Annotated in this window: 54 protein-coding genes and 1 riboswitch; of the genes, 23 read left to right on the top strand and 31 right to left on the bottom strand. The window is 68.6% G+C overall.

Annotated features, from left to right (window positions below; genetic code table 11):
- The 3 genes from ON33_RS22375 to secA form a co-directional block, all read right to left on the bottom strand.
- A partial coding sequence (locus ON33_RS22375) for an AAA family ATPase (RefSeq protein WP_169336833.1) occupies nt 1-1,042 on the bottom strand: 1,042 nt, incomplete at its 3' end.
- Between the two features lie 404 nt (nt 1,043-1,446).
- Nucleotides 1,447-1,686 carry a hypothetical protein gene (locus tag ON33_RS22380; protein ID WP_040861017.1) on the bottom strand — a complete coding sequence of 80 codons (240 nt, stop codon included), beginning with the start codon at nt 1,684-1,686 and terminating at the stop codon, nt 1,447-1,449.
- Between the two features lie 183 nt (nt 1,687-1,869).
- Nucleotides 1,870-4,716, bottom strand: coding sequence for a preprotein translocase subunit SecA (gene secA, locus ON33_RS22385; RefSeq protein ID WP_040861018.1), 2,847 nt, complete (start codon nt 4,714-4,716; stop codon nt 1,870-1,872).
- Between the two features lie 472 nt (nt 4,717-5,188).
- On the opposite strand from secA, the gene ON33_RS22390 reads away from it, so the two are divergent.
- The 7 genes from ON33_RS22390 (at nt 5,189) to ON33_RS22420 (ending at nt 12,793) form a co-directional block, all read left to right on the top strand.
- Nucleotides 5,189-6,610 carry a WS/DGAT/MGAT family O-acyltransferase gene (locus ON33_RS22390; protein ID WP_040861019.1) on the top strand — a complete coding sequence of 474 codons (1,422 nt, stop codon included), beginning with the start codon at nt 5,189-5,191 and terminating at the stop codon, nt 6,608-6,610.
- A gap of 52 nt (nt 6,611-6,662) precedes the next feature.
- Nucleotides 6,663-7,181, top strand: coding sequence for a DUF6912 family protein (locus ON33_RS22395; protein ID WP_040861051.1), 519 nt, complete (start codon nt 6,663-6,665; stop codon nt 7,179-7,181).
- Nucleotides 7,182-7,317: 136 nt separating this feature from the next.
- Nucleotides 7,318-8,481: a ferredoxin reductase gene (locus ON33_RS22400; RefSeq protein WP_040861020.1), complete on the top strand. Its 1,164-nt coding sequence runs from the start codon at nt 7,318-7,320 to the stop codon at nt 8,479-8,481.
- Between the two features lie 131 nt (nt 8,482-8,612).
- A complete protein-coding gene (locus ON33_RS22405; protein WP_051152648.1) occupies nt 8,613-10,067 on the top strand; it encodes a fatty acid desaturase family protein in 1,455 nt (484 codons plus the stop codon).
- A 95-nt stretch (nt 10,068-10,162) separates the two neighbouring features.
- Entirely contained in the window at nt 10,163-11,413 is a 1,251-nt protein-coding gene (locus ON33_RS22410; protein ID WP_040861021.1) for a fatty acid desaturase family protein, read from the top strand.
- Between the two features lie 141 nt (nt 11,414-11,554).
- Nucleotides 11,555-12,187, top strand: coding sequence for a 5,6-dimethylbenzimidazole synthase (bluB, locus tag ON33_RS22415; RefSeq protein ID WP_040861053.1), 633 nt, complete (start codon nt 11,555-11,557; stop codon nt 12,185-12,187).
- Nucleotides 12,188-12,256: 69 nt separating this feature from the next.
- A complete protein-coding gene (locus ON33_RS22420; RefSeq protein WP_040861022.1) occupies nt 12,257-12,793 on the top strand; it encodes a YceI family protein in 537 nt (178 codons plus the stop codon).
- Between the two features lie 293 nt (nt 12,794-13,086).
- Here ON33_RS22420 and ON33_RS22425 read toward each other — a convergent pair whose 3' ends face one another.
- The 10 genes from ON33_RS22425 to ON33_RS22470 all read right to left on the bottom strand — a co-directional run bounded on the left by ON33_RS22425 (nt 13,087) and on the right by ON33_RS22470 (nt 22,921).
- Nucleotides 13,087-13,740: a hypothetical protein gene (locus ON33_RS22425; protein WP_040861023.1), complete on the bottom strand. Its 654-nt coding sequence runs from the start codon at nt 13,738-13,740 to the stop codon at nt 13,087-13,089.
- A gap of 22 nt (nt 13,741-13,762) precedes the next feature.
- On the bottom strand, nt 13,763-14,065 hold the full coding sequence (locus ON33_RS38425) for a hypothetical protein (protein ID WP_157184673.1): 303 nt from the start codon (nt 14,063-14,065) through the stop codon (nt 13,763-13,765).
- Nucleotides 14,066-14,137: 72 nt separating this feature from the next.
- The gene (locus ON33_RS22435; protein WP_157184674.1) at nt 14,138-14,581 is read right to left on the bottom strand and encodes a hypothetical protein; all 444 of its coding nucleotides are present in this window, start codon (nt 14,579-14,581) and stop codon (nt 14,138-14,140) included.
- A 196-nt stretch (nt 14,582-14,777) separates the two neighbouring features.
- Nucleotides 14,778-16,070, bottom strand: coding sequence for an acetyl-CoA C-acyltransferase (locus tag ON33_RS22440; protein WP_040861025.1), 1,293 nt, complete (start codon nt 16,068-16,070; stop codon nt 14,778-14,780).
- Between the two features lie 123 nt (nt 16,071-16,193).
- Nucleotides 16,194-16,865 carry a ribosome hibernation-promoting factor, HPF/YfiA family gene (gene hpf / locus ON33_RS22445; RefSeq protein ID WP_085996827.1) on the bottom strand — a complete coding sequence of 224 codons (672 nt, stop codon included), beginning with the start codon at nt 16,863-16,865 and terminating at the stop codon, nt 16,194-16,196.
- A 231-nt stretch (nt 16,866-17,096) separates the two neighbouring features.
- On the bottom strand, nt 17,097-17,741 hold the full coding sequence (locus ON33_RS22450) for a ComF family protein (protein WP_040861026.1): 645 nt from the start codon (nt 17,739-17,741) through the stop codon (nt 17,097-17,099).
- Between the two features lie 16 nt (nt 17,742-17,757).
- Entirely contained in the window at nt 17,758-19,557 is a 1,800-nt protein-coding gene (lpqB, locus tag ON33_RS22455; RefSeq protein ID WP_040861027.1) for an MtrAB system accessory lipoprotein LpqB, read from the bottom strand.
- Nucleotides 19,554-21,521, bottom strand: a complete 1,968-nt coding sequence (gene mtrB / locus ON33_RS22460) for an MtrAB system histidine kinase MtrB (protein ID WP_083869204.1) — start codon at nt 21,519-21,521, stop codon at nt 19,554-19,556. Before mtrB ends, lpqB begins: the two co-directional genes overlap by 4 nt.
- Nucleotides 21,518-22,195 carry an MtrAB system response regulator MtrA gene (gene mtrA, locus ON33_RS22465; RefSeq protein WP_033090495.1) on the bottom strand — a complete coding sequence of 226 codons (678 nt, stop codon included), beginning with the start codon at nt 22,193-22,195 and terminating at the stop codon, nt 21,518-21,520. The genes mtrB and mtrA overlap by 4 nt, the downstream gene beginning before the upstream one ends.
- Nucleotides 22,196-22,273: 78 nt before the next feature.
- Nucleotides 22,274-22,921, bottom strand: coding sequence for a dTMP kinase (locus ON33_RS22470; RefSeq protein WP_040861028.1), 648 nt, complete (start codon nt 22,919-22,921; stop codon nt 22,274-22,276).
- A 123-nt stretch (nt 22,922-23,044) separates the two neighbouring features.
- Between ON33_RS22470 and ON33_RS22475 the strand changes: the two genes are divergently transcribed.
- Nucleotides 23,045-24,112 carry a glycerophosphodiester phosphodiesterase gene (locus ON33_RS22475; protein ID WP_040861057.1) on the top strand — a complete coding sequence of 356 codons (1,068 nt, stop codon included), beginning with the start codon at nt 23,045-23,047 and terminating at the stop codon, nt 24,110-24,112.
- A 79-nt stretch (nt 24,113-24,191) separates the two neighbouring features.
- On the top strand, nt 24,192-24,497 hold the full coding sequence (locus ON33_RS22480; protein WP_157184675.1) for a hypothetical protein: 306 nt from the start codon (nt 24,192-24,194) through the stop codon (nt 24,495-24,497).
- Between the two features lie 142 nt (nt 24,498-24,639).
- Here ON33_RS22480 and ahcY read toward each other — a convergent pair whose 3' ends face one another.
- The 4 genes from ahcY to ON33_RS22500 all read right to left on the bottom strand — a co-directional run bounded on the left by ahcY (nt 24,640) and on the right by ON33_RS22500 (nt 29,765).
- Entirely contained in the window at nt 24,640-26,115 is a 1,476-nt protein-coding gene (gene ahcY / locus ON33_RS22485; protein ID WP_040861030.1) for an adenosylhomocysteinase, read from the bottom strand.
- Nucleotides 26,116-26,148: 33 nt separating this feature from the next.
- On the bottom strand, nt 26,149-27,306 hold the full coding sequence (locus tag ON33_RS22490; RefSeq protein ID WP_040861031.1) for an alkane 1-monooxygenase: 1,158 nt from the start codon (nt 27,304-27,306) through the stop codon (nt 26,149-26,151).
- 192 nt (nt 27,307-27,498) lie between these two features.
- Complete coding sequence (locus tag ON33_RS22495; RefSeq protein WP_040861032.1) at nt 27,499-28,212, bottom strand: response regulator; 714 nt, start codon at nt 28,210-28,212, stop codon at nt 27,499-27,501.
- Nucleotides 28,209-29,765 carry a sensor histidine kinase gene (locus tag ON33_RS22500; protein WP_040861033.1) on the bottom strand — a complete coding sequence of 519 codons (1,557 nt, stop codon included), beginning with the start codon at nt 29,763-29,765 and terminating at the stop codon, nt 28,209-28,211. Before ON33_RS22500 ends, ON33_RS22495 begins: the two co-directional genes overlap by 4 nt.
- Before the next feature lie 130 nt (nt 29,766-29,895).
- Here ON33_RS22500 and ON33_RS22505 point away from each other — a divergent pair, with 130 nt between their 5' ends.
- Nucleotides 29,896-31,260: a cation:dicarboxylate symporter family transporter gene (locus ON33_RS22505; protein WP_040861034.1), complete on the top strand. Its 1,365-nt coding sequence runs from the start codon at nt 29,896-29,898 to the stop codon at nt 31,258-31,260.
- A 129-nt stretch (nt 31,261-31,389) separates the two neighbouring features.
- Here ON33_RS22505 and ON33_RS22510 read toward each other — a convergent pair whose 3' ends face one another.
- The 4 genes from ON33_RS22510 to cofD form a co-directional block, all read right to left on the bottom strand.
- A complete protein-coding gene (locus tag ON33_RS22510; RefSeq protein WP_051152650.1) occupies nt 31,390-31,836 on the bottom strand; it encodes a 6,7-dimethyl-8-ribityllumazine synthase in 447 nt (148 codons plus the stop codon).
- Nucleotides 31,837-31,912: 76 nt separating this feature from the next.
- Nucleotides 31,913-32,083, bottom strand: a riboswitch (FMN riboswitch).
- A 52-nt stretch (nt 32,084-32,135) separates the two neighbouring features.
- On the bottom strand, nt 32,136-32,654 hold the full coding sequence (locus ON33_RS22515) for an NUDIX hydrolase (RefSeq protein ID WP_040861036.1): 519 nt from the start codon (nt 32,652-32,654) through the stop codon (nt 32,136-32,138).
- Nucleotides 32,651-34,015 (bottom strand): coenzyme F420-0:L-glutamate ligase, encoded by a 1,365-nt coding sequence (locus ON33_RS22520; protein WP_040861037.1) that lies wholly within the window; start codon nt 34,013-34,015, stop codon nt 32,651-32,653. The genes ON33_RS22515 and ON33_RS22520 overlap by 4 nt, the downstream gene beginning before the upstream one ends.
- Nucleotides 34,012-34,971, bottom strand: a complete 960-nt coding sequence (cofD, locus tag ON33_RS22525; protein WP_040861058.1) for a 2-phospho-L-lactate transferase — start codon at nt 34,969-34,971, stop codon at nt 34,012-34,014. The genes ON33_RS22520 and cofD overlap by 4 nt, the downstream gene beginning before the upstream one ends.
- A gap of 599 nt (nt 34,972-35,570) precedes the next feature.
- On the opposite strand from cofD, the gene ON33_RS38430 reads away from it, so the two are divergent.
- Nucleotides 35,571-35,831, top strand: a complete 261-nt coding sequence (locus tag ON33_RS38430; RefSeq protein ID WP_169336834.1) for a WhiB family transcriptional regulator — start codon at nt 35,571-35,573, stop codon at nt 35,829-35,831.
- A gap of 181 nt (nt 35,832-36,012) precedes the next feature.
- On the opposite strand, the gene ON33_RS22535 is transcribed toward ON33_RS38430, so the two are convergent.
- Nucleotides 36,013-36,492, bottom strand: a complete 480-nt coding sequence (locus tag ON33_RS22535; protein ID WP_218001493.1) for a metallopeptidase family protein — start codon at nt 36,490-36,492, stop codon at nt 36,013-36,015.
- A gap of 196 nt (nt 36,493-36,688) precedes the next feature.
- Between ON33_RS22535 and ON33_RS22540 the strand changes: the two genes are divergently transcribed.
- The 5 genes from ON33_RS22540 (at nt 36,689) to ON33_RS22560 (ending at nt 42,101) form a co-directional block, all read left to right on the top strand.
- The gene (locus tag ON33_RS22540) at nt 36,689-37,078 is read left to right on the top strand and encodes a DUF3499 domain-containing protein (protein ID WP_040861060.1); all 390 of its coding nucleotides are present in this window, start codon (nt 36,689-36,691) and stop codon (nt 37,076-37,078) included.
- Nucleotides 37,079-37,181: 103 nt separating this feature from the next.
- The gene (locus tag ON33_RS22545; protein WP_040861039.1) at nt 37,182-38,558 is read left to right on the top strand and encodes a phosphomannomutase/phosphoglucomutase; all 1,377 of its coding nucleotides are present in this window, start codon (nt 37,182-37,184) and stop codon (nt 38,556-38,558) included.
- A gap of 73 nt (nt 38,559-38,631) precedes the next feature.
- Nucleotides 38,632-39,819 carry an SIS domain-containing protein gene (locus ON33_RS22550; RefSeq protein ID WP_040861040.1) on the top strand — a complete coding sequence of 396 codons (1,188 nt, stop codon included), beginning with the start codon at nt 38,632-38,634 and terminating at the stop codon, nt 39,817-39,819.
- Complete coding sequence (gene manA / locus ON33_RS22555; RefSeq protein ID WP_051152652.1) at nt 39,819-41,081, top strand: mannose-6-phosphate isomerase, class I; 1,263 nt, start codon at nt 39,819-39,821, stop codon at nt 41,079-41,081. The genes ON33_RS22550 and manA overlap by 1 nt, the downstream gene beginning before the upstream one ends.
- Nucleotides 41,082-41,159: 78 nt before the next feature.
- A complete protein-coding gene (locus tag ON33_RS22560) occupies nt 41,160-42,101 on the top strand; it encodes a cation diffusion facilitator family transporter (protein ID WP_040861041.1) in 942 nt (313 codons plus the stop codon).
- A 111-nt stretch (nt 42,102-42,212) separates the two neighbouring features.
- Here ON33_RS22560 and ON33_RS22565 read toward each other — a convergent pair whose 3' ends face one another.
- From ON33_RS22565 to rfbD, 7 genes are all read right to left on the bottom strand, one after another.
- On the bottom strand, nt 42,213-42,614 hold the full coding sequence (locus tag ON33_RS22565; RefSeq protein WP_040861042.1) for a hypothetical protein: 402 nt from the start codon (nt 42,612-42,614) through the stop codon (nt 42,213-42,215).
- Between the two features lie 17 nt (nt 42,615-42,631).
- Nucleotides 42,632-44,113, bottom strand: coding sequence for a phytoene desaturase family protein (locus ON33_RS22570; protein WP_040861043.1), 1,482 nt, complete (start codon nt 44,111-44,113; stop codon nt 42,632-42,634).
- A 47-nt stretch (nt 44,114-44,160) separates the two neighbouring features.
- Entirely contained in the window at nt 44,161-44,739 is a 579-nt protein-coding gene (locus ON33_RS22575) for a TetR/AcrR family transcriptional regulator (RefSeq protein WP_040861044.1), read from the bottom strand.
- A gap of 56 nt (nt 44,740-44,795) precedes the next feature.
- Nucleotides 44,796-45,116, bottom strand: a complete 321-nt coding sequence (locus ON33_RS22580; protein ID WP_040861045.1) for a hypothetical protein — start codon at nt 45,114-45,116, stop codon at nt 44,796-44,798.
- Between the two features lie 316 nt (nt 45,117-45,432).
- Nucleotides 45,433-46,524 (bottom strand): mannose-1-phosphate guanylyltransferase, encoded by a 1,092-nt coding sequence (gene manB, locus ON33_RS22585; RefSeq protein ID WP_040861046.1) that lies wholly within the window; start codon nt 46,522-46,524, stop codon nt 45,433-45,435.
- Between the two features lie 44 nt (nt 46,525-46,568).
- Entirely contained in the window at nt 46,569-47,489 is a 921-nt protein-coding gene (locus tag ON33_RS22590; RefSeq protein ID WP_051152653.1) for a glycosyltransferase family 2 protein, read from the bottom strand.
- Nucleotides 47,486-48,394: a dTDP-4-dehydrorhamnose reductase gene (rfbD, locus tag ON33_RS22595; protein ID WP_245550665.1), complete on the bottom strand. Its 909-nt coding sequence runs from the start codon at nt 48,392-48,394 to the stop codon at nt 47,486-47,488. The genes ON33_RS22590 and rfbD overlap by 4 nt, the downstream gene beginning before the upstream one ends.
- A 243-nt stretch (nt 48,395-48,637) precedes the next feature.
- On the opposite strand from rfbD, the gene ON33_RS22600 reads away from it, so the two are divergent.
- The 3 genes from ON33_RS22600 (at nt 48,638) to ON33_RS22610 (ending at nt 52,202) form a co-directional block, all read left to right on the top strand.
- On the top strand, nt 48,638-50,062 hold the full coding sequence (locus tag ON33_RS22600; RefSeq protein WP_444543763.1) for an LCP family protein: 1,425 nt from the start codon (nt 48,638-48,640) through the stop codon (nt 50,060-50,062).
- Nucleotides 50,050-50,766, top strand: coding sequence for a TIGR03089 family protein (locus ON33_RS22605; protein WP_040861065.1), 717 nt, complete (start codon nt 50,050-50,052; stop codon nt 50,764-50,766). Before ON33_RS22600 ends, ON33_RS22605 begins: the two co-directional genes overlap by 13 nt.
- Before the next feature lie 122 nt (nt 50,767-50,888).
- Complete coding sequence (locus ON33_RS22610; protein WP_040861066.1) at nt 50,889-52,202, top strand: cytochrome P450; 1,314 nt, start codon at nt 50,889-50,891, stop codon at nt 52,200-52,202.
- On the opposite strand, the gene ON33_RS22615 is transcribed toward ON33_RS22610, so the two are convergent.
- Entirely contained in the window at nt 52,196-53,755 is a 1,560-nt protein-coding gene (locus tag ON33_RS22615; protein ID WP_051152654.1) for a carboxylesterase/lipase family protein, read from the bottom strand. The genes ON33_RS22610 and ON33_RS22615 overlap by 7 nt on opposite strands.
- Before the next feature lie 111 nt (nt 53,756-53,866).
- On the opposite strand from ON33_RS22615, the gene ON33_RS39865 reads away from it, so the two are divergent.
- The 3 genes from ON33_RS39865 to ON33_RS22620 all read left to right on the top strand — a co-directional run bounded on the left by ON33_RS39865 (nt 53,867) and on the right by ON33_RS22620 (nt 55,910).
- Entirely contained in the window at nt 53,867-54,088 is a 222-nt protein-coding gene (locus ON33_RS39865; protein ID WP_083869205.1) for an FmdB family zinc ribbon protein, read from the top strand.
- Between the two features lie 115 nt (nt 54,089-54,203).
- Nucleotides 54,204-54,584 carry a hypothetical protein gene (locus ON33_RS41505; RefSeq protein ID WP_157184676.1) on the top strand — a complete coding sequence of 127 codons (381 nt, stop codon included), beginning with the start codon at nt 54,204-54,206 and terminating at the stop codon, nt 54,582-54,584.
- Between the two features lie 30 nt (nt 54,585-54,614).
- Complete coding sequence (locus ON33_RS22620; protein ID WP_218001495.1) at nt 54,615-55,910, top strand: FAD-dependent monooxygenase; 1,296 nt, start codon at nt 54,615-54,617, stop codon at nt 55,908-55,910.
- Here the strand turns inward: ON33_RS22620 and ON33_RS22625 are convergent.
- Nucleotides 55,907-56,197 (bottom strand): Rdx family protein, encoded by a 291-nt coding sequence (locus tag ON33_RS22625; protein WP_040861048.1) that lies wholly within the window; start codon nt 56,195-56,197, stop codon nt 55,907-55,909. The genes ON33_RS22620 and ON33_RS22625 overlap by 4 nt on opposite strands.
- Before the next feature lie 191 nt (nt 56,198-56,388).
- Between ON33_RS22625 and ON33_RS22630 the strand changes: the two genes are divergently transcribed.
- Nucleotides 56,389-56,709 (top strand): SWIM zinc finger family protein (locus ON33_RS22630; protein ID WP_040861049.1); only part of this gene is annotated, 321 nt, incomplete at its 3' end.

Consider the following 56,709-nt stretch of genomic DNA (forward strand, 5'->3'; position numbering starts at 1 on the left):
GCAGGTCCGCCGCGCCCGGTTCGGTCATCGCGTCCGCGACGGCCAGCTGCGCGGCGCGGCGCGCGGCGGCGGTGGCGGCATCGTGGGCGGCGGCGCACAGCAGGGCGTGGGCGCGCTCCACCCGGCCGTCGCCGACCGCGAGCAGCCCTGCGGCCGTGGCGAATTCCCAGTCGGCGGCGTCGACGCCGAGGGCCGCCGCGGCGGCGGTCACGATGCCCAGCACGCCGCGGGTCTCGGTGGCGGCGACGGTCAGCAGCACCCGCACCCCGGCGGGCAGCGCGGCGACGCGATCACGGAAGGCCGCGCGCAGTCCGGGTCCCAGCGCGGTCGGTTCGGGCGCGGTGCCCGCGAGATCACCGACGACGTCCGGCAATTCGTGCAGGGCGAGCGGATTGCCACCGGCCACGGCGAGGATCCGGGCCAGCCGCAGCGCGCCCAGCGGACCGTGCCGCTCGGCGAGCAGGCGGCGCGCGTCGGCCTCGGGCAGGCCGGTGACCGGCAATGCGGGCAGGTCCCGCCATAGTGTGTCGGCCGGATCGTCGCGCAGTGCCACCAGCAGCGTGATTTGCACCGCGGTCAGGCGGCGGATCGCGAAGACGAGCGCGTGCGCCGATTCCGGATCCACCAGCCGGGCCTCGTCCACCACCAGTAGCAGCGGGCCCTCGTCGGCCAGCCCCGACAGCAGCCGCACCAGGGCGGCGCCGACCAGGAAGGTGTCGGCCGCACCGGAGTGCAGGCCGAGCACCACGCCCAGGGCCCGGGACTGGGCCGCCGGCAGCGTCGGCAGCCGGTCGGCCACGGGTAGCAGCAGTTCGTGCAGCGCCGCGAAGTTCAGCTCGGCTTCGGCGTGAATGCCCTGACAGCGCAGCACCCGGAAATCGGTGGCGCGTTCGACGGCGGCGCGCAGCAGCGCGGTCTTGCCGATGGCCGGATCACCGTACAGCACGAGCGCCGAACCCCGCCCCGAACGCGCCGCCGCCAGGGCGTGATCCACCTGGATCCGTTCGCGTTCCCGCCCGTAAAGCCTCAGGTCCTCCCACACATCGGGGAAATTTAGCTCAGCTAATAGCGTGCAACCAAGCGGCGATCCAGTAACTGGCACAAAATGTCCCGAATGACGCACATCACAAAATTGACAGGAGCAATTCTATTAACGCGCAGGCGTGTTCACGCGATAGCAATGCCCTCGATTGCGGTCCCCCGCGAAGTTAAAGGGCGCAAATGGGATTCGGCCCAGCGACTCCCCATACCTATTACCCGCCGGTATGCCGTCGAAACACTCGGGCGGCAGCAAATTTCAGCGAACCCGAACTCGGCCGCCTCTCGGACACCCAAATTGGACAGCCCTTCAGGAATCGGCCCCCGGTTCATTTGCCGAAAATGACAGTGCCCCCGGCGATTTCGCCGAGGGCACCGTTTCCGTGCGATCCGGGGACCGGCGCTCGATCAACGGAAGAGCGTCATGTACCAGAGGCCGTCGGCGCCCTGATCGCACCGCCACTGCCAGCCGTCCTCGCCCCGCAGCTGCACGCCGCCCGCCTGGAACGAGCCGCCGTTGCCGTCGGCGGCGCAGGCGTCGACGGTGGCGTAGTTGCCGTCGACAGTCAGCGTCTCCGCGTGCGCGGTCGCGACACCGAGCCCGGCGACACCGAGGGCCATGGCGGCGAGGGCAAAAGTCTTGCGCATGTTCGTGTTCCTTCCTTCGCGGCCACCCCTCGGCGACCGCAACGGAACCCATTTCAGCGGACCGATCATGACGGTTTCATGACCGGCGCGAAACCACAGGTCCGCACGGGAAAACACCGGCCCCGCAGGGAAAAACACAACGCCCCGGGTGTGAACACCCGGGGCGCAGCGTGTTTCGGCGGCCTAGTGGCGGCGCTTGGAGCGCGGGGCGCGGTCGCCCTTGCCCTGGGCGCGCGCCGCCTCGCGGCGCTCGCGGCGGGTGCCGCCCTGACCGTCGCCGTCTTCGAAGCCGTACTCGTCACGGTCGCTGCGGATGGCGGCGTGACCGCCCTCGTCCGGACCCGAGTAGGACAGGCCGCGCGGACCCGACTCGTCGATGCCCTTGGCGCGCAAGGCCGCCGGAACGCCATTGCCGTTGCCGGCCGCGGCCGCGTCCTCCTCGGTGGGGAGCGGACGGTGGCCGACCGGCGACTGCAGGCCGGCGGCCACGTTCACGCCCACCGGCTGCGGCTGCTGCACCTCGACCTGGAGGTTGAACAGGAAGCCGACCGACTCCTCCTTGAGGCCCTCGAGCATGGCCGCGAACATGTCGAAGCCCTCGCGCTGGTACTCGACCAGCGGGTCGCGCTGCGCCATGGCGCGCAGGCCGATGCCCTCCTTGAGGTAGTCCATCTCGTAGAGGTGCTCACGCCACTTGCGGTCCAGGACACTCAGCAGGATCTGGCGCTCCAGGTTCCGCATGCTGCCCTCGCCCGCGAGACCGTCGATCTCCGACTCGCGGTTGTCGTAGGCGGCGTGCGCGTCCTCGAGCACCGCGTCGAGCAGCTCCTCGCGGGTCAGCTCGCCCACCTCGCCGCCGTCGCTCTCACCGGTGAGGTCCTTGTAGTCGATGCCGATGGGGTACAGCGTCTTCAGCGCGCCCCACAGCTTCTCCAGATCCCAGTCCTCGACATAGCCCTCGGCGGTGGCGCCATTGACGTAGGCGGTGATCACGTCGGTGATCATCTCCTGCACCTGGCCCTCCATATCCTCACCGTTGAGGATGCGGGCGCGCTCGGCGTAGATCACCTTGCGCTGCTGGTTCATGACCTCGTCGTACTTGAGAACGTTCTTGCGGATCTCGAAGTTCTGCTGCTCGACCTGGGTCTGCGCCGACTTGATGGCACGCGAGACCATCTTGGCCTCGATCGGCACATCGTCGGGCAGGTTCAGCCGGGTCATGATCGACTCCAGCGCCGCGCCGTTGAAGCGCCGCATCAGCTCGTCGCCCAGCGACAGGTAGAAGCGGGACTCGCCCGGATCGCCCTGACGGCCGGAACGACCGCGCAGCTGGTTGTCGATGCGCCGCGACTCGTGGCGCTCGGTGCCCAGCACGTAGAGGCCACCCGCGTCGCGGACCGCCTCGGCGTCCTCGTCCACCTGCTCCTTGACCCGCTCCAGGGTCGGGTGCCACTGGGCCTCGTACTCGTCCGGGGTCTCCACCGGGTCCAGGCCCTGCCGGCGCAGCAGGATGTCGGCGATGATGTCCGGGTTGCCGCCCAGCACGATGTCGGTACCACGACCGGCCATGTTGGTGGCGACGGTGACCGCGCCCGGGCGGCCCGCCTCGGCGACGATCTGCGCTTCCTGCTCGTGGAACTTGGCGTTCAGCACGTTGTGCGGGATGCCGCGCTTGGTCAGCAGCTTGGACAGGTACTCCGAGCGCTCGACCGAGGTGGTGCCGACCAGGACCGGCTGGCCCTGCTCGTGCTTCTCCTGGATGTCGTCGGCGACCGCGGCGAACTTGGCCTCTTCGGTCTTGTAGATCAGGTCGGACTGATCCTGGCGGACCATCGGCTTGTTGGTCGGGATCGGCACCACACCCAGGCCGTAGGTCTGGTGCAGCTCGGCCGCCTCGGTCTCGGCGGTACCGGTCATGCCCGACAGCTTGTCGTACAGACGGAAGTAGTTCTGCAGCGTGATGGTGGCCAGCGTCTGGTTCTCCGGCTGGATCTCCACGCCTTCCTTGGCCTCGATGGCCTGGTGCATGCCCTCGTTGTAGCGGCGGCCCACCAGGATTCGGCCGGTGAACTCGTCGACGATGATGACCTCGCCGTTGCGGACGATGTAGTCCTTGTCCTTGGTGTAGAGCTCCTTGGCCTTGATGGCGTTGTTCAGGTAGCTCACCAGCGGCGAGTTGGCCGCCTCGTACAGGTTGTCGATGCCCAGCTGGTCCTCGACGAATTCGACGCCGGCCTCGTGCACACCGATGGTGCGCTTCTTGATGTCGACCTCGTAGTGCAGGTCCTTCTTCAGCAGCGGCGCGATGCGCGCGAACTCCGCGTACCACTTCGAGGAGGCGTCGGCCGGGCCCGAGATGATGAGCGGGGTGCGGGCCTCGTCGATGAGGATGGAGTCGACCTCGTCGACGATGGCGAAGTTGTGCCCGCGCTGGACCAGATCGTCCAGCGAGTGGGTCATGTTGTCGCGCAGGTAGTCGAAGCCGAACTCGTTGTTGGTGCCGTAGGTGATGTCGGCGGCGTACGCCTCGCGACGCTCGGCCGGGCTCATGCCACCCAGGATCACGCCGACCTCGAGGCCGAGGAAGCGGTGCACGCGGCCCATCCACTCGGCGTCGCGCTTGGCCAGATAGTCGTTGACGGTGACGACGTGCACGCCCTCGCCGGAGATGGCGTTGAGATAGGCGGGCAGCACACAGGTCAGGGTCTTGCCCTCACCGGTCTTCATCTCCGCCACATTGCCGATGTGCAGGGCGCCGCCACCCATGATCTGGACCTTGTAGTGCTTCTGGTTCAGCACTCGCCAGGACGCTTCCCGCGCGGTCGCGAACGCCTCCAGCAGCAGCTCGTCGAGGCTCTCGCCCTCGGCATACCGCTGCTGGAACTCCGCGGTCTTGGCCTGCAGCTCGGCGTCGGTGAGGGCCGTGTACTCCTCGTCGAGAGCGATGACCTCATCCGCCAGGCTTGCCAGCCGCTTGACCGTGCGACCTTCACCAATCCGTAGCAACCTTGAAAAACTCAGCGCAGGCACGGGTCTTGTAGTCCTCTGGTCGGTGTTGTCGGTAGCCCCCACCATGGCGGGAAGCCTGCGCGCGGGCGCGCAATCACTAGCCATGGTAATCCGGTGCCCATCGTAGGTGCTGAACTGCGCGGGCGATGGTGTGCGTGCTGAGGGAAAGCTGTGAAACGGCGCGGCCCGCGCCATTGCCCGGGCCCGATTCGGAGCCCCAGCGACCGCTCAGCGAATGGTCTTGCGTCCGAGGCTGTTTCATTACCCCTGACGTAGGATGTAGGGGGTCCGGCGTGCGGAGGCCTGCGCCCGCGCACCCGGAGCAGGGGACACCGCGGACGGTGTGCGATCTCGGGCAGTGCGGCCCATCCATTCCCCCAGGTGATCGGATTGCGATAGCTTGCCTCTCGGGACGGCTTCATGCCGTGGGCATGCCGACGCCTGGCAGGGGGACACTGCGGGCGCAGGCAGGGACTAGGGAGTAGCGGGCAGCGTGATCACCAGACTGACGCCCCAGGACGCGTCGTTCTATCGGCTGGAATCCAGCAGCAACCCCATGCACATCGGATCCCTGGCCATCCTGCGCAATCCCGCGCCGGCCGGAAACTCCGGGACCGGACCGCTGGATTACGACCGCCTGGTGGCCCTGGTCGAGTCGCGGCTGCCGCTGGTCCCGCTGTACCGCCGCAAGGTGCGGGAGATCCCGTTCACGCTGGGCCGTCCGATATGGGTGGACGACAGCCAGTTCGACATCACCTATCACGTCCGTCGCTCGGCGCTGCCCGAGCCGGGCACCGACGAACAGCTGCTGGACCTGGTGGCCCGGCTGGCCTCCCGCCCGCTCGACAACACCCGGCCGCTGTGGGAGATGTACCTGGTCGAGGGCCTGTCCGAGGGCCGCTGCGCGATCTTCACCAAAACCCACTCGGCCCTGGTCGACGGGGACGGCGCGCTCGAGATCGGGCATGTGATCCTGGACACCTCCACCGCGCCCCGCGAGGTCGCCGATCATGCCTGGATCGCTCATCGCGAACCCGCCGACCTCGAACTGCTGTTCGGCGCGATGCTGCACCTGGCCACCCAGCCGCGCGAGGGCCTGGAGGTGGCCCGCCACCACGTGGCCGAAGCGTTCGCCATGGTCGATGCCACCGGCAAGGCGGTGCAGAAACTGGTGTCCATGGTCCGGGCCGCGGCCATCGGCGCGCCCGACAGCCCCCTGAACACCCGCACCTCGCGCAATCGCCGATTCGAGGTGGTGCGCACCGACCTCGAGGACTACCGCAAGATCCGCAAGCGGTTCGACTGCTCCATCAACGATGTGATCCTCGCGGTGGTGACGGGCGCGCTGCGCAACTGGCTGCTCTCGCGCGGGCAGGTGCTGACCGAGGCCGACGCGCTGCGCGCGGTGGTGCCCATGTCGGTGTACGCCGACGGGCCCAACGGCGAGCTCAAACCGGCGGGCGAGGTCACCTCGCTGCTACTGGATCTGCCCGTGGGCGAACAGAATCCGGTGATCCGCATGGAGCACATCAAGCACGCCACCGAGGCGCACTCCCGGCATCAGCGCGGCGTACGCGCCCGGACGCTGGTGCACATGGCCGGATTCGCTCCGGCGAGCCTGCATGCCATGAGCGTGCGCTCGGCGAGTACTTTTGCAGAGCACACGTTCAATCTGGTGATCACCAACGCGCCGGGTCCGCAGCAGCCCATGTACATCGGCGGCGCGCGGATGCTGGAGATGTACCCGGTATCGCCGCTGCTGCGCTTTCAGGCTCTGAGCATCGGGCTCACGTCCTACGACGGACGGGTGTTCTACGGACTCACCGCCGATCGCGACGCCATGGCGGACATCGCGGTGCTGACCGCTTCGGTGCACGAGTCGATGGAGGAGATGCTCGGTGCCTGCGTCCAGTGAGTCGTCCCGGGTCTCGAAGAAGCTACGCGTCTATGTTCCGGCCACCGTGCCGATGCTGCGGGAACTGGTCGCCGACCGCGAGATTCGCGCGCTCAACGACACCGCCTTCGCGGTGACCCCGGCGCTGCGCGAGGCCTACGCCTCCGGCGACGACGAGGAGCTGGCCGAGGTCGCCATGGCCGAGGCCGCGCGCGCCTCGCTGCGCCTGCTCGCCGAGGAACAGGCCGCCGCCGATGTGCGCGGCGACCGCGCGGGCGACGACTCCGAGGCCGCCCCCGCCGGACCGGTCTTCCGCCGCGCGGTCATCGCCGCCGATGTGGACGGCGCCACCCTGCGCCCGGACCTGGACGACGCCGTGGTGCGGCTGTCCGGTCCCATCACCTACGACCGCATCGCCTCCATCCACGTGGATCTGGCCGAGGCCGAGTCCGAGGTATCCAAGGCCGTCGAGGTCATCGACGCCGCCGACATGGGCGACGCCGACGCCGAATTCGTGCTCGGCGACGCCGAGGACCACCAGCTCGCCTGGTACGCCGCCCAGGAACTCCCGTTCCTGCTCGACCTGCTCTGACGGAACTTCAACAGGTAGTTCCGGCTGCGTAACCTACGATGCCGTAACCTTGCTGTGACGGTCGCCCATCACAAGGGCGACAGCGTACGGACGACGCGCTGACCAGCGCGCACGACGACAGGAAGCGTTCCGGGATATGGCATCGAAGAGTGGCGGGTTCTCCGTGCGAGGACTGCGGGACTGGCTGGAAGCCCCCGTGGCCGAAGGCGGCACCGGCGGACGAACCCCCCTCGACGCGCTGCGCGGCGCGGCCGCGCGCATCACCACTCCCCTGCTGCCCGACGACTACCTGCACCTGGTGAACCCGCTGTGGTCGGCGCGCGAACTGCGCGGCCGCATCGTGGATGTGCGCAAGGAGACCGCGGATTCGGCGACCCTGGTGATCAAGCCGGGCTGGGGATTCGACTTCAAATTCGAGCCGGGCCAGTACATCGGCATCGGCGTGCTGGTGGACGGCCGCTGGCACTGGCGCTCGTATTCGCTGACCTGCCCGCCGGATTGGACCGGCGACAGCGCGCACAAGGGCCGACGCCTGATCTCCATCGCCGTCAAGGCGATGCCGGAGGGCTTCCTGTCCAGCCACATCGTCTCCGGCGTCCCGGCCGGGACCATCGTGCGCCTGGCCGCGCCGCGGGGCGGTTTCGTGCTGCCGGATCCGGCGCCGTCGAAGGTGCTGTTCCTGACCGCGGGCTCGGGCATCACCCCGGTGATGGCCATGCTGCGCACCATGGATCGCCGCAACGCCGTCCCGGACGTCATGCACGTCCACTCCGCCCGTACCCCCGACGATGTCATGTTCGGTGACGAGCTGCGCGCAATGCACGACCGGCACCCGGGTTTCACCGCGCACCTGCACCTGACCGGCGAGCAGGGCAAGTTCGCGCTCGCCGATCTGGACGAGGTGGTCCCGGACTGGCGCGAGCGCGAGGTCTGGGCCTGCGGCCCGCTGCCCATGCTGGACGAGATCGAGAAGTACTGGGCCGCCGCGGGTCTGGAGGCCAAGCTGCACGTGGAGCGCTTCGAGATCGAGCGCAACGCCACCGGCGAGGGCGGCACCGTCACCTTCGCCAAGGCCGGCCGCACCGCCGAGGTCGACGGCGCGACCACGCTGTTGCAGGCCGGTGAGGGCGCGGGCGTGCAGATGCCGTTCGGCTGCCGCATGGGCATCTGCCAGACCTGTGTGGTCACGGTGACCGAGGGTCATGTGCGGGATCTCCGCAACGGCAAGGAGCACCGGGCCGGGGACAAGATCCAGACCTGCATCTCGGCCGCGGCGGGCGACTGCACCCTCGAGGTATGACGCGCACACGGTGTGAGACGGCGCCGCCCGAGAACGGCTACCCTCGATAGCAGTCGAGCCTGAACACGGTCCCATCGGGACCGACCACCCGCGCAGCGGTGCGAGGCAGATCAACCACGGAAGGACTGCCGGTGGCCATCACCGACATAAAGGCATTCGCCCATCTCACGGCGGCCGATATCGAGACCCTGGGTCAGGAACTCGACACCGTCCGGCGCGATATCGAGCACTCGCTCGGTGAACGCGATGCCCGCTACATCCGGCGCACCATTGCGGCGCAACGGATTCTGGAGGCCGCTGGCCGCGCCACACTCTTCGCGTCGAAGAAGCGCTGGGCGTGGCTGACCGGCACCGCGCTGCTGTCGGTCGCCAAGATCATCGAGAACATGGAGCTCGGGCACAACATCAGCCACGGGCAATGGGATTGGATGAACGACCCGGAGATCCACTCCACCACGTGGGAGTGGGATATGACGGGCACCTCGGCGCAGTGGAAGGCCGCGCACAACTATTCGCATCACATGTACACCAACATCCTCGACATGGATGACGATCTGGGCTTCGGCATCCTGCGCATGACGCGCGACGAGGAATGGAAGCCGATCAATCTGGCGCAGCCGGTCGCGAACCTGTTTCTGGCCGCGCTGTTCGAGTGGGGCATCGCGTTGCACGATCTGGCGGCCACCAAGGAGCAGATGGGTGTGCCCCAGAGCCGGCTCTTCCCCCCGCGCGACATCATCAACGAACCCAACAAGGCTTTCTGGCAGAAGGCCGGTAAACAGGTCGCCAAGGATTTCGTGATCTATCCGGCGCTCACCGGTCGCGCCTGGAAGTCGACCCTGAAGGCGAACGCCACCGCGAACCTGATCCGCAATCTGTGGGCGTACGCGGTGATCTTCTGCGGCCATTTCCCGGACGGCGCGGAGAAGTTCACCGAGGAGCAGTTCGAGAACGAGACGCAGGCCGAGTGGTACCTGCGGCAGATGCTGGGCAGCGCCAATTTCGACGCGGGCCCGGTGATGGCGTTCATGAGCGGCAATCTCAGCTACCAGATCGAGCACCACCTGTTCCCGGACATTCCGAGCAATCGGTATCCCGAGGTGTCGGTGAAGGTGCAGGAGCTGTGCGACAAGTACGACCTGCCGTACACCACCGGCTCGCTGGGCAAGCAATACCTGTTGGCGTTCCGCACGATTCACAAGCTGGCGCTGCCGGATCAGTGGCTCAAGCGGACCTCCGACGATGCGCCGGAGACCTCCTCGGAGCGCAAGTTCGCGGGAATCTCCCTGCCCTCGATGCCGACCTGGAACGGCAGTGAATGGCTGGCCGGGCACAGTGCGAGCGAGTGGCTGGCCGAGCATCAGCCGAACTGGGGCCTGGACCCGGAGACCGGCGAGCGGCGCGGGCTGCGGTCGGCCATGCAGGAGGCCAAGGTGGCGCTCAAGCAGAAGGCCGCGCACGAGAAGCAGGTGTTGCGCGAGGCCAAGGCGGCATTGCAGGAAAAGGCCCGGGCCGAAAAGGCATTGCTGACCGACAAAGCACAGCGTGGAGGCTGGTTCTCGCGTAAACTCCGACGCACTCGCTAGCAGAGTCGAGTCGCGAATACAATGCGGTATTCGACACGTTAGAGATTCGATCTTCGCCAACCTACGGGACCGTAACCTACGGTAGTGTAACCACCATGGCGATCTCGGATGTCAAGGAATACGCGCACCTCACCCCGGAGGACGTCGAAGCGATCGGGGCGGAGCTGGACGCCATCCGCCGTGAGGTCGAATCGTCCCTGGGCGAGAAGGATGCCCGTTACATCCGCAATGTGATCCGTCTCCAGCGCGGCCTCGAAATCAGTGGCCGCGCAGTGCTTTTCGCGAGTCTCTTCCCGCCTGCGTGGCTGGCCGGCGTGGCCCTGCTGGGTACCGCCAAGATCATCGAGAACATGGAGATCGGCCACAATGTGATGCACGGGCAGTGGGACTGGATGAACGACCCGGAAATCCACTCCACCAAATGGGAATGGGACAACGCGGGTCCTTCCGAACACTGGAAGATCACCCACAACTTCCTGCACCACAAGTACACCAACGTGCTGGGCATGGATGACGACATCGGCTACGGCCTGCTGCGTGTCACCCGTGATCAGCGCTGGTCACCGTTCTATCTCGGTCAGCCGGTGTACAACCTGCTGCTGCAGATGTTCTTCGAATACGGTGTCGCCATTCAGCATTTGGAACTGGGCAAGGTCGCCAAGAAGAAGTGGGCCCCGGGTTCGCCCGAGCGCATTCAGTTCGAGCAGGACCGCAAGACGGTGCTCGCGAAGATCGGCAAGCAGGCCGCCAAGGACTATCTGATCTTCCCGCTGCTCACCGGCCCCGCCTTCCTGGGCACGCTGACCGCCAATCTGGCCGCGAACGTGGTCCGCAATGTGTGGACCAACGCGGTCATCTTCTGCGGCCACTTCCCCGACGGCGCCGAGAAGTTCACCAAGTTCGACTGCGACAACGAGACGCAGAGCGAGTGGTATCTGCGCCAGATGCTGGGGTCGGCCAATATCTCCGGCGGCCCGGTCATGCATTTCATGACCGGCAACCTCTCGCACCAGATCGAGCACCACCTGTTCCCGGACATCCCGTCCAACCACCTGCGCGACATCGCGGTGCGGGTGCGGGCGCTGTGCGAGAAGTACGACCTGCCCTACACCACCGGTTCGCTGCCGGTGCAGTACGCCAAGTCGTGGCGCACCATCATGAAGCTGTCGCTGCCCAACAAGTACCTGCGCCGCGGCACCGATGACGCTCCGGAAACCAAGTCGGAGAAGATGTTCGGCGGCGCGGCCACGGTCGACCCGATGACCGGACGCCGCCGCGGTCTGCGCACCGCGCTGCGGGACGGCCGCCGCAAGCTGTCCCGGCGCGAACCGGCCCTGGTCGGCTGAGTCGCCCGCGATCGACGAACGCCCCTGCCGAGTTTCCGGCGGGGGCGTTTTCGCGCGAATGGGCCGCCGACCCCGGCCGTCTCCCGGCCTGGTTCACTGGACGCCGTGTGTTCCGAAGGTCCAGTCAGCGCCACCGAATGTCTGAGCGTCTACGACGCCATCAAACTGCGTCGTGATGTCCGCGCCGAATTCACCGGCGAGGTGGTCGACGACAGTACGCTGCTCCGGATTCTCGAGGCGGCGCATCGGGCGCCCAGCGTCGGCAATTCGATGCCGTGGGATTTCGTGGTGCTGCGGGATCCGGCCACGCTGACCAAGTTCGCCGGCCATGTGGCCGAGAAGCGGCAGCAGTTCCACGATTCGCTGCCGTCGGATCGCGCGGAGACCTTCAATCCGATCAAGATCGAAGGCATCGTGGAGAGCGGTACCGGCATCGTGGTGACCCACAATCAGGCGCGTGGCGGCACCCATGTGCTGGGTCGCGCGACCGTGCCGGAGACCGGCATCTACTCCACCATCCTCGCCATCCAGAACCTGTGGCTGGCGGCCACCGCCGAGGGTGTCGGCGTGGGCTGGGTGAGCTTCTACGACGAGCCCTTCCTTACCGACCTGCTCGCGCTGCCGCCGGGTGTGAAGCCGGTCGCCTGGCTGTGCGTCGGCCCGGTTCACGAGTTCCAGCAGGTGCCCGACCTCGAGCGCTTCGGCTGGCGTAACCGCCGCCCGCTCGAATCCGCCGTCCACTGGGAACAATTCACGCCACGCACGGACGATTAGCCACGGACTGGCAGTCCCTGGAACAAGCCGGTCTGGTTGTGGTCCGGTAACCGGACCACAGTCGAGTTCATGACGACTTCGACCGGTATCGCCCTCACCCCTGGCCTTTGGACCCTGGACGCCGCGACCTCCACCGTCGGCTTCTCGCTGCGCAACTTCGGACTGCTGCGCGTGCGCGGTGAATTCCAGCGCTTCGACACCGAATTCGTGGTGGACCAGACCGGGGCGGCGGCCGTCGCGGCCACCGTCCACCTGGATTCCTTCCACACCGGCAATGCCAAGCGCGACGACCACGTACGCCACGCCGATTTCCTGGACGTGGAACGACGCCCGACCATGACCTTCCGGACGCCCCGGCCGATCCGGATCGGCGAATCCTTCGACGTGCCCGGCGAAGTCACCTTCGGCGACCTGACCCGGCCGCTGCCGCTGACCGTGTCGTGGAACGGACCGCGGCCGCACCCCGTGACCGGACGCCCGGCGATCGGCTTCAAGGCCACCGGCACCCTCGACCGCGGCGACTTCGGCGTCGGCCCCTCCTTCGGCGGCATGATCGGCCGCATCCTCACCGTCGATCTCGGTATCCAATTGCACGAACCGGCCTGATCGACCGGGCTGCCGGAGACGCGAAACCCCGATCCGCACAGGCGGATCGGGGTTTCGCGGTCGGAGGTCAGTGCTGGGAGCGGTTACGTAGCGATGCCCGCGCCGACGGCGACCGGAATGGCCGCACCGGCGGTGAAATCGAGCACACCGCCGAGCACGAGCTATTCGAGAAGACCGCGTGACCCCGGCAACCGAAACAGGCTTCGAAACAGCATTTATCCACGTCGTAGTGATGTGAATGTACGAAAATGCTCCGCCGGTCACAGGTGACCGGCACAGCACACCGGCTTCAGCTACCCCGTCGCGACCGCAGCGATCCGGCGTTCGCGCCGCAGATTCGACAACCCCAGCCCCGACCCGGTCAACAGTACGAGGGTGTCCAGCGGCAGGCGCAGCTCCCAGAACGTCTCCGCGAACCGCTCGGGGTCGGCGGTCGCCGCCAGGCGCAGTCCCGCGAACACGACCCAGGTGAGAGCCGAAGCGGCGAACCAGAATTGGCTACTCGCGACGGGACGCGCCAGCACCACCGTGAGCAGCATCGGGACGTTCACCGCGATCAGCAGCACCGATAACACGATCCCGTATACCGTTGCCGGACCGCTCAATTGGCCGGTGTATCCGCGCTGCGAACTCACCCGCTCGGCCAGCGCGTAGACGATGAGCAGCGCGAGACCGCCGGCGACCGCCACCACCAGCGACGCCCCTTGGAGCCAGTCGTTGTCCCACACCCGCGCGACATGGGCGCACAGCAGACAGACCGCCGCCAGCAGCACCACGTCCGAGACGACGCCGGTGCGCCACTGCGGTTCGACGCCGATCGCGCCGATCGCCAGCAGTGTCAGCACCACGGTGATCAGGCGGGTGCGGGGCGCGACGCACCAGAGGGTGAGCCGGGCCAGTGCCACACCGGCCGTGATCGCGATGGCGATCGCGAAGACGCTCTCCATCCACTCCTCCAGCGGCCGCGCGTCATTCCTCCGGACGTGTCAGTCGCCGGGTCACCTCCGCGGCCAGTTCCGCGCCGCCGGCCGACTGCAGCGCCTCCTGTACCGAGGCGCGTTGTACATCGGCGCGGGTGAGAAACCCGGCCGCGATCAAACCTTCGATCGGACTCACACCATAGGTGCGGCTGAAGGCGATGACCGTTTCCGCGACCGGCGAGTCGCTGCTCAAATGACGGGACACCCGCATCTGGTTGGTGCCCATGCGCGCGGCGATGGCCCGGTCGCTGTCGCCGTTCGACACCGCCTGCTTCCATTCCCGGAATCCCACCACCAAATTGTGGTCCGGACGGGTTTCGGGCGGCAATCCCTCCGTGACGCCCGGTGGGCCGCGCGCCGCAGGTCAGCGCAGCGCCTCGGCCGGGCGGTGCCCGATGACGGCGACGTCGTCGAGGACCACAACCGGATCCCCGGAGTCGTGCTTGCCGGTGATGGTGATGGTCCCGGTGAAGATGTCGCCCTGGGCGATGGTGCGGCCGGCCGGGCCGGCGAGCTCCACCCGGGCGCCGTCGATGGTGTAGTAGTCGGTGGGCCCGCCGCTCACGAAGGCCAGGGTCCACACGGCCGCATCCGAATACACCAGCCCGTACACGGGATGCTGTTCCCCGGCATGCTGTTCGGCGTTGCGCAGCCGCATGTTCAGGTCGTTTTCCGCGACCGGCTGCTGGCCGCCGTCGGATCCGGTCGCCGGAAGTGGCAGCGCCGCAGCGCTTCCCGCACCTCCGATGCCACCTGTACCCGCCGCGACCACGATTGCCGCGGCACCGATCATCGTCCTCGCGACCATGATCTACCTCCGCTCAGCTTTGTTCCTCAGCAATACCCATTCGACACCACATCACCACCAACGTTTTTCGCCGCGACGGCCGGAAACCCCGGTCCGCCGCGGCAAAGCGGGGCCCTACCTGGGCGAAGACACATTCGCGCCGATTCGCGCCGGACGTCGCAGTCGCGAAACCTGTGCTGATACCGCAGTGCGCCGGCTAGACCCGTTCCAGCACCGCCGAGGCGCCGATGCCGCCCGCGGCGCAGATGCCGAGCAGGGCGGTGGATTTGCCGGTGAGGGCGAGTTCGTTGGCCATGGTGGTGACCATGCGGGCACCGGTCGCGCCGAAGGGGTGACCGAGGGAGACCGAGCCGCCGTGCACATTGAGCTTGGCCGGGTCGATCTCGCCGATGGCGGCGTCGCGGTCGAGGCGGGTCTTGGCCCACTCGTGGCTGGCCAGCGCCGAGACCACGGACAGCGTCTGGGCGGCGAAGGCCTCGTGAATGTCCACGAAGTCGATGTCGGCGAGCGACATTCCGGCCTTGTCGAGCGCCCGCGGCATGGAGATGGCCGGACCGATGAGCACCTGGTCGCGCGGATCGACGCTGACGAAGCTCCAGGAGCGGAAGGCGGCCAGCGGCTGGTAGCCGAGGGCGCGGGCCTTCTCCTCGCTCATCAGCAGCACCGCCGACGCGCCGTCGGTGAGCGGGCTGGCATTGCCGGCGGTGACGGTGCCGTTCTCGGCGAAAACCGGTGCCAGCTTGGACAGTTTGGCCAGGCTGGTCTCCGGGCGCACCAACCCGTCCCGCGACACCGCGGTCCCATCGGGCGTGCGGACCGAGAGCACCTCGCGGTCGAAGCGCCCGGAGGCGATGGCGGCGGCGGCCCGGTGATGCGAGGTGGCGGCGAAGTGGTCCTGTGCCCCACGCGAAATGCCGTGGATGCGCGCCATCTTCTCGGCCGACTCGCCCATCACCTCACCGGTGGTGCGCTCGGCGATCTGGGGCCGGCGCGGCATCAGGTCGAAGAACGGCGCCAATTGGGTTGCGGCGGTGAGATAGTCCTTGGGCTTGGGCTTCCCCAGCGCCAGCGGTGCGGCGGCGTGCACCAGCTTCTGCGGCAGCTTGATCTCGGCGTTGCTGGTGGAGTCGCTGCCGCCGGCGACCATGATGTCGTACTCGCCGCGCTCGATGGCGGCCGCCGCCGACACCACCGCCTGCAGCCCGGACGCGCAGGCACGGGTCACGGTGTAGCCCTCGCAGCCCGGGTCCATTTCCAGGTCGAGCGCGATCTCGCGCGCGATGTTCGGCGCTCCGCTGGGCAGAATCACCCCGCCCCACACGATTGCCTGGACGTCCTGCTTGGGCAGCCCGGTCCGTTCCAGCAGCCCGCGCACCGCGGTGTCGGCGAGGTCGATGGAGTCCATCCGAGTGAATTCGGTGAATGCCCGCACGAACGGGGTCCGAGCCCCGGCGACGATGACAGCACGACGAGCGCCCTTGGTAGCCATGGCACAGTTTTAACTGATACATGCCGTAACAGCAAGAGTCCTTCGGCCACACCGCCAGGACAGCAGGCGACCGGGGTCCTTTTCATGACCCCGGTCGAAAGGTTGATGTTCCTCAGCCGCTGATCACGCGAGCCTGATGAGCCCGTAGTCGAAGGCGTGACGGCGGTAGACAACCGACGGTCGGTCGGTCTCCTTGTCCTGGAACAGGAAGAAATCGTGGCCGACCAGCTCCATCTGATAGAGGGCGTCGTCGACTGTCATGGGGATCGCAGGGTGCTGTTTGGTCCGCACCACATGGCCGGGACCGGCGGCTTCGCCGGCCAGCTCATCGGCACTGTGATCGTGTGCGATGGATCCGTTCGCGGAGAACAGGGATTCGTCGATGAGACCCGCCGTCGCCTCCGACACCGAGATCGGCGTTTTGTCACCGTGATGGACGCGACGGCGGTCCTTGAGACGGCGCAGTCTGCTCTCCAGCTTTTCCACCGCGAGCTCGAGGGCCGGATAGAAGCTGTCGGCGCAGGCTTCGGCCCGGACGACCGGCCCCTTGCCGCGGGCGGTGATCTCTATCCGCTGGCAGTTCTTGCGTTGACGACGGTTGCGTTCGTGGGTGAGCTCCACATCGAAGAGATAGATGGTGGGGTCGAAGCGCTCGAGACGAGAGAGCTTGTCCGCCACATGAATTCGGAAATGATCGGGCACTCCGCCCTCGCCCAGCGTCCTGCCCTTGACCACGACATCCGCGTTGGTGGCCCGAGTGGATGAATCGTCTGGACTGACCTTGTCATCGAGCAGCACCGTAGTGTCTGCGTTCTTCGCTGAGAGTCGTGAAGTAGTCGTCACGCGTACCTCCCGGATCTGGCCGCACAAGCCGCTCGTGCGGCGGGATTGAAACGTGTGCCGATCGATGAACTCGCTCGGCACATAAGTCCGAGGCGCCACCTCCAAACTTGCGGTTCGGGTGTCTGATCGCCAACCTAGTGCGCCAGCGACTTGTCCGCCAGTGTTCACGCAAATTTCGGAGAATCAAGCCGCGCAAGTAACCAGCACGGCACGAACAGTCACACTCGCATCAGCCAGCGCACGCACCGATTCCCGTACCGTGACGCCGGTGGTCAACACGTCATCGATCACCACTACCTCGGCATTTGCCGGAAACAGGGCGCCCGGTGGGCGGGTGGTGGCTACGATGATCCGCCCGTGCAGATTGTGCTGACGATCGCGGTGCCCGAGGCCCACCGAGTCGCGCACACCTGGCCGCATGCGCAACATACGTACCAGTCGGCAACCAGGTAGCCAACTCGCCGCGATGTGCGCGGCACGCACCACCGGATCGCCGCCGCGCCGCCGGGCGGCGGCCCCGCGACTGGGCGCCGGCACCAGCACCAGCGGCCGGGCGGTATCCCGCAAATGATCCAGCCCCCTGGCCAATCCGGCTCCGAGCGGCCGTGCCAGGTCCCGGCGGCACTGCTCCTTGGCCGCCAGCACGGCCCGCCGCGGCGCGCCCGCGTAGCCGGCCAGCGCCCAGCACGGCACCCCCGGATCAGCGCGGGGGCGGATCCGGATGGGCGGTCCAGACAGGGCGGCGGCGCAGTCCGCGCACCAGCCGGTCCCGGCCCGCCCGCATCCGCCGCACGCGCGCGGTAGGATCAGATCCAGCAGTTCCCCCATGCCCCTCAGTGTGCGCCTAGCCGGGCAGCACCGGAACCGCGTTGGCCCCCAGACCCGGAACTTCGCGCCAGTAGTCCTCGCGCCCTTCGGGATTGCGGGTCAGCTCCAGCACCGCGCGGGAGTCGGCCACGTACTCCTGATCCGGCGACGCGCTCAGCACGCGCACCGGCGGGGTGAGGTTCTGGGAGCTCTGAGCCCGGAACTCGGAGCCGTCCACCAGCACTCCGGCCACCGGGTCCACATTGCCGTCGCGACCCACCACGACCTTCTCGTCGGTGAGCCAGTCGATGGACACCGCGGGCGTGCTCAGCCCGATGGCCAGAGGCAGCGGCGAGGACAGCGAGAACTTCCCGTTCGGCTGCGGCACCACCACCGCCACATAGACCTTGCCGTTGGCGATGAGGGCCGCCCGCGCCCCGGACGGCGAGATGCGCAGCTCGGTGATGGGGGTGCGCGGCGAGCTCGAATTGGCCGCCGCCGCAGTCAGTTCCGAGATGTCGACGTCCTGCACCGAGACATTGCCGGTGGTGCGGTCGTGCACGGCCCGGATCACCCGGTCACCGTCCACCACCGACCAGGCCGAGCTGCTGTCGGCGGGCCAGGTGGGCCGGGTGAAGGTGCCGCCGGTGGCGACCGGGAAGCCCTGGCCGTCATAGGTGCCGATGATCAGGGTGCGCTCGGGCTCCGGGTCCGGGCGGCCGGACTTGGCGACGGCGGCCACCAGCTGCCCGTCCGGCGACAATCCCACCGTCTGCAGGGTGTGGGTGGCGCCGAAGAAGCCGGGGGCGGCGGTGATTCCGTTGTCGGTGACCGCCACCAGCGACCCGTCGCGCACGGCGTGCAGGCCGGCGTGGTTGCGGGCGATGGTGTCGGGGCTGCGGGCGTCCACGTCGGACCGCTGCCAGCCGTTGACGTACCTGTCCTCCAGCGGTCTGCCGTCGGCGTTGAGCAGGTAGGGGCCGAGCACGTCGGCGCCGGAGAGGGTCAGCACGATCTGGGCGGCCATCAGGTCGCGGGTGGGCGGGTCGAGGGCGGTGGCGCCGGAGAAGTCGACGCTCAGCCCGCCGCCGCCGACACCGGCATTGCCGGGATCGCCGTTCGCCTTGGTGATCGGCCCGCGCAGCGTCACCGGCGCGCCCATCGGGTTGCGCACGGCCGGCGCGAGCGCGGACTGGGGTCCCCCGGAGAGCATGCCGAGCAGCCGCTGCGCCAGCTGGTCCTTGGGGGCGGAGATCCAGCGCAGGTCGGGCACCATGGCCGCCCCGGCCTGGTTGGGGAAGAACAGCGAATACCGGTGGTAGGACTTGGCGAAGGCGGCCTGTTCGACGATCACGCCGGGCGGCAGCTCCTTGATCCGCCACTCGCCGTCGACCTTCTCCATGTCGACCCTGGTCTCCAGGGTGCCGTCACCGGCCCGGTAGGAGCCGTCCGCGGCCAGCTCACCGAGCTTGCGCGCCCGGATCACGTAGGTGGCGGAGTCGCCGCTGCGGGACTCCCGCAGCGTATTGGGCTGCGAGTCCACGATGCTGGTGGTCGCCCCGTCGTCCCACTGCGCATTGGCCGCGGGCGTGAGGAACTGCCGGGCCGCCTGGTGCCGGTTGGCCGGGTCGGCCGTGGCGGCCATGAAGTCCAGCAGCAGCTGCTCGGGTTCCCGCCCTGCGATCGGCGGCATCGGCGAGGCGCTGGTGGGCTGGTGGTCCAGGCTGCCCAGCGCCTGCGGAGCCGAGGAGTCCGGCAGGCTCGCGCACGCGCTGACGCTGAGCAGGCAGCCGAGCACCACCAGGGCCCGGCGCAGGCCCGCGGACGGCCTCCTCATGATTGGCCGTCCCCCGGGGTGGCCGATACCGAGCCGCCGGAAGTGTCACGGCCGGAAGCGGTTCCGCCGGAAGCGGCGGAATCGTCGTCGGCGGCATGGTCTTCCCCGACCTCCGCACCGGCGGTGCCGTCTCCGGAGGGGAATTCCGGGGCGATGGCCTCGAATCCCGGTTCGCCGTGCCCGTTTTCCGCGATCGGCTCCGCGGATCCGAGTTCGGCCGGGGTGCCCTCCGCGGCCGTGGGGCCCGGTTCCAGTGCGGGGGGCGCGGATTCGAGCACGGACGCGACGGAGGCGATGGCCGCCGGCGCGGCGTCCGAGCCGGCGATGTCGAGGGCCAGCTGTTCGGGCGAGACCGCGCCGCGAATCTTGGGCGGCTCCAACGACAGTGGGCTGGGTCCCAGTTTGCGGCCGCGGACCAGCGGCAGGGTGAGCCGGAAGCTGGCGCCCACGCCGATCTCGCCCCACGCCTCGAGCTTGCCCTCGTGCAGGTTGGCGTCCTCGACGCTGATGGACAGGCCGAGGCCGGTGCCGCCGGAGCGGCGCATGCGGGAGGGGTCCGAGCGCCAGAAGCGGTTGAACACCAGCTTCTCCTCGCCGGGCCGCAGGCCCACGCCTTGATCGCGCACCACGATGGCGACGGCGTTGGCGTCCACGTCGCCGCGCATGCGCATGAGGACCGGCTTACCCTCGCTGTGGTCGATGGCATTGGCGAGCAGATTGCGCAGCACGCGTTCGACGCGGCGCGGATCCACCTCGGCCACCAGGGGTTCCTCGGGCATGTCCACCACGAGTTCGACGCCGGATTCCTTGGCCAGGTGCCGCACCGTGGAGACCGCGGCCCGCGCGCACATGCGCACGTCGAGCGATTCCACCTGCAGCTCGGCCACACCCGCGTCGTGGCGGCTGATCTCGAGCAGGTCGTTGAGCAGTCCCTCGAAGCGGTCGAGTTCGTTGACGAGCAGTTCGGCCGAACGCGCCAGCGCCGGGTCCAGATCGTCGCTGGATCCGTGGATGAGGTCGGCCGCCATGCGCACCGTGGTCAACGGTGTGCGCAGTTCGTGGCTGACGTCGGAGGTGAAGCGGCGCTGCAGATTTCCGAACTCCTCGAGCTGAGTGATCTGGTTGGACAGACTCTCGGCCATCTCGTTGAACGACATGGCGAGCCTCGCCATGTCGTCCTCACCGCGCACCAGCATGCGCTCCTTGAGCCGTCCGTCGGCGAAACGACTCGCGATCCGCGCCGCGGATCTGATGGGCAGCACCACCTGTCGCGTCACCAGCGCCGTGATGGCGGCCAGCAGTACCAGCAGCACGATGCCGCCGATGTGCATGGTGCCGCGCATGAGCGAGAGACTGCGCTGCTCGTTGGTGAGCGGGAAGATCAGATAGATCTCCAGCGAGTCGATATCGGCCGAGGGGCTGCCGATGATCAGCGCCGAGCCCTTGTACCCATCCGGACTGGAAACCGTGGCGAACTGATAGGAGACCTGCCGCTGCTTGACGAATTGGCGTAGCTCGGCGGGGATCTCCTGGATGGCGCCCGAGGTGACCTCCTGGCCGCTGTCGCCCGTCATTGCGAGCGCGGCCTCGTAACTGCCTGCGGCGCCGCCGGTCTGGGTCCCGCCGGCGCTGCTGAACAGCGCGCGACGGGCGTCGTCCAGACGACTCTGCTGAGTCCCCGAATCGTGCACACCGGTCAGTTGATTCTGAACGGTGTTGCGGGCGCGACCCATTTCCTCCACGGCCGCGTTGATCTTCGCGTCCAGCAACCGGTCGGTAATCTGACTCGTGAGCACGACGCCCAGAATCGTGATGACGATCAGCGACAGGGTGAGTGTGGACACGACGACGCGCAACTGCAGCGAACGCCGCCATACGTGGCCCAGTTGCTCGCCCAGATTGCGGAACCAGGCCACCGCTACCGCCAGCCACCGCTGAACGCGGTTTCTGGAGCCAGCGATCACGGCGGTCCGGCCTTGTAGCCCACACCTCGGACGGTCAGCACGATCTCGGGGTTCTCCGGATCCTTCTCCACCTTGGCGCGCAACCGCTGGACGTGCACATTGACCAGGCGGGTGTCGGCGGCGTGCCGATAGCCCCAGACCTGTTCCAGCAGCACCTCACGGGTGAACACCTGGCGCGGCTTGCGGGCCAGCGCCACCAGCAGATCGAACTCCAGTGGAGTCAGCGAGATCTGCGCTCCGCCGCGAGTCACCTTGTGCGCGGGCACATCGATGACGATGTCGGCGATGGACAGCAGCTCCTGCGGCTCCTCCTCGGTGCGGCGCAGGCGGGCGCGCACCCGGGCCACGAGCTCTTTCGGCTTGAACGGCTTGACGATGTAGTCGTCCGCACCGCTTTCCAAACCCAGGACGACGTCGACCGTATCGGTCTTCGCCGTCAGCATCACGATGGGCACTCCCGAATCGGCTCGCAGCACCCGGCACACGTCGATGCCGTTCATGCCGGGCAGCATGAGATCCAGCAACACGAGATCCGGACGCAGCTCCCGGACCGCGGTCAGCGCCTGCGTGCCGTCTCCGACGACGTGGGGGTCGAAACCCTCACCCCGCAAGACGATCGTGAGCATCTCCGCGAGAGCCATATCGTCGTCGACGACCAGAATCTTCGGCTTCATAACCTCTAGTTTGTCACCTCTCCGGCTCTGATTCGGCCGCCACGCCAACACTCGTGACCTGTCGGCGCACATCCAACCCTATCCAGCAACAATTTCCGCGAGGCGCGCGGCCAGTGTTGCGGGATCGTCACCGGTCCGATGCACCCACCACGGTCCGTGCCAGTTCATTTCGGCCAGCTCACGGTAGACAGTACCGGTGCGACGCTGCAGACCCCCGTCTTTCTCGTAGGCGTCCAGAGCGCGTTCGGCATCGGCCTCGCCGCGCAGCCGGGCACGCTCCTCGGCGACGTCGACCGGAACGTCCAGGAGGATCTGGACGTCCGGGGCCGGCAGCCCGAAGCGCTCGAACTCCAATTCCTCGATCCAGGCCACGATTTCGCCGTGCGCGTCCTGGTCCATGCGGGCCGCGGAATAGGCGGCGTTGGAGGCGACATAGCGGTCCAGTAGCACGATGTCGTTGTCCGCCAGCAGTTTCGAGAGCTCGTCGCGCGCATCGGCGCGGTCGAGCGCGAACAGCAGCGCCATGGCGTTCACGGACCGAGCGGTATCTCCATGGCCGCCGCGCAGCGCCTCGGCGGCGAGGTCGGCGTGTACCGAGACGCCGTAGCGTGGGAAGGCGAGGGTGGCGACGCGCAGCCCGCGGGCGCGCAGGGCGGCGACGACGGCCTCGGTGAGCGTGCGTTTGCCCGCGCCGTCGAGTCCTTCCACCGGAACCAGTGCACCCATGCCGCGAGAGTACCGAATCGACCGCGGTCCGCCCCGGCGGGATCCCGTTTGCTCGAAAGGCCCAGATATTTGTAGCCATTCGATTGCTATAGTCCCGCCATGACTGCCGTACATGTGGGGTCAATGCAGTTCAAGAGAGCTTTTACGATCCTCGTGATTGCGGTTGCCGTCATCGCACCCACGGCCTGCGGCAGCACCTCCAGCGACCAGAATTCCCCGGTCTCCGTGGCCGATCCGCACCGCCCCTTCGATCTGCAGGCCCACCGCGGCGGCCGCGGTATGACCATCGAGGAGTCGCTGCCCGGTTTCGCCAAGGCCATCGAACTGGGCGTCACCACCCTGGAGCTCGATATCGTGCTCACCGCGGACAAGACGCCGGTGATCTGGCACGACCCGGTCGTCCAGGCCGAGAAGTGCACCGATACCGCACCGGCCTTCCCCGGCGATCCCCGGTTCCCCTATGTCGGCAAGCTGGTTCACGACCTGCGCTACGACCAGATCCGCACCCTCGACTGCGGCAAGAAGCTTGCGGGATTCCAGGCGGCGCAGGAACTTCCGGGCAACCGGATCGCCACCCTGCCGGAACTGTTCGACGTGGTGAAGAGCCATCCGGGCGCGTTCGACGCGGTGCGCTACAACATCGAGACGAAGATCGAGGCCGCGCACCCCGACCAGTCCGCCACCCCCAGGGAGTTCGTCGACGTCATCCTCGGCGCCGTCGAACGGGCCGGGGCTCTCGGCAAGATCGAGATCCAGAGCTTCGACTGGAGCAGCCTGCCACTGGTGCAGGCCCAGAACTCCGCCATCCCCACGGTCGCGCTCTACGACGAGACCACCTTCGCGCCGAACAGTCCGTGGCTGGGCCCGATTCGCTACGAGGAACATGCCGGGAACCCACTCGACGCGATCAAGGCGCTGGGCGCGAACATCGCCTCGCCCGCGTACGTGGATCCGTGGAACGCCGACGCGAAGGTCGGCGACAAGTACTTCAAGCTCACCACCACCGCCGAATACGTCCGGGCGGCGCACGGTATGGGCATCAAGGTGATCCCGTGGACCGTCAACGACAAGGCCACCATCGGCCTGGTGCTCGACCAGGGCGTGGACGGCATCATCACCGACTATCCGAACCGCGCCCGCGACGTCCTGCAGGAGCGGGGCTACCCGCTGCCGAGGTCCTTCCGCAAGTAACCTGCGCAAATCCGAAACACTCGCCATTCAATTCTTGTAGGGTCCCCGTCAACACTCCCCCTGCAAGGAGCGCAACCTGATGAAGTCCCGTCTCGCACACCACGGTCCGCGAGCCGCCATGGCCGCCGTCGCGATCACCGCCGCCGCTCTTTCCACGGCCGCCACCGCGGCCGCCGCCCCGGTGTCCCTCGATCCCGCACCCCCGGCGGTCACCGACCCCGCCACCTCGGTCGCCGACTCCGGCTCGGCCTCCTCGCTCTCGTCCAGCCCGGGCTCGAGCAATGTGGGCGGCACCGGCTCCAGCGCCAGCGAACTGTTCAACGCCGCCCTCTGCACCATCCAGGGCGGTCAGTGGCTCCCCCTGATCGACATCTGCCTCAAGTAGCAGGCGCACGCCCCCTGTGCCGCCGCCCCAATGGGTCGGCGGCACAGTCGTTTCCGGCCCCCGAACGCCGCCCGACAACGAGATTCGGCCGGTCACCCGAGGGTGACCGGCCGAATCTTCAGGCACTACAGGCGGTTTCCGCTCAGTAGCGGTAGTGCTCGGGCTTGTAGGGGCCCTCGACGTCCACGCCGATGTACTCGGCCTGGTCCTTGGTGAGCTTGGTGAGGGTGCCGCCCAGCGCCTCGACGTGGATGCGGGCGACCTTCTCGTCCAGGTGCTTGGGGAGGCGGTAGACCTCGTTGTCGTACTCGTCGGGCTTGGTCCACAGCTCGATCTGCGCGATCACCTGGTTGGAGAACGAGTTCGACATGACGAACGACGGGTGGCCGGTGGCATTGCCCAGGTTCAGCAGGCGGCCCTCGGACAGCACGATGATCGACTTGCCGGACTCCTTGAACGTCCACAGGTCGACCTGCGGCTTGATGTTCAGCCGGTCGGCGCCCGAACGCTCCAGGGCGGCCATGTCGATCTCGTTGTCGAAGTGGCCGATGTTGCCCAGGATGGCCTGGTCCTTCATCGCCTTCATGTGGTCGAGCAGGATGATGTCCTTGTTGCCCGTGGAGGTGACGACGATGTCGGCGTCGCCGATCGCCTGCTCCACGGTGACGACGTCGAAGCCGTCCATCAGCGCCTGCAGCGCGTTGATCGGGTCGATCTCGGTGACCTGGACGCGCGCGCCCTGGCCCTTCATCGACTCCGCGCAGCCCTTGCCGACATCGCCGTAACCGCAGATCAGCACCTTCTTGCCACCGATGAGTACGTCGGTGCCGCGGTTGATGCCGTCGATCAGGGAGTGGCGGGTGCCGTACTTGTTGTCGAACTTAGACTTGGTGACCGAGTCGTTGACGTTGATCGCCGGGAAGACGAGCTCACCCGCGGCGGCGAACTGGTACAGCCGCAGCACGCCGGTGGTGGTCTCCTCGGTGACGCCCTGCACGCTCTCGGCGATCTTGCTCCACTTGCCCTTGTCGGCTTCCAGGCTCGCGCGCAGCAGGTTCAGGAACACCGTGTACTCGGCGGAGTGGGTCTCGTCCTCGGGCGGGACCACGCCGGCCTTCTCGAACTGCGCGCCGCGCAGCACGAGCATGGTGGCGTCGCCGCCGTCGTCGAGGATCATGTTGGCCGGCTCGCCCGGCCAGGTCAGCATCTGATCCGCGGCCCACCAGTACTCCTCCAGCGTCTCGCCCTTCCAGGCGAAGACAGGGGTGCCCTTGGGCTCGTCGATGGTGCCGTGCGGGCCGACCACGACCGCGGCGGCCGCGTGGTCCTGGGTGGAGAAGATGTTGCAGGAGGCCCACCGGACCTCGGCGCCGAGCGCGACCAGGGTCTCGATCAGCACGGCGGTCTGCACCGTCATGTGCAGCGAGCCGGAGATGCGGGCGCCCTTGAGCGGCTGCACGTCGTGGTATTCCCGACGCAGCGCCATCAGGCCCGGCATCTCGTGCTCGGCCAGGCGGATCTCCTTGCGGCCGAAGTCGGCCAGTGACAGGTCCGCCACCTTGTAGTCGATCCCATTGCGGACGTCAGGCGTCATCTTGCTGGACACTGCGGTCGTCATCTGCCTCTCCTGGTCGGCTGCTTCACCCAAACCCTACGCGGCGGCCGGGTAGTCGTACTCGGCGAGGATGCGCTCGCGCTTGCGGGGTTGGATATTGGCCCGGCTCAGATCGCCCCCGTAGTGAGCGAGCAGGCGCGGATCCATCACGGCGCGCCACAGCGGCGGGAACAGGGCCAGCAGAATCATGGTGGCGTAGCCCGCGGGAAGCTGCGGAGCCTCCTCGGAGGTGCGCAGCGTCTGGTACCGGCGTCCCGGATTGGCGTGGTGGTCGCTGTGCCGCTGCAGGTGGAACAGGAAGATATTGGTGACCAGCCGGTCACTGTTCCAGCTGTCGCGCGGCGAGCAGCGGGCCCAGTTGCCGTTGGGCCGCTTGCGCCGCAGCAGGCCGTAATGCTCTACGTAGTTGACGGTTTCGAGCAGTGCCGCGCCGATCACGGCCTGCAGCAACAGGTACGGCAGGATGCGCCAGCCGTAGACGGCCATGAGCGCGCCGAACAGCACGACGGTCATAGCCCACGCCTGCAGGATGTGATTGCCGACACTGAACCAGCGGCGGCCTTTTCGCCGCAGGCGCTCGCCTTCCAGCTGGATTGCCGAGCGGAAACCGCCGATCACACTGCGCGGCAGGAACTCCCACAGCGTCTCGCCCATGCGCGCGCTGGCCGGATCATCCGGCGTCGCGACCCGCGCGTGGTGCCCCTTGTTGTGCTCGACGAAGAAGTGCCCGTAAGCCGACTGGGCCAGCGCCATTTTCGACAGCCAGCGTTCCAGGCGCTCGACCCGGTGGCCGAGTTCGTGGGCGGCGTTGATGCCGATGCCGCTGACGAAACCGAGGGTGGTGGCCAGCCCGAGTTTGTCGATCACCGACAGCGCGTCACCGGCCCACATGTAGGCGGCGATGATCAGACCGACCACCTGGATCGGCAGGAACATATAGGTGCACCACCGGTAGTACCGGTCGTTCGAGAGTAATTCGTAGTCCTCGTCGCGCGGATTGGTGCCGTCTTCCCCGACAACCCAGTCCAGCACCGGAATCACGATCAGAATGATGATCGGCCCGATCCACCAGAACACCTCGAGCTTGGTATGCAGCACCAGCTGTGAGGGCAATAACGCGCACCCCGGCGCGATCAAACCGAGCACCCACAGGTGCCGTTTCGGATCCGGCGAACCCAACCGTTTGCCGACCATTTGCACGTTTGCCCCGCTAATCCATACCTCGAAGAACTTCGCAGCTACATATCTTGGAACCTAGTCCCTGTTACAGCACCTGGTCGGACCGAAAGGTGGGCACCGTTACATCATGAGCAGTCGGTTCTACCGCAACCGACCGTGTGGTTCCCGTCACCGGCCCGCGCGCGCAAATCGGTGGCGACGCCGGGCTCAGCGCAACCACACGTATCGGACCTGCGGGCGCCCGGTCCGACCGTAGTCGGTGCGCCGCTCCACCACGCCGTCTTCGGCCATCCGCTCCAGGTACCGCCACGCCGTCACCCGCGACACCCCCACCGCACGGCCGGCCTCACCCGCGGACAGACCGTCCGGCGCGGCCCGCACCGCGCGCGACACCTCGTCCATCGTCTGCGGCGCAATGCCTTTCGGTGACGTGGGCCGCTGGTCCGGAGTACGCAGCACCCCGAAGGCGCGATCGATGTCCTGCTGCGAGACCGCCGACTCCCCGGCCGGCAGCGCCGCCCGGTACTCCAGGTAGCGGTCCAACTTCTCGCGGAAGGCCGCAAAGGTGAAGGGCTTCAACAGATACAGCACCACGCCGTGCGAGACGGCCGAGCGCACCATGGCCAGATCGCGCGCCGAGGTGACGGCGATGACGTCCGGCCGCGGCCGCAGCCCCGCCAGCGCCGCCGCGACGGCCAGCCCGCTCATATCCGGCAAGCCGATATCCATCAACACCAAATCGACGGGGACGCCGGCAGATTGTGACCTTTTCGCGATCGAGATGGCGTCGCGACCGGTGTGCGCCACCGCGATCACCGTGAAGCCGGGCACCCGTTCGACGTAAGAGCGGTGTGCCGCAGCGATTTTCGGCTCGTCCTCGACGATCAGCACGCGGATCGCCGATGGGGGGGTGGCGTTCATCGCGAAAACCTCACGATCACCGCTGATTCCGGTTCCCGCCGCGCCCGCAACTCGCCGGCATGCCTGGCGACCAACCGGCGTACCAGGGCCAGCCCCAGCCCGTGATGGTCGGTCTTGGTGGAATACCCGCGTTCGGTGGCGCGCGTGAACAGCTCCTCCGACATGCCGGGGCCGCTGTCGGCCACCCGGACGTACAGCTCCGGCCCATCGCGGCGCACTGTCACCTCCACCCACGCGTCCTCGTCGTGCCCGACCTCGTCGAGGGCGTTGTCTATGAGATTGCCCAGCAGCGTGACCATCTCGTGCGGGGTCAGCGGGTCGGTGGTGTCGAGCTGCGTGTCACCGGTGACGGTCAGCTCCACCCCGTTCTCCGCCGCCTGCTCCACCTTGCCCAGCAGCAGCGCCACCACCGCGGGTTCGGCCACCGCGCCGGCGAGCCGGTCGATGAGGGCCTGCGACAGTTCGAGTTCCGCGGTCGCGAAGTTCACCGCCTCGCGCGGGCGGCCCAGCTCCACCATGGTGACCACGGTGTGCAGCCGGTTGGCGGCCTCGTGCGCCTGAGCGCGCAGCGATTCGGCGAAGCCGCGCACCGAGTCCAATTCGCCCAGCACGTCCCGCAATTCGGTGTGGTCACGCAGCGTCATCACGGTGCCGATGCGGCGTCCGGCGTGCTCCACCACGTCCTGGTTGACCACCAGCACCCGATCGGCGGTCACGTGCATCTCGTCGCGCACCACGCCGGTCCCCGTGCGCTGCAACGACACCGGCAGTTCGGCGCGCGTGATCGGCCCGTCGGGCAGATCGAGCAGCAGCCGTGCCTGATCGTTGACCACCTCGGCGCGCTCGCCGGACCGGTCGAACACCAGCAGCCCCTCGTGGATCGAGTGCAGCACCGCGTCGTGATGCTCGTACAGGGCGCGCAGTTCGGCCGGGCCGAGCCCGTGCGTCTGCCGTAACAGCCTGCGCCGCAACAACAACGAACTCATCATGGCCAGCGCCAGACCGCCGGCCGCCGCGGCCACGATGAGCGGCAGCTGGGCGCGGACCTGCTCGCCGATATGGGTGCGGGTGACGCCCGCGGACACCAGCGCCACGATGCGGCCGTCGGTATCGCGCACCGGGGTGACCGCGCGGATCGACGGGCCCAGGGTGCCCGTGAAGGTCTCGGTGAAGGTCTCCCCCGCCAGCGCGCGATCGATGGTGCCGCTGAACGGCTTTCCGATCCGGTCGGTCTCGGTGTGGGTGTAGCGCGTCCGGTCGGGGGCCATCACCACGATGAAGTCCATGCCGGTCGCCTTGCGGATCGCCTCGGTCACCGGCTGCAGCGCGGCGGTCGGATCCGGGCTCCGCACCCCGGCCGACGTGGAGGGCGATTGCGCCACCGCGACCGCGGTATCGATGACCTCCGCCCGGGTGGCGTCGTCCTGCACCCGGCGGGTCTGCAGGAAGGCCAGCACCGACGCGGCGGCGATCACCACCGCGAGCACCAGCACCTGCACCACGAACACCTGCCCGGCCAGCGTACGGCGGGCCCGGGTTCTTCGACCTCTCACGATTCCTCCGGGTACTCCATGAACATAATTTACGAAACAGTGACCCGCGTCACTCTCCGGATCATGATTCTCTCCGACCCCCCGCGTGGAGCACACGTCATGCGGGACATGATCCGGAGGCACCAGCGAGATGAGTGACACGACAACACGACAGCGCCGTGACCGTACCCACTGGCTCTATCTGGCGGTCATCGTGGCCGTCGTCGCCGGCGTCCTGGTCGGCTGGCTGGCCCCGGGCGTCGGCAAGAGCGTCGGCGAACTCGGCACGCTCTTCGTGAACCTCATCAAGATGATGATCGCCCCGGTCATCTTCTGCACCATCGTGCTCGGCATCGGCTCGGTACGCGCGGCCGCCAAGGTCGGCAAGGTCGGCGGCCTGGCCATCGGCTACTTCCTGATCATGTCCACGGTGGCACTGGCCATCGGCCTGCTGGTCGGCAATCTGCTGCATCCGGGTTCGGGCCTGAACGTGGCCGCCCACGCGAAGGAGATCACCAAGTACGCCACCGACGCCAAGGCGGCCGGGGGCACCTGGCAGTTCCTCGAGGACATCGTGCCGACCACGCTGTTGTCCTCGCTCACCTCGGGCAAGGTGCTGCAGGCGCTGTTCGTGGCGCTGCTGGTCGGCTTCGGTCTCCAGGCCATGGGCTCGGCGGGCGAACCGATCCTGCGTGGCGTGGCCTCGGTGCAGAAGCTGGTGTTCCGGATTCTCACCATGATCCTGTGGCTGGCCCCGATCGGCGCGTTCGGCGCCATGGCGAATGTGGTGGCGCGGACCGGACTCGACGCGGTCAAGCAGCTGGCGCTGCTGATGGTGGCCTTCTATCTCACCTGCGTGGTGTTCATCTTCGGTGTGCTCGGCCTGCTGCTGCGGCTGGCCGCCGGGACTTCCATCTTCAAGCTGGTGCGCTACCTGGCCCGCGAGTACCTGCTGATCTTCGCCACCTCGTCCTCGGAATCGGCGCTGCCGCGGCTCATCGCCAAGATGGAGCACGTCGGCGTGGACCGCACCACCGTGGGTGTGGTTGTCCCGACCGGGTATTCGTTCAATCTCGACGGCACCGCCATCTACCTGACCATGGCCACGCTGTTCGTGGCCGACGCCATGGGCAAGCCGCTGGCCTGGCACGAGCAGATCGGGCTGCTGCTGTTCATGATCGTGGCCTCCAAGGGCGCGGCGGGTGTCACCGGCGCGGGCCTGGCCACGCTGGCCGGCGGCCTGCAGAGCCATCGCCCGGAACTGCTGGACGGCGTCGGCCTGATCGTCGGCATCGACCGGTTCATGTCGGAAGCCCGTGCGCTGACCAACTTCTCGGGCAATGCGGTCGCCACGTTGCTGATCGGCACCTGGACCCACACCATCGACCCGGACCGCGTGCGCGCGGTGCTGGATCGCGAGATCCCCTTCGACGAGCAGACCATGGTCGACGGCCACGCCGCACCCGTCGCCCCCGAGGACAAGGGCTCGCCGGAGAAAGACCTGGTTCCCGCCTGAACCCAACCCCCAGGCGGAACCCGGACCGTCGGCGCGTTCTCCCCCCGTACGCGCGGACGGAACCCGCACCCTGCCCGCACACCCGGCCCCGCCTCCGGGCCGTGCGGGCAGGGTCTCCCCTTTGTCTATCTAGGCGCTGACGGTGTCGAGGGCCAGGGTGGCGGCGATGGCGTTGGCCAACTCCGCGCCCTTGACCTCGAAATGCCGTGCGAAATAGGCCAGGTGCTCGCCGTGCTCATGGAAGTGGTGCGGGGTAAGCACGGCCGAGAACACCGGCACATCGGTGTCGAGCTGCACCCGCATGAGCGCCTCGACGACGGTCGAGGCCACGAAGTCGTGCCGGTAGATGCCGCCGTCCACCACGAGCGCGCAGCCCGCGACCGCGGCGTAGTCGCCACTGGCGGCCAAACGCTTGGCCTGCAGCGGGATTTCGAACGCGCCGGGCACCTCGATCACGTCGACCTCGGTGTAGCCGTGCTCGAGCAGCCCGGTCCGGCAGGATTCGACGGCCTTGTCGACGATGTCGCTGTGCCAGCGCGCGGCGACGAGGGCGATCCGAGAGGGAGTGGGTGACATGGGGATTCCTCCTGTTCGCGATGTCACCCAGGGCAAGACGCGAACAGGCCCGTCCAGCGGTGCGGACGTGCCGGTGCCGCGTTCTCTTTCATCCGGACTGTGACCGTCGGCTCCGGGGTCACACCGGAATCTGCTCGACCCACACTGCCGAAGAGAGACACTGTGGCGCTCGCGGGCTCGTGCGCTCCGGATCGGTCCGGATGCCATTACCGCCGGTGGGGAATTCCACCCCGCCCTGAGAACGTGTACGTAGCGGACAGTAACACGGGGATTCCGGCAGGCGGAACCCCCGTGACCGGTCAGCGCACCAGCACGTCGGAATCCGCGGGCAGCCCGTCCACGGGCCACCAGCGCAGGTCGGTCGACTCCGAACTGCGCACCGGCACAGCGCCTTCCGGCGCCTTGATCTTGAACAGCAGGTCCAGGTGCCGGGTGGGCGCGCCCAGCGAGCAGGTGATGGGATGCGCCTGCGCGCCGTAGAGGCCGGGCTCGAGCACCAGACCGTCGATGCCGGACTCCTCGGTCGCCTCGCGGAAGGCGGCCGCCGCGACCGAATCGTCGTATTCCTCGCAGTGCCCGCCCAACTGGATCCACCGGCCCACCCGCGGGTGCAGCGTCAGCAGCACCTCGCGCTCGTCGTGGGAGAACACGATGGCCGAGGCGGTGATGTGCCCGGCCGCGTGCTCGCGCAGGCAGCCGCGCGGCGCGGAACCCAGGAAGGCCAGCATGGCCTCCCGGATCGAGCATTCCGGACCGGTCGCCGGGGACCAGGTCTCCAGCAGTTCGGTCGCCGATTTGCGCAATGACTCCGCGCTCACAGTTCGACCAGTCCGAGGCCGGGTTCGCGGGCCTCGCGCGCGGCGAGCTCCTCGAGCGGATATCCGACGGCGATGGCGCCCAGTGGATTCCAGTCCGCCGCCAGGCCCAGCACGTCGCGGGTGATCTCGGGCGCGAAGATGGTCGACCCGATCCAGCAGCTGCCCACGCCGCGCACGGCCAGCGAGACCAGCAGGCCCTGCACGGCCGCGCCGGCCGCGACGGTGAACATGGTCTTCTCGGCCGCGCGACGCCGCTCGTCCGGATAGTCGTGCGCGCCGTCGGGCACGCAGAACGGGATGATCACCTCGGGGGCGTCGAAGAGGATCTGCCCGCGGGCGACCCGCTTCTCGACGCTCTCCGGCGTGCGGCCGTCACCGCTGAGGTCCTCGCGCCACTTGTCGGCCATTGCCTCGAGCAGCTGGTCCCGCAGCCCCCGCTTGCGCAGCCAGACGAACCGCACCGGCCGGGTGTGGTGCGGCGCGGGCGCGGTGAGCCCGGCGGCCACGGCCCGGCGAATGAGCTCCGGCGGCACCGGAGTCTCGGCGAACCGGCGTACCGAACGCCGCAGCGGCACCGCCTGTTTGCGGCCGAGCTCGACCGATTCCTCGGTGCCGAGCCAGAACAGGTCGTCCTCGCCGCGCCGGAGCAGATCGCCGGCGGTGGAGCCGTCGTCGGTGTAGTCGAGCCCGCGCACCACCGCGACCGGGACGCCGCCCAGCTTGCCCTTCACCAGGTCCGCGGCCGCGGCCAGCTCGTCGGCCACCGCGACCAGGGTGACGTGCAGTTCATTGCCCTGCCCGTCGACCGCGCCGTCGTAGTTGTGCAGCACCCGGATGCCGGCGGACCCGATGGCGGCGTCGGTCTGGCCGTTGCGCCAGGCCCGGCCCATGGTGTCGGTGATGACCACGGCCACCTGCACGCCGAGCCGCTCGGCCAGCGCGGTGCGCAGCGCCTTGGCGCTGGCGTCCGGATCGACCGGAAGCAGAACAAGTTCCCCCTGTTCCACATTCGAGCCGTCGACGCCGGAGGCTGCCTGCACGATGCCGAGCCGATTCTCGGTGATGAGGGTGCGGTTCTTGCGGGCGAGCACCCGCACCGACTCCTCGAGCACCAGGCGCCGGCGCGCGGCGTCGCGCTCCTCGGGGTCGGCGGGCACGCTCACGATGCGGCCCTCGGCCTTGGAGACGATCTTGCTGGTCACCACGAGCACGTCGCCGTCCTGAAGCCAGGGCGCCTGTGCCGCGATGGCTTCGGCGACATCGTCGCCCGGACGGAATTCCGGCAGGCCCGGAACGGGCAGGATGCGCAGTTCGCCGCCGGCGGCGTGGTCGCCGAGCACGTCGATGGAATCCGTTGTCACGGTTTGACTCCCGCGATGTCGAGGGCCTCACGAACCATGTCGGCGGTCGCGGACGGGTCGGTCATGAGCAGCGGCACGCTCCGGACTTCGACGCCCGGGATGTCGGCGGTGTCGCCGGTGTGGACGAGCCAGCCGTCGAGGATGCCGGTGCCCGAGCGCGCGCCGTAGTGATTGCCGACGGCTTCGGCGGTGGTCTCCACGCCGATCACCGACAGGCACTCATCGGCCATGCCGCGCAACGGCTTTCCGCCGATCACCGGAGACAGGCCGATCACCTTGGCGTTCGTGGTGCGCAGTGCGCCCCGGATGCCGGGCACCGAGAGAATGGCGCCGACGCTCACGACCGGGTTCGACGGAGCGAGCAGGATCACATCCGCTGAATCTATGATTTCTGTCACACCTGGAGCTGGTTTTGCAGTATCTGCCCCAATAGTCACGAATCCATGGGTCTCTACGTTCGCCTTGTATCGAACCCACCACTCTTGGAAATGGATCGCGCGACGTTCGCCAGGCTTCTCCGGGTCACCGATAACGACATGTGTTTCGCACCGGTCGTCGGTTGCCGGAAGCAGTTTCACACCCGGCTGCCACCGGTTGCAGAGCGCCTCGGTGACCGCCGAGAGCGGATATCCCTGACGCAGCATTTCGGTGCGGATGAGATGCGTGGCGATATCGCGATCCCCCAGCCCGAACCAATCGGGCTGTGCGTTGTATTTCGCCAGCTCCTCCTTGGCGTTCCAGGTCTCGTTCGCGTGCCCCCAGCCCCGTTCGGGGTCGATGCCGCCACCCAGGGTGTACATGCAGGTGTCCAGGTCAGGACAGATGCGCAGCCCGTGCATCCAGACGTCGTCGCCGACATTGACGATGGCCGTGGTGTCGGCTCCGGGCAGCAGTTCGCGCACCCCCATGAGGAACCGCGCGCCGCCGACTCCGCCGACCAGGACGGCGATCCGCAGGCCGGTGCCGGGCGCGGTGTCCGCTTGTTCTCGAGTCACATCCGCACAGCCTATGCGTTCGCGGCGGGAAGCCGCCCCGCAGCTCATTTGCTGCGAATTTGCTATTTGAACTGCGGGAACGCGTCTCAACGGGGTCGAAGATGGTAACGGAATCGCTTCGGCAGCTTGACCATCGCCGCTCCCGGCGTGTCTAATCACAGGCATGTCATTCCGGGTCCGCGTGAGAGTGCAAGGCGCGGACGGGTTTTCGAACAGGTGTTCGCACCGGAGTGGCGCCAAGCTCGGGGATGGCCGCGGGACTACGTCGCGGTGTTGGGCCGTCGGTGGGATCGGCTCCGACGGATTAATCATTCTGCGCTAACACACAGTGAGGAGGCGGAGCGATGGCCGATGAGCTGGCCCCGTCAGGCATTCCGGGCGGTGTATCGCAAACCGATTCCACGACTGGCGCAGCACCTGGTTTCTGCGCCGACGATCGGAACGGATACGAGGGGGGTGAACCGATGACGACTGCGCGGCCGGGGGGCGGACAGTGGGCGCGAGCCGCCTACCAGCCCGAACCACCGCGGCTGAGCCTGATCGTCACCGGTGCCGAAGAAATGTACGACACCTTCTCGCGCGGTGGTCGCATGATGACCGAGGCCGAACAGTGGCAGGAACGGGCCCTGTGCGCCCAGACCGACCCGGAGGCGTTCTTCCCGGAGAAGGGCGGCTCCACCCGCGAGGCCAAGCGCATCTGCATGGGCTGCGAGGTGCGCGACGAGTGCCTCGAATACGCCCTCGCCAACGACGAGCGCTTCGGCATCTGGGGCGGGCTCTCGGAGCGGGAGCGCCGCCGCCTCAAGCGCGGCATCATCTGACAGCGGCGTTCTCCGCCTCCCCGGGCCTCCAGTGGACGGCCCAGGAGCCGCTGGCCGCTGGCAACCCATGCCGGCGGTTCGGGTGCCCACACCGCTGTGGATGTACCCGACGAGTTTCCCCGAGCTCACGAAATCAGTTGTTACGAAACATAGTTCGGGGGGTAGGAAGGCAGGGCTCTGACTACTCGGGGTCGGGATCGATGATGTCGGGTTCCACGCCCAAGTAGGTGGCGATCTGTTGCACGAGCACCTCGCGCAGCAGGTCGACCAGATCGTCCGGGTCTCCCGCGCGTAGCTCCAAGGGCTTGCGGAACAGGACGACCCGGGCCCGGGTGGCCATCCCGTAGCGGTCCACGCCGGCCGGGATCAGGCGTGAGAGCGGCACCGGGCCGTCGGCCACCACCTCTTCCGGCCAGGTGACCGAATCCGGGTGCAGCGGACGGATTTTCGGCACGTCGTCGACCGCGATGTCGAGCTTGGTGAGCTGCTCGTGCCAGCGGCTCTCCAGCGGCGCGAAGGCCTCCAGCACCAGGCGGTCGAACTCCTGGCCGCGCGTGCGCCGGGCGGGCACCGTCGGCGGCAGCATCGGCCCGCGCACACCCCGCCCGCGGCGGATGACCGACCGCGCGGTGGGCGGCCGCCTCTTACGTGAACGGGTCATACCTTGAATCTAACCCTTGCCCCGGGCGGCCGTGCGCAGGCGGCTCGCCCGGCCGGAAGGCCGGTGCGGCGACGCGCCCGCGGCGCGAAAGCGCACTGCTACCCGAGGCCCTTGTGGCACGAGTGAGACGGGCTTCATTGAGCGTGTCTGTGTCCACGAGGGCGTGAGGGGGGTTACCCTGCTTGGCGTGATCCCCATGCGTCGTTGCTGCCGTCCAGGCTGCAAGAACCCGGCCGTCGCGACGCTGACCTATGTGTACTCCGACTCGATGGCAGTCGTGGGTCCGCTGGTCACGGTGGCGGAGCCACACTCCTGGGACCTGTGTGAAACACACGCTTCCCGAATCACCGCGCCGAAGGGATGGGAGTTGGTCCGGCACGAGGGCGGGTTTTCCTCCTCGACACCGGATGACGACGATCTCACCGCGCTCGCCGAGGCCGTCCGAGAGGCCGGATTGCGCCGCCGCACACCGGAACCCGATCCGCGCGGCTACGCCGACTACGCTCCCGCCCCGCAGCGCCCGACTCGTGCGGGTCGCACCGGCAGACGGGGCCATCTACGAGTCCTGCCGGATCCGCCGAACTGACAGCGCACCCTGGGAGCGCTCACCGGACATGGACGGCAGCACTGTCTACGACAACAGCAGCACTGAGTACGACAGCGGGCGGACAGCCATTAGGGTGGGGGCCATGACAGTCGCCCGGTCCGCCGAGTCAGTTCAAGCAGTCATCAAGGCATACGACGTTCGCGGAGTGGTCGGAGAGCAGATCGACGCGGACTTCGTCCGGGACGTCGCCGGTTCCTTCGCCCGGCTGATGCGCGGCGAGGGCGCCCAGCGCCTCGTCATCGGTCACGATATGCGCGACTCCTCACCGGAATTGGCCGCCGCCTTCGCCGACGGCGTGCTCGCCCAGGGTCTCGATGTGGTGCACATCGGCCTGGCCTCCACCGACCAGCTCTACTTCGCCTCCGGCCACCTGGACTGCCCCGGGGCCATGTTCACCGCCAGCCACAATCCCGCCAAGTACAACGGCATCAAGCTGTGCCGTGCCAAGGCGCTGCCGGTCGGTCAGGACACCGGCCTGGCCACCATCACCGATGAGGTCGTCGCCGGCGTTCCCGCCTTCGACGGGCCGCGCGGCACCGAGACCCGCGAGGACCTGCTCTCGGCCTACGCCGACTTCCTGCACAAGCTGGTGGATCTGAGCTCCTCGCGCCCGCTGCGCATCGCGGTGGACGCCGGCAACGGCATGGGCGGCTACACCGTGCCCGCCGTGCTGGGCACGCTGCCGCAGTACACCATCGAACCGCTGTTCTTCGAACTCGACGGCAGCTTCCCCAATCACGAGGCCAATCCGCTGGATCCGAAGAACCTGGTGGATCTGCAGGACCACGTCCGCAAGACCGGCGCCGACCTCGGCCTGGCCTTCGACGGCGACGCCGACCGCTGCTTCGTGGTGGACGAGAAGGGCGACCCGGTCTCCCCGTCGGCCATCACCGGCCTGGTGGCCGAGCGCGAGCTGACCAAGGAGCCGGGCGCGACCGTCATCCACAACCTGATCACCTCCCGCGCGGTGCCGGAGCTGGTGACCGAGCTGGGCGGCACCCCGGTGCGCACCCGGGTCGGTCACTCGTTCATCAAGCAGCAGATGGCGGCCACCGGCGCGATCTTCGGCGGCGAGCACTCGGCGCACTACTACTTCCGCGACTTCTGGGGCGCCGACTCCGGCATGCTCGCGGCCCTGCACGTGCTGGCCGCCCTCGGCGAGAAGGACCGGCCGATGTCGGAACTGGCCTCGGCGTACGCGACGTACGCGGCGTCCGGGGAGATCAACTCGACGGTCGCGGACGCGCAGGAGCGGACCACGGCCGTGCTCGAGGCCTACGGCAAGCGGGCGAAATCGGTCGATCGGCTGGACGGCGTGACCGTGCAGCTGGCCGACGGCGCGTGGTTCAACCTGCGCGCCTCCAACACCGAACCGCTGCTGCGGCTCAATGTCGAAGCGCGATCGCAGGATGAAGTAGACGCACTCGTAACCGAGATCCTGAGCATCGTCCGCGCCTGACTGGAATAGTGGAATCACAGAGCTTGGATTCACCAGCGTCTGGTGACCCGATGAGGGGAGGTGGCAACGCCCGATGATCGCTGGGACACCGGTACTCGACCTCGATGACGTCGCCTCGCTGGAGGCGGCGGACGCCGGAGGCGTCCTGCGCTCCGCCGCGTCGGGGGGAGCCCAGGTAAGGGCAACCGCCGCGGCGCTTTCCGAGGATGCACTGGCCCGACTGACCGATCTGCGGCCGCGCAGTCTGGTCCTGGTGTCGGGCAGCGGGCGCGCCGCACGCGCGGCGTCGCTCCTGATCGCGGCCCTGGGTGATCGCACGAGTATGCCGCTGGTACCGGCGACTTCGATCCCGCCGTGGGTCGGGCCGCTGGACGTGGTGCTGGTGGCGGGCGACGACGCGGGTGATCCGCAGCTTGCCGAATCGATGGACCGTGCACTTCGACGGGGTGCCGAGGTGGTCGTCGCCGCGCCGGACGAGGGACCCATCCGGGCGGCCGCCGCCGGGCGCGCCACCATTCTCGCGCCGCGGGTGCGGGTCCTCGACCAAAACCGTATGCTGCGCTATCTGGCCGCGGGCCTGGCCGTGCTGGCCACCATCGACCCGCACCGCACCACGCCGCTGGTGCCCGAATTGAACGCTCTCGCGGACCTGCTCGACGAAGAGGCGCTGCGCGACGGACCGCAACACGAGACCTTCCACAATCCCGCCAAGACCCTGGCCACCCGCATGCAGCAGCGCAAGCGCCTGGTGCTGGCCGGTGATTCCGGCGCCGCCACCGTGCTCGCCGAGCACGGCGCCGAGGTGCTGCTGGCCACGGCCGGGCACACCGCTACCGCGGTCACGCTCTCGGAAGCAGTTGCGGCGCACGGCCGGCTGGTCGCCGCCGCCGGGATGGCCGCCCCCGGATTCGATCCGCTGTTCCACGACGAGCAGCTGGACGGGCCGGCGCCGGTGGAGCAGGTGCGGGTGTTCGTGGTGAGCGCCGATCCGGACGAGGCGAAGGTGCGCCGGCGACTGGCCGTGTTCGGGTCCGACGCCGGGCTGGTCGACACCGACCTGATCACCGTGGACACCGAGGTGGCCACCGCAGCCACCGTTGCCGCCGAGGCGGAGGGGCGGACCGCGCCCGCTGCCCAGGGTGGTGAGCTGGAAAAGCTTGCGGTACTCGCACTTCGGCTGGAGATGGCGGCCGCCTATCTCCGACTACTCGGTTCCCGCCCGGCCAACGGACCGGGACGCTACGACGGGGGCAATTACTAGTGCACGAACTCGTTGGTGCGCTGCGTTCCTACGCATGGGGTTCGCGCACCGCGCTCGCTCAGCTGTGCGGACGACCCGTCCCCTCCGCGCATCCGGAGGCCGAACTCTGGTTCGGCGCCCACCCCGCCGATCCGGCACGCGTGCAGATCAACGGGCACAGCGAATCCCTGCTGGAGCTGGTCTGCTCCGACCCGCAGCGCGAACTCGGGCCGGTGGCGGGCGAATTCGGCGGACGGCTGCCGTTCCTGCTGAAGATCCTGGCCGCCGAGGAACCGCTCTCGCTGCAGGCGCACCCCAGCATCGAGCAGGCCCGGGCCGGGTTCGCGCGGGAGAACCACAGCGGGGTCGCCATCGACTCCCCCATGCGCAACTACCGCGACGAGAACCACAAGCCCGAACTCGTGGTGGCGCTGGACCGTTTCGAGGCGCTGGCCGGATTCCGCGATCCGCGCCGGACCGTGCGCCTGCTCAACGCCCTCGACGTGCCGGAGCTGAGCCAGTACGCCGAACTGCTTGCCGCCCAGCCCGACTCGGCGGGGCTGCGCACGCTGTTCACCACGTGGATCGCGCTGCCGCAGAGCAGTCTGAGCACGCTGCTGCCGAAGGTGCTCGACGGCTGCGTGCGGTATCTGTCGGAAGCCGGCAGCGGTGGCAAGGATTTCGTGGCCGAGGTGCGCACCGCGCTCGAACTCGCCGAGGCCTATCCCGGCGACGCCGGGGTGCTGGCGGCGCTGCTGCTCAACCGCATCACCCTCGAACCCGGTGAGGGCCTGTTCCTGGATGCCGGGAACCTGCACGCGTACCTGCGCGGGGTGGGCGTGGAGATCATGGCCAACTCCGACAATGTGCTGCGCGGCGGGCTCACGCCCAAGCACGTGGATGTGCCGGAGCTGCTGCGGGTGCTGGACTTCGAGCCGCTGGATCTGCCCGTCATCGAGGCGGAGCGGGTGTCGGACAGCGTATTCCGCTATCACACGCCGGCGCCCGAATTCGGGCTCAGCCGTTTCGAACTGGCCGCGGGCGCCGAGCCGGTGCCGGTGGTGCAGTCGGGGCCGGTGATCGCGCTGGTCACCCACGGGCGGGTGAAGTTGTCCCAGGGCAATCACGAGCTGATCGTGGAACGCGGGCACGCGGCGTGGATCTCGGCCGCGGACGGCGGGATTCGCGCGCAGGCGTTCCCCGCCGCTCCGGGTGACGGTGCCGGAGCCGACGCTGGGGACGGCTCGGCGCAGCTGTTCTGTGCCGCGGTCGGCGAGGAGTGACGTCCGGGCTCTAGTAGGCTCTCCCGGTCAAAGGCGTTTTAGGACAAAACGGACATAGATTCGGGAAGGGGCGGTTCATTGTCTGCGGGCGGCGGTAAGAAGGCCATCCTGGCGGCGCTGAGCGCGAACGCCGGTATCGCGGTGGCCAAATTCGTGGGCGCGGCCATCACCGGGTCGGCGTCCATGCTGGCCGAGGCCGTGCACTCGGTGGCCGACACCTCCAATCAGGGACTGCTGCTGCTCGGCCAGCGCCGCGCGGAACAGGAGGCCGACCAGCTGCACCCGTTCGGCTACGGGCGCAACCGGTACTTCTATTCGTTCGTGGTCGCGCTGGTCATCTTCGCGCTCGGCTCGGTGTACGCGATCTGGGAGGGCATCCACAAGATCCAGCATCCCGAGGAGCTGACCAATCCGATCGTCGCGATCGTCATCCTCGGGCTCGCCATCTGCCTGGAGGGCTTCAGCTTCATCACCGCCATGCGGGAATCCAAGCCGCTCAAGGGCGATTCGAGCTGGTGGCGGTTCATCCGCAACTCGCGCAATCCAGAACTGCCGGTGGTGCTGCTGGAGGACTCGGGCGCGCTCATCGGCCTGATCTTCGCCTTCGTGGCCATCAGCCTGACCATGATCACCGGCGATCCGGTGTGGGACGGTGTGGGCACCCTGGCCATCGGCCTGCTGCTCGGCGCCATCGCCGTCATCCTCATCGTCGAGATGCAGAGCCTGCTCATCGGCGAGGGCGCGACGCCCGAGGAGGACGCCAAGATCCGCACCGCGCTCGTCGACGACCGGCACATCGACCGGGTCATCCACCTGCGCACCCAGTACCTGGGCCCGGAGGAAATGCTGGTGGCGGCAAAGGTTTCCATCGTGCCCGGCCTGGAGATCGTCGAAATCGCCACCGCCATCGACGACGCCGAAGCCCGCGTGCGCGCCGAGGTACCGGCCGCCCGGGTCATCTACCTGGAGCCGGATCTGTATCGCACACAACCGGACTCCCCCGCCTCCCCGCGCCTCTAGCGGACGGCTCGGCTGCCGTCGACAGTGGGGACCCGGGCCGGCGGCTGACAACTCGACCAATGTCGGGGGTACCCAATGCGTTACCCCGACCGACACGAAATCAGTTGTCGCCTATCGGTCGGCGAGGCGGACCACGAACCGCAGCCCCGACCAGGTGTCGTCGATGGCGGCGACCTTGTTGTCGACCAGGCCCTGGGCCAAACCGTAGTCACGGGCGGCGTTCTCACCGAGGTCGGTGGGGACGCCGCTCGCCTTCTTGGGCCAGGCCAGCCACAGTCCGCCGTCGATCGCCAGCCGCTGCCGCCACCCGGCGAACCGGCGCGTCAGGGTGGCGCGGTCCGGGCAGAATCCGAGGATCACGTCGTAGGGACCGGCGCCCGCCCGGCGATGCACCTCGACCCCGCCGGGCAGTTCACCGAGCTCGAAACCCGCTGGCGCATCGGCCAGCAGCACCCGGCTCTCGGCCTTGATGCCGAGCTTGCGCGGCAAGGGTGTGCCCGAATATCCGGCCATGATCGCAAGCGTAGCAATCAGATGCGCCAGTGGTCGGTGAGCAGTTCGAGGGGGTCGGTGGGGACGCCGAACTCGGTGCGCAGGGCGTGGCGGGCGGCGTAGTAGCCGTTCATGCCGTGCACGCCGGGGCCGGGCGGGGTGGCCGAAGAGCACAGATAGACGCCGGATAGCGGGGTCGAGTACGGGTTCCAGCGGGGGGCGGGGCGGAAGACGGTCTGGCGCAAGGTCATCGCGCCCGCGGAGATATCGCCGCCGACGTAGTTGGGGTTGTGGGCGGGCATGGTGGCGGCGGTGCGCACGTGGGTGGCGAGGACGAGATCGCGGAAACCGGGGGCGAATCGCTCGACCTGGGCGGTGACGGCCTCGGTGAGGTCCTCGGCGGAACCGTTGGGGACGTGGGCGTAGGTGTAGAGGGTGTGCTTGCCCTCCGGGGCTCGGGTGGGATCGACGACGCCGGGCTGGATGGCCAGCACGTAGGGGCGGTCGGCGTGCCGGCCTGCGGCGACGGCCTTTTCGGCCGCGACGGCCTCGGCGCGAGTGCCGACCAGGTGCAGGGTGCCGGCGCGATCACAGCCCGCGGCCTGCCACGGGACGGGCCCGTCGAGTGCGAAGTCCACCTTGCAGGCGGCGCCGCCGTAGCGGAACCGGTCGAGCGCGAAGTTGTATCGCGCGGGCAGGGTCGCGATGCGCTGGAGTTCGGCGGGCGCCACATCCAGCAGCACCGCCCGGACCTCGTCGAATTCGTCCAAGGAGTCGACACGGTGGCCGGTGTGGATCCGGCCGCCATGGGTTTTCAGATCGTCGGCGAGCGCGTCCACGATGGCCTGACTGCCGCCGCGCGGAACCGGCCAGCCACCCACATGGGCGAGGGTGCCGAGCAGCATCGCGACGCCCGCGCCCGGCACCCCGCGCGGGGGCCGGATGGCGTGGGCGGCGACGCCGGTCAGCAGGGCGGGGGCGAGGTCCTCGCGAAAACGCATGTTCCACAACGGTGTCGACTGTTCGAGCACCCGGCGGACGAAGCGCAGTTCGATGCCCGGGTCCAGGTGCAGCAGTCCGGCCGGGTCGATCGGCGGGTGCCGCAGGTCCGACATGGCCAGCCCGACCAGGTCCTCCCACTTGCGCACCAGCGGTCCGAACAGTCGCCGCCAGGAGCCGCCGTCGCGGCCCAGGCCGTCGGCGGTGTGGTCGAGGTCGCGCCAGGCCAGGCCGGCGTGGCCGCCGTCGAGCGGATGCGCGTAGGACACCTGCGGGGTGAGCAGTTCGACGCCGTGCGCCTTCAGGTCGAAGGCCCGGAAGAAGGGGGACGCCAGCGCCATGGGGTGCGCGCCCGCGCACAGGTCGTGGTGGAAGCCGGGCAGGGTTACCTCGCCGGTGCGGCAGCCGCCGCCGATGCTGTTCGAGGCCTCGTAGACCTCCACGTCGAGTCCGGCCCGGGCCAGGATCACCGCCGCCGCCAGCCCGTTGGGACCCGATCCGACCACCACAGCGTCAGCCATGGATTCAGCGTAAGCCGCGTCGGGCGAGTGGCGACGCAACCGTGGGGTCAGTCACGGCGAACCCATTGGGCGACCAGAATTTCCAGGCGCTCGTCACGAAAGTCGGGCCGCAGCCGGCCGCCTCGATCCAGCGTGGCCAGTCCGTGCATGGAGCTCCAGGCGACCTCGGTGAAGGTTTCGGGGTCGTGCGGCGGCGCGAAGGGGGCGAAGGTACGCAGCAGTTCGCCGAAGGCGTCCTTGAGCGGCTGGGGCGCGTCGGGACCGAACTTCAGATCCGTGCGCAGCAGGAACATGGCGTCGTAGAGCGCGGCGCGGTCGCGCGCGAACTCGAAGTAGCCCTGGACCACGGCCCGCAGCGCCTGTTCCGGGGCGGGGGCGGATTCCCGCAATTGCCGTACGGTGGCGGCCAATTCGACGCAGCCCTCCACCGCGACGGCCGAGACGATGGCGTCCTTGCCGGCGAAGTGGCTGTACAGCACGGGCTGGCTGTATTCGATGCGTTCGGCCAGTTTGCGCACGGTGACCGCGTCCCAGCCTTCGGTCTCGGCGATCTCGCGAGCGGTGTCGACGATGCGCTGCCGGCGTTCGGTGCGCTCGCGTTCCTTACGGGTCTGGATGGCGCTCATGACCAAACTCTAGCACCGCTAGACAAGCTAACGATGAATAAGTCAGCGTTGTTTCATCAGGCTGGCCCGCTCCTGCGCGGGGAGATCGCGCACCTCGGGCACCAGCACCGACGCGAGGACACCACGGCGAAGGCGATTCCACCCACCAGCGCGACGGCCGGCGCACCGAAGCGAGCGGACAGCGGGCCCACCGCCAGCCGGCCGACCGGAATCGCCGCGAAGGACAGCAGATCACCGCAGGCCGTCACCCGCGACAGCATGGCACGCGGAACATGCTGCTGCAGCGACACTTCCGAAGCGATGTCCAGGGCGGCGAATCCCACCCCGGCCAGGAGGGCGCGGCCCAGCAGCAGCGGCAGACCCGCCCCGAAACCCAATGCCAGCAGCCCGAATCCGGCCGAACACCCCGAGGAGCTGCCCGGCGCGCAACAGATATCGGAACGTCAGCCGGTACATCAGCGCGCTCACGGCTAACGGTCCCAGCGCCCGCACCCCAGCGCCAGCCCTCAGGCCGCACGGCGAATCCCCGCTGGCGGCACTCGCTTCGGAATAATCTCCGACTGCGATCGGATGCTGTCGTCGCCCGCCATCGCGGATGATTGCCGACCACGACGTAACGAATGTCGAACTGCTGGAACGGGATCGGCCGTCCACCGGGGAAGGTGGACGGCCGATCGAGGGGTTTCGTGGGGGTCAGACGTCGGTGGAGAAGCGGATGCCGCCGTCGGGGATGTCGACGCCGGGCCAGATACGGGCGCCGCGGAGGAGTTCGCAGCGGGCGCCGACATTGGCGCCGTCGCCGATGACGGCGTCGCGGACCAGGGCGCGCGGACCGATGCGGGCGCCGAAGCCGATGATCGAACGTTCCACGGTGGCACCGGCTTCCACGCGGGCGCCGTCGAAGAGGATCGCGCCGTCGAGGCGGGCGCCCGCGCCGACCTCGGCGCCGCGGCCGACGACCGTGCCGCCGATGAGCAGCGCGCCGGGGGCGACTCCCGCACCGGAGTGAACCAGGGATTCGCCGCGCTGGCCCGGCAGGGCCGGGGACGGGGCGATGCCGCGGACCAGGTCGGCCGAGCCGCGCACGAAGTCCTCGGGGGTGCCCATGTCACGCCAGTAGGAGACGTCCACGTGGCCCTGGATGTGCGCGCCCTCGGCGAGCAGCGACGGGAAGGTCTCCCGCTCGACCGACACCGGCCGGCCCGCGGGGATCTTCTCGATGTACTCGCGGCGGAACACGTAGCAGCCCGCGTTGATCTGGTCGGTCGGCGGATCCTGGGTCTTCTCCAGGAACGCGGTGACCCGGCCGTTCTCGTCGGTGGGGACGCAGCCGAAGGCGCGGGGGTCGCTGACCCGCACCAGGTGCAGGGTGACGTCCGCACCGGACGTGTGGTGGGTCTCGAGCACCCCGCCCAGCTCGGTGCCGCCGAGCACGTCGCCGTTGAACACCAGGACGGTGTCGGCGCGCAGCTTGGGCAGCACGTTGCGGATGCCGCCGCCGGTGCCGAGCGGTTCGGTCTCGGTGACGTATTCCAGCTCGAGGCCGAGGTCGGAGCCGTCACCGAAGTGCTCCTCGAACACCTCCGCCTTGTAGGAGGTGCCGAGCACCACATGCGTGATGCCGGCGTCGGCGATGCGGGCCAGCAGATGCTGCAGGAACGGCAGTCCGGCCGTGGGCAGCATCGGCTTGGGGGCGGACAAGGTCAGCGGACGCAGGCGGGTGCCCTGGCCTCCGACCAGGATCACCGCGTCCGTGGACCCGGCGGTGTTACCGCTGTTCGCCATCTTCTCCCCTGTTGTCAGGTTGTCAGGAATGCGCTCCCGTGATGTTAAACACCCTCGTTTCGATCACGTTCGCGCAGTGCGGATCGAACCGCAAGCCGGCAGCGGATCGCAAGTCCAGCCTTCAGCGCGGCCCGCAACGGGGCCTGCCACCAGTGCGGATGCCGGTCGGCCTGAAAACGATAGGCGCTGGCGTGGTGCGCCGGCAGCATGGTTTCCGGATGACGACCCGCGGCATGCCCCTTGGCGTGCGTGACCTCCGCGGACGGCACGAAGACATTGTGCCAGCCGGCCTTGCCCATCCGATCACCGAAGTCCACGTCCTCCATGTACATGAAGTAGCGGGAGTCGAAACCGTCGATGGAGTCGAAGGCGGCGCGGCGCACCAGCAGGCACGAACCCGACAGCCAGCCGACCGAGCGCTCGGAGATCTCCTCGTTGTCCTGGCGGTAACGCAGGGTCCACGGGTTCTTGGGCCAGATGGTGCCCAGGATGGCGTGGCCGGCGCCGTCGGCGATGCCGGGCACCGAGCGCGCGGACGGGTAGGTACTGCCGTCCGGCTCGAGCACCATCGGGCCCAGGGCGCCGGCGCGCGGCCAGCGGCGGGCGGCGGCCAGCAACTCGTCGATGGAGTCGGTGCCCCAGCGCACATCCGGGTTGGCGATGACGATGAACTCGATGTCCGGGTCGATCTCGGCGACCGCGCGGTTGATGGCGCCGCCGTAGCCGATATTGCCGCCGGTGCGCAGCAGGCGCACGTGGGAGTTGGCTTCGGCCGCCAGTTCCGGGGTGCCGTCCACCGAGCCGTTGTCGGCCAGGATGACCTGCGGCTTCTCACCGGTGGCGGTGGCGAGCGTGCTGATGAAATGTTCCAGGTGCTCGCCGGGCGAGTAGGTCACCGTGACGACGGCCAGCTGCGGTTTTTTGTCCGCGGCGGGGGGTTGTCCGACAGAATCCGAGGGGCTCACGGGGGCCCAGGATAGTCGGAGATGGCGGCCAGTGCGTCGTTCAGTGCCAGCTTCCAGTGACGCAGCGGCGACAGACCCGCAGCGGCCCACGAATTGCCCGAAAGGACCGAATATGCCGGGCGCGGAGCGGGTCTCGGGAAATCCTCGGTGCCGCAGGGCTGTACGCGTTCCGGGTCCGCGCCGAGGCCGGAGAAGACGGCCCGGGCCAGATCGAACCAACTGGCCTGTCCGGCATTGGTGGCGTGCAGGATTCGGGGTGTACCGGGGTTGCCGGGCCGGCCCGCCAGTTCCAGCAGGCCCGCCGCGAGATCGGGCGCGTAGGTGGGCGAACCGATCTGGTCGCGCACCACGGTGAGGGTGTCGCGTTCCCGTTCCAGCCGTCGCATGGTGGCCACGAAGTCGGCCCCCACACCGGTGTAGACCCACGCGGTGCGCACGATGTCCGCGGTGGGCGCGAACTCCAGAACCGCTTGTTCCCCAGCCAGTTTGGACCGCCCGTACACGGTGGCCGGTCCGGTCGGATCGTGCGGTTCATACGGATGCGTCCCGGTGCCGGGGAAGACGTAGTCGGTGGAGACGTGGATCAGCCGCGCGCCGTGCTCGGCGCACACCCGGGCCAGCACGCCCGGCCCGGTGGCGTTCACCGCGAAGGCGGCGTCCACCTCGGTCTCGGCCCGGTCCACGGCGGTGTAGGCGGCGCAGTTGATCAGCACGTCGCCGGGATTCACCAGCTTGCGCACGGCGTCGGCGTCGGTGATGTCGAGATCGGTGTGGGCCAGGCCACGCGCATCCGGCGCGAGCGTCAGCAGCGCGCGCCCGAGCTGGCCGCGCGCGCCCGTCACCAGCAGTCGCGCGGAATCCGGGCGCGGTCGGCCGTTGGCAGGGCTCACGTCATGGGCGGTCACGGCTGTCAGTGTGGCACGGCCCCCGCACGACTCACGGAGTCGGCGATACGGCAACATCGCCGCTACCGCCACTAGCCTGGCCAGTGGGGGCATTCCCATCGACGCGACCTCGCTCATCGGGGTCCGCTCGGCCGAAGACGCGAAAGGGAGATCGGGTTGCCGGACCGCACCTGGGCATCCGCGCCGCTACCAACACGCTCCGCCGGGGGCCCGCGGGGGCGGCGGAACGGCGGGCGGGGCCGGGTGCTGGTGGCCGTGATCTCGGTGCTGGTGCTGACGCTGACCGGATTGGGCTGGCACAGCGTGGATCAGCTGGTGTCGGGCATCGAGCGGATCGGCAATCTGGGCCTCGGCGGCGACAAGGCCGACGGCGCGACCGACATCCTGATGGTCGGCATCGACTCCCGCACCGACGCGCACGGAAAACCGCTCACCTCCGATGAATTGGCCATGCTGCACGCCGGCGACGACGGCGAGGGCGGGCTCAATACCGACACCATCGTGCTCATCCGGGTGCCCAACGACGGCAGTTCGGCGACCGCCATCTCCATTCCCCGCGACTCCTACGTCGACATCCCCGGCTTCGGCATGGGGAAGATCAACTCCGCTTACGGCGTCACCAAGGCGACCACGCAGCAGAAGCTGATCGACAAGGGCACCGATCCGGCCGAGGCCGACCGCCAGTCGACGCAGGCCGGGCGGCAGGCGCTGATCAAGACGGTGGCCGGCCTCACCGGCATCACCGTCGATCACTACGCCGAGGTCGGGCTGCTGGGCTTCGTACTGCTCACCGATGCCGTCGGCGGCGTCGACGTCTGCCTGAACAACGCGGTGGACGAACCGCTTTCGGGCGCGGACTTCCCCGCCGGGGAACAGAAGCTCGATGGCGCAAAGGCTTTGAGCTTCGTACGCCAGCGCCACGACCTGCCGCGCGGCGACCTGGACCGCATCGTGCGCCAGCAGGTGTACATGGCGCAGCTGGTGCATCAGGTGCTCAGCGCCAAGACGCTCACCAGCCCGGGCCGGTTGAAGGACCTCAGCGATGCCGTCGGCCGCACCATCGTGCTCGACAACGGCTGGGACGTGATCAGCTTCCTGCACGAGCTGCAGGACCTGTCCGGCGGTCAGGTGAAGTTCGAGACCATCCCGGTCAAGGACCTCAACGGCTGGACCGACAATGGCGAGTCCGTGGTCCGGGTGGATCCGACCGCGGTGCACAGGTACGTGGCCAAGGCCGTCGGTGACCACGACGGCGCGAGCGAGGGCGGGGTGGACCCGTCCTCCGTCACCGTCGACGTGTTCAACGCCTCGGGCACCGGCGGACTGGCCGCGCAGGCGGCACAGACGCTGGCGGCCAAGGGTTTCCGCACCGGCACGGTGGACAACTGGATCGGCGGCCCGATCCAGAGCAGCCGGGTGCTGGCGGCCTCGGGCGGCGACCCGAAGGCGCGGGCGGTGGCGCAGGCGCTGGGCGGGCTGCCGGTGATGGCGCAATCGGGCCTGTCCGAGGGCTCGATTCGCGTGGTGCTGGCGAGTGACTACGCTGGTCCGGGTTCGGCGACCGGCAGCGCCGCCATCGACTTCTCCGGAAGCATTTCGACCGCGACGCCGGTGCCACCCGCCCCGCCCATCGACGCCGGTACGAACGGACCGAAATGCGTGAACTGAACGAGACCCTCACCGAAGCGGTACTCGACCCCATCCTCGCTCGCGACCCCGCGGGCCCGCGCATCACCTACTACGACGACGCCACCGGCGCGCGGATCGAGCTGTCCGCGCTGACGCTGGCCAACTGGGCGGCCAAGACCGCCAATATGATCCGCGACGAATTCGGGCTGTCCTCGGGCGCCCGGGTCGCGGTGCTGCTGCCCGCGCACTGGCAGACCGCGGCCGTGCTGCTGGGCTGCTGGTGGGCGGGCGTGGAGGTGGTGTTGCACGCCGATCCCGACGCCGAACTGGCGCTGGTCACCGCCGACCGCATCGACGAGGCGGACGGCATCGCGGAGGTCGCCGCCCTCTCGCTGGATCCGATGGGTATGCCGGTACGCGATCTGCCGATCGGCATCACCGACTACGCCACCTCCGTGCGTGTGCACGGCGACCAGTTCCATCCGCGCGGCATCGGCTGCGCCCTCGACGGCACCTCCGTCTCCGCGGTCCTCGACGAGGCCCGCAAATCCGCTGCCCGCCAGGGCTTCACCGCCGAGGACCGGGTGCTGTCGACCGCGTCCTGGGACACCCCGGCCGAACTGGTCGACGGCTTCGTCGCGATCCTCGCCGCCGGCGCCTCCCTGGTTCAGGTCGCCAACCCCGACCCGGCCGCGCAGGAACGCCGCATCGCATCGGAAAGGGTCACGGCCCAGCGACACTGACCGGTTTACTGCACGCGAGCCTCCTACCCGGGTAGGAGGCTCGTTTCCCTCCGGAGGATGTTTCTCGCCCGCATGGGTTTCCGTACCGTGGAATCATCCGACGACAAGGGAGTCCCGCGATGATGAGTCCGCGATACTGGGCCCGCTGGGCGGTCGAGCACGGCACGCCGCGGTGGGTGTTGCGCCTGCAGGCTCGCCGCGACAATCCGTTCGCGAAGCTGATCACCACCTCGGAAGCGCTGCACGACCCGTATCCGCAGATCGAGGAGATTCGCTTCCGTGGCCGTCTGGTCCACACCCCGTACACCTGGGCCACGGCCGACTACGAGCTGACCCGCGCCATCCTGCGCGACAATCGCTTCGGCGCCTTCGGGCCCGATGGCGTGGATATGCCGGGGTGGCTGCGCGATCGGCTCAAGCGAGCGCAGACTCCGCCGAATCCGGTCGAGCCGCCGTCGATGCTGATGATCGATCCGCCGGATCACACGCGCATCCGCAAGTCGGTGTCGGCGGCGTTCACCCCGCGCGCCATCGGCCGGCTGCGCGACCGAGTGGAGTCGGTGACGGCCGAACTGCTGGACGCGTTGCCGCCGGACGGTTCCGCCGATCTGATCGGGGCCTTCGCCCAGCAGGTGCCGATCGCGATCATCACCGAGATGCTGGGTTTCCCGCACGCCTCCCGCGACGAGTTCCTCAGCTGGGGCGACGCCGCGAGCCCACTGCTGGACATCGGCATATCCTGGCGGACCTGGCGCGACGCCTACACGGCCATGGGCGTCATGGACGAGTATCTGAACGGGCACCTGGCCGAACTGCGGCGCGCGCCCGGCGAGGACATCCTGTCCAGTCTGGTGACGGCCGGAGAGCTGAACGAGCGTGAACTCAAGGCGACCGCGAGCCTGCTGATGGGCGCGGGATTCGAGACCACGGTCAATCTGATCGGCAACGGCGTCGTCCAATTGCTCTCGCATCCGGAGCAGCTGGCCATGCTGCGCGCGGACCCGGATCTGTGGCCGCAGGCGGTGGACGAGATCCTGCGCTTCGATCCGCCGGTCACCATGACCGCGCGAATCGCCCTGTGCGACGCCGAAGTTGGTGACTACCGGCTACCGGCGGGCGCGGTGATCGTGATGTCGCTGGCGGGCGCGAACCGGGATCCGCGGAAGTTCGATAACCCCAACCGTTTCGACATCACCCGCGCCGACGCCCGCGAGCATCTGACCTTCTCCAGCGGCATCCACACCTGCCTGGGTGCGAGCCTGGCCCGCATGGAGGGCGTCTACGCGCTGCGCGCGCTGTTCGACAACTTCCCGGATCTCACCCTGGAGGGCACGCCCGAACGCCGCCGGCTCTACACCCTGCACGGCTACGCGCACATGCCCGCGAAGCTGGGCCGCCGCGCCACCGCCGACGTGTCATCGACTGCGGCTCAGTAGAACCCGACCACGTCGTCGCCCCACACGGTGTTGCGGTCGCGGTCGGGATCGTCGATGACGCGGTCCGCGTTGTCGATGACCAACGTGGTGCGGGTCGCGGCGCTGTAGGGCGGCCAGTGCTTGGAGCCGTCGATGGCGGCGGGCACGCCGTATTCGGCGAAGGCCAGCCAGCGGCGCATCATGCGACCCGAAACATCCTGTGCCGCTTTGCGTCCGCCCAGCCAGAAGGTGGGGTCGTAGTCGAAGGAGCCGAAATTGCCGAAGATGTAGGGCAATTCGGTGGCGTGACCGGCGCCGACCCGGGCGGCCTTGAGCATCGGGGTGGCGTGGTCGAAGCGGTACATCCAGGTCGGCGAGTGCGCGGAATGCGCGTCGGCCACCCAGTGCGAGGGCATGCGGAAGGCGGCGTCGGTGGACATGGTGAGCGCGCCGCGCGGGGTACTGGACTCGTAGGCGGAGGCGATCTCGGCCAGCCGTTCCGGCGACATGCCGGGATGCTCGGCGGCCACCCCGCGCAGCATGGCGTTCACCGCGTCCGGGGTGACCGGCATGATCGGTGAGCGGAACAGCCGGAACAGCGAGGCCTCGTCCTTGTTGGTGCCGATGATCAGCGGCACCCGGTGCGACCGGCCCTGCTGGAAGCGTTCGCTCGGGTAGGCGGGCAGCAGGTTGCCGTCCACCACGGGCGCGGCGGCCAGCCGGCCGGGTTCGCGCAGCGGCACCTCGTCGAGCAGGGCGCCGGCCGCGGTCACGATGCGTTCGATCGGCATGGTGAGCAGGTCGGCCGAGCGGTCGGGGGTCAGTTCCAGCAGTTCCAGGTAGCGCTTGGCCACGACGGCCGCGCGTTCGGGCCCGAAAACCGTGGTGGCGGGCGGGGATTGGGCGATCGCGCGGTGGAACAGGCCCGCCGACAGCGGCGAGGTGAGCAGTGCGGTGACACAGCCCGCGCCGGAGGATTCGCCGAAGATGGTGACATTGCCCGGATCGCCGCCGAAGGCCGCGGCATTGTCGCGCACCCACTGCAGGGCGGCGATCTGGTCGTGCAGGCCCAGGTTGGGGACGAATTCCTCGCCGAGCGAGGACAGGTCGAGGAAACCCAGCGCCCCGAGCCGGTAGTTGACGGCGACCACGATCACGTCGCCGGCCTCGGCCAGCCGCTTGCCGTCGTAGATGGCCTGAGCTGCGGTACCCAGGCAGAAGGCGCCGCCGTGCAGCCACACCATGACCGGGCGGAGCTCGTCGGCGTCGGTGGCCGGGGCCCAGACATTGAGCCAGAGGCAGTTCTCGCCCATGCGGAGGGTGCCGTCGACGGGCACGAAGCCGGGGGTCTGCGGTGCGACGTCGCCGAAGCGGACGCATTCGCGGACCCCGGTCCAGGATTGCGGGGGCTGGGGCAATCGGAAGCGGTTGGGCCCGGCCGTGCTGGCCCCGTACGGAATCCCGCGCCACAGCGCCACCGCACCGTCCAGCACACCGGACACCTCGCCGTTCGCGGTCCGCGCCACTGGCGCGCCCTCGCGTTCCGACAGCGTGTCGAAGAATCGAGTGCTCACACCGCACCTCCTCGTACTCCGTAAATCGAGGGTACTGGGTGGCCGGTCGCGCACCACGGGATCGAGGCCAGCGCGCCGCCGGCGCGCGCCCGCGTCGTCTACGCTGAGCGGGTGCCGAGCTACGCGTATCGATGCCGCAGCTGCGGCGACACTTTCGAGCTGACCCGCCCCATGGCCGAGGCCTCCGCCCCGGCGACCTGCCCGGAGGGGCACGGGGACACCGTCAAACTCCTGACCACCTTCGGGACCGTGACGCGCGGCGGTTCCACGCCCGCGGCCGCTCCGGCCCCGTCCGGCGGTGGCGGTTGCTGTGGTGGCGGCTGCTGTAGCTGATCCGGCGCCCGATGGAATGTGGCGGGCATTGTATATGGGCCACTGCGAAGGCTTCTAGAGTTCGAGGAAAACGCGTAGAATTCCAGCAGGTCGGGACAGCATCTGGAGCCCTATCATGACCGAGAGAAAGAATTCACGCACAAGGTTCGCAAGATTGGCGGCCGCCGCCGGTATAGCAGCAATCGCCGCCATTCCGGTCGCCGCAGCCGCGGCGAAGGCGCCGCCAGCGCAAGCTACGACTCCCACGTCCGCGACCCAACCTGTCGACAATCCTGGCTGGGGCGGCGGGCACGGCTGGGGCGGCGGCCATGGTTGGGGGAACGGCCCCGGCTGGGGCGGTGGTCACGGTTGGGGGAACGGCAACGGCTGGGGTTGGGGCAACGGCTGGGGCTGGGGCAACGGCTGGGGCTGGGGCAACGGCAACGGCTGGGGATGGAATCCCGGCTGGGGGAACTGGTGGAACATACCCGGCCTGGGTGGCTGGGGCAGCTTCTAGCGCCAGGGATCGAGCCCGGACACGCACCGCGTGCCGGGCTCGGTCGCATCGAATACCACTCGGGTGGAGCAAGATTCGACCAACTGGGCTGGAGCCGGTGACGAAATGAAGATCGTATGCGTCGGTGGCGGGCCGGCCGGGTTGTACTTCGCCATTTCGATGAAGCGGCGCGACCCGGCCCACCACATCACGGTGATCGACCGCGATCCCGCGGGGTCCACGTACGGCTGGGGCGTCGTGTATTGGGACGACCTGCTCGACATCCTGTATCGGAATGACCCCGACAGCGCCCGCGCCGTGCGTGCCGGGTCGGTCCTGTGGCGTGAACAGGCAATCCATGTGCGCGACGAGCAGACCGCACATTTCGGGGGCTACGGGTTCAGCATGGGACGCGCGGCTCTGCTCGATGTGCTCTCGCGGCGGGCGAGCGACCTGGGCGTCGATGTCCAGCACGGGCGAGAGGTCCGCGATCTGTCCGGCTTCGACGACATCGATCTCATCGTCGCCTGCGACGGCGCGAACAGCCGGGTACGGCAGCTGGGTGATCATCGCTTCGGCACGTCCGTCGCACTCGGCGAGAATCGATATATCTGGCTCGGTACGGACCGGGTCTTCACCCGATTCACCTTCGCCTTCGAACACACCTCGGCCGGCTGGATCTGGTTCCATGCCTATCCTTCGGTTGCCGGAAAGATCAGCACCTGCATCGTCGAGTGCCAGCCGCGGACTTGGCATGGACTCGGGTTCGATTCCCTGGACAACCTGGAGAACTTGCGTGTGCTGGAAGATATTTTCGCGCGGCCGCTCGACGGTCACGCGTTGATCAGCAAGACACGAGGCGAATTCGCACGGTGGAGCCGCTTTCCCGAGGTAACCAACAAGACCTGGTATCACGACAACGTGGTGCTGCTCGGCGATGCGGCGCATACGACGCACTTCACCATCGGCTCGGGGACCCGGTTGGCGATCGTCGACGCGGTCGTGCTCGCACAGAACCTGTACGAGCATGCCGAGGTCGCCGACGCGCTGAAGAACTACGATGCGCAGCGGCGCGCGGCCCTGCGCCCGGTACAGGCCGCCGCCCGTACCAGCATGGCCTGGTTCGAACACGCCGACCGGTATCTCGACCGCGGCGCCGTGCAGTTCGCCTATGCGATGGCGGTTCGGCACGGGCGGCAAATGCCGTGGCGGTATCAGCTACACCTGCTCACACAGGTACCCGCGGTGCGCAGGATCCAGCGGGCCATCGACTCCGGACGGCGGTGGCGGCGGGCTGCCCGGCGCGGCGAACTCGCGATGGCACCGCTCTCCCGCACCAGCCGCTAGCCCGCCGGTTCGGCGTCCTTGGAATCCGCGTGCCCCAGCGAGCGGCCGGGCGCCACGCGGTCGCGGACGCGTTGCTTGAGGATCGCTATCTCGGGAAAGCCGCCGTCGGCCTTGCGTTCCCAGATCTGCTCGCCGTCGACGGTGATGCGGAAGACGCCACCTTCGCCGGGAATCAGGGCGACCTCGGACAGGTCGGTGGCGAAGGTGGTGAGCAACTCCTGAGCCATCCAGCTCGCACGGAGCAGCCAGCGGCACTGCGTGCAGTATTCGATCGCGACGCGGGGCATGCCCGGGACCTTACCGGGCAGACGGGACATGCCGATCCGGGGACGAGTCGGCTCCGGGTCGGGCCATTCACCCGGAATGCCCGAATCGTCATCAGCATAACGACTTTCACCGCACCATCGACCGCCCGGTCACGGCGCGGATCTGTCGGTGCTCTCGGATACAACTTTGCTCAACCGAGGAAGGGGGATGGATGACCACCGCGTGGACCGCCGATCACATCGGATCGCTCGCACCGGACACCACATCGCTGACCGCCGCCAGCAAGCTGCGCGGCAAGTGGAGCGGCACCGGCCTGCGCGACACGGCACTGTGGGGGCTGTGCCAGGGCAGCGGCAGCCGACCGTATCAGACCATCGTGGATCTGTCGGGGCCCGCCTACAAATGCACCTGCCCGAGTCGCAAGTTTCCCTGTAAGCACGCACTGTCGCTGCTGTTGTCGTGGAGCGCCGGCGACGTGCCGGCCGCGGACACGATCGCCGATTTCGCCGCCGACTGGCTGGACGCCCGGGCC

The sequence above is a fragment of the Nocardia niigatensis NBRC 100131 genome (genome assembly GCF_000308655.1).
In the GTDB taxonomy this organism is placed as follows: Bacteria; Actinomycetota; Actinomycetes; order Mycobacteriales; family Mycobacteriaceae; genus Nocardia; species Nocardia niigatensis.

Coding starts and splice junctions, on each gene's coding strand:
- mtrA (WP_033090495.1), bottom strand. CDS start 22,195: ATGAAGCCGAAGATTCTGGTCGTCGACGACGATATGGCTCTCGCGGAG.
- ahcY (WP_040861030.1), bottom strand. CDS start 26,115: ATGACGACCGCAGTGTCCAGCAAGATGACGCCTGACGTCCGCAATGGG.
- ON33_RS38430 (WP_169336834.1), top strand. CDS start 35,571: ATGTACGACACCTTCTCGCGCGGTGGTCGCATGATGACCGAGGCCGAA.
- ON33_RS22420 (WP_040861022.1), top strand. CDS start 12,257: ATGACGACTTCGACCGGTATCGCCCTCACCCCTGGCCTTTGGACCCTG.
- ON33_RS22475 (WP_040861057.1), top strand. CDS start 23,045: ATGCAGTTCAAGAGAGCTTTTACGATCCTCGTGATTGCGGTTGCCGTC.
- ON33_RS22435 (WP_157184674.1), bottom strand. CDS start 14,581: ATGGTCGCGAGGACGATGATCGGTGCCGCGGCAATCGTGGTCGCGGCG.
- ON33_RS22395 (WP_040861051.1), top strand. CDS start 6,663: ATGCTGCGGGAACTGGTCGCCGACCGCGAGATTCGCGCGCTCAACGAC.
- manB (WP_040861046.1), bottom strand. CDS start 46,524: ATGGCGAACAGCGGTAACACCGCCGGGTCCACGGACGCGGTGATCCTG.
- ON33_RS22610 (WP_040861066.1), top strand. CDS start 50,889: ATGAGTCCGCGATACTGGGCCCGCTGGGCGGTCGAGCACGGCACGCCG.
- ON33_RS22625 (WP_040861048.1), bottom strand. CDS start 56,197: ATGCCCCGCGTCGCGATCGAATACTGCACGCAGTGCCGCTGGCTGCTC.
- ON33_RS22535 (WP_218001493.1), bottom strand. CDS start 36,492: ATGACCCGTTCACGTAAGAGGCGGCCGCCCACCGCGCGGTCGGTCATC.
- lpqB (WP_040861027.1), bottom strand. CDS start 19,557: ATGAGGAGGCCGTCCGCGGGCCTGCGCCGGGCCCTGGTGGTGCTCGGC.
- ON33_RS22540 (WP_040861060.1), top strand. CDS start 36,689: ATGCGTCGTTGCTGCCGTCCAGGCTGCAAGAACCCGGCCGTCGCGACG.
- ON33_RS22400 (WP_040861020.1), top strand. CDS start 7,318: ATGGCATCGAAGAGTGGCGGGTTCTCCGTGCGAGGACTGCGGGACTGG.
- ON33_RS22425 (WP_040861023.1), bottom strand. CDS start 13,740: ATGGAGAGCGTCTTCGCGATCGCCATCGCGATCACGGCCGGTGTGGCA.
- ON33_RS22490 (WP_040861031.1), bottom strand. CDS start 27,306: ATGGTCGGCAAACGGTTGGGTTCGCCGGATCCGAAACGGCACCTGTGG.
- ON33_RS22450 (WP_040861026.1), bottom strand. CDS start 17,741: ATGGGGGAACTGCTGGATCTGATCCTACCGCGCGCGTGCGGCGGATGC.
- ON33_RS22570 (WP_040861043.1), bottom strand. CDS start 44,113: ATGGCTGACGCTGTGGTGGTCGGATCGGGTCCCAACGGGCTGGCGGCG.
- ON33_RS22510 (WP_051152650.1), bottom strand. CDS start 31,836: ATGTCACCCACTCCCTCTCGGATCGCCCTCGTCGCCGCGCGCTGGCAC.
- ON33_RS22545 (WP_040861039.1), top strand. CDS start 37,182: ATGACAGTCGCCCGGTCCGCCGAGTCAGTTCAAGCAGTCATCAAGGCA.
- ON33_RS22495 (WP_040861032.1), bottom strand. CDS start 28,212: ATGAACGCCACCCCCCCATCGGCGATCCGCGTGCTGATCGTCGAGGAC.
- ON33_RS22505 (WP_040861034.1), top strand. CDS start 29,896: ATGAGTGACACGACAACACGACAGCGCCGTGACCGTACCCACTGGCTC.
- ON33_RS22480 (WP_157184675.1), top strand. CDS start 24,192: ATGAAGTCCCGTCTCGCACACCACGGTCCGCGAGCCGCCATGGCCGCC.
- ON33_RS22410 (WP_040861021.1), top strand. CDS start 10,163: ATGGCGATCTCGGATGTCAAGGAATACGCGCACCTCACCCCGGAGGAC.
- ON33_RS41505 (WP_157184676.1), top strand. CDS start 54,204: ATGACCGAGAGAAAGAATTCACGCACAAGGTTCGCAAGATTGGCGGCC.
- ON33_RS22605 (WP_040861065.1), top strand. CDS start 50,050: ATGCGTGAACTGAACGAGACCCTCACCGAAGCGGTACTCGACCCCATC.
- ON33_RS22575 (WP_040861044.1), bottom strand. CDS start 44,739: ATGAGCGCCATCCAGACCCGTAAGGAACGCGAGCGCACCGAACGCCGG.
- ON33_RS22565 (WP_040861042.1), bottom strand. CDS start 42,614: ATGGCCGGATATTCGGGCACACCCTTGCCGCGCAAGCTCGGCATCAAG.
- ON33_RS22440 (WP_040861025.1), bottom strand. CDS start 16,070: ATGGCTACCAAGGGCGCTCGTCGTGCTGTCATCGTCGCCGGGGCTCGG.
- ON33_RS22380 (WP_040861017.1), bottom strand. CDS start 1,686: ATGCGCAAGACTTTTGCCCTCGCCGCCATGGCCCTCGGTGTCGCCGGG.
- ON33_RS22470 (WP_040861028.1), bottom strand. CDS start 22,921: ATGGGTGCACTGGTTCCGGTGGAAGGACTCGACGGCGCGGGCAAACGC.
- ON33_RS22550 (WP_040861040.1), top strand. CDS start 38,632: ATGATCGCTGGGACACCGGTACTCGACCTCGATGACGTCGCCTCGCTG.